The sequence below is a fragment of the Pseudomonas sp. 5P_5.1_Bac1 genome (assembly GCF_025466015.1).
Taxonomy (GTDB): Bacteria; Pseudomonadota; Gammaproteobacteria; order Pseudomonadales; family Pseudomonadaceae; genus Aquipseudomonas.
Genome location: NZ_JANLNX010000078.1, coordinates 1 through 55,371, shown reverse-complemented (window position 1 = coordinate 55,371; position 55,371 = coordinate 1). Strand labels below are relative to the sequence as shown.

Here is a 55,371-nt window from a genome sequence, read left to right as displayed (position 1 = left end):
GCTTGCCACTTGAAGCTTGCAGCTAAAAAAAGCCGTCAGGCTTTGGAGATGAGGTTGCCGGCGTGCAACCCGCATTCCTTCTGGGTCGACTCTTCCCACCACCAGCGGCCTTCGCGTTCGTGCTGGTTCGGCAGCACCGGGCGGGTGCAGGGCTCGCAGCCGATGCTGATGAAGCCGCGTTCGTGCAGGCTGTTGTACGGGATTTCCATCATGCGGATGTAACCCCAGACTTCCGCGCTGCTCATCTGCGCCAGCGGGTTGAACTTGTACAGGGTGCGCTCCGGGGTGGAGAAGGCGCTGTCGATTTCCAGCGCAGCCACCTGGCTGCGGGTGCCTGGGCTCTGGTCGCGGCGCTGGCCGGTGGCCCAGGCGCTGACGGTGCTCAGCTTGCGGCGCAGCGGTTCGATCTTGCGGATGCCGCAGCATTCGCCATGACCATCCTTGTAGAAGCTGAACAGGCCCTTGTCCTTGACGAACGGGTCGAGCTTTGCGCGATCCGGCGAAAGGAGCTCGATCGGCAGCTTGTACTCTTCGCGGACCCGGTCGATGAAACGGTAGGTCTCCGGGTGCAGGCGCCCGGTGTCGAGGCTGAACACCTTGACGTTCTTGTTCAGTCTCCAGGCCATGTCCACCAGCACGACGTCTTCGGCGCCGCTGAAGGAAATCCACAGGTCATCGCCGAAGTGTTCGAAGGCGAGCTTGAGGATGTCCTGGGGGGACTTGTTGGCGTAGGTCGCGGCCAGTGCGGCGACGTCGAAGGATTGGCTCATCAGGCGGCTTCCGGTCATTGAATGGCGCTTGGCGCTCGTAGTGGGGCAGATGTTACCAAAAAATGCCCGGCCAGACGGGTCGCAATGCCAGACAAGCATTGCTAGAGTGCAGCTCCCATTTTTTGGCGTTGTTCGAGGAGTGTGTTGTGGAAATTGCCTGTCTCGATCTGGAAGGCGTATTGGTCCCGGAAATCTGGATCGCCTTCGCGGAGAAAACCGGAATCGAATCGCTGCGGGCCACCACCCGCGATATTCCGGCCTATGACGTACTGATGAAGCAGCGCCTGCGGATTCTCGATGAGCATGGCCTGAAGCTGTCGGATATCCAGGCGGTGATCGCCACCCTCAAGCCGCTGGACGGCGCCGTCGAATTCGTCAACTGGCTGCGCGAGCGCTTCCAGGTGGTGATCCTCTCCGACACCTTCTACGAGTTCTCCCAGCCGCTGATGCGCCAACTGGGCTTCCCGACCCTGCTGTGCCACCGCCTGATCACCGACGAGACCGATCGCGTGGTGAGTTACCAACTGCGCCAGAAAGATCCCAAGCGCCAGTCGGTCCTGGCCTTCAAGAGCCTGTACTACCGGGTGATCGCAGCAGGTGATTCGTACAACGACACCACCATGCTGGGCGAAGCGGATGCTGGCATCCTGTTCCATGCGCCGGAAAACGTGATCCGCGAATTCCCGCAGTTCCCGGCGGTGCATGATTTCGAGGCGCTGAAGAAAGAGTTCATCAAGGCTTCGAATCGTTCTTTGAGTCTGTAAGACGAGGGCCTAATCGCTGGCTTGCCAGCGATGAGGTCCTATAGACCCTGCAAGGTTTCCAGCAACACCCGCACCTTGGTGATCGACTCCTGATACTCCGACTCCCAATCCGAGTCCGCTACCACCGCGCCACCACCCCAGCAGCAGACCTGCCCGTCCTTCACCAGCAGGCTGCGAATAGCGATCGAGCTGTCCATCTCGCCGCGCACGTCTACATACAGCAATGACCCGCAATACAGCGCCCGACGGCTGGGCTCCAGCTCGTCGATGATCTGCATCGCGCGGATTTTCGGTGCGCCGGTGATGGAGCCGCCAGGGAAGCTGCCGGCGATCAGGTCCAGCGCGTCCTTGTCCGACGCGAGCCGGCCGGTCACCGCGCTGACCATGTGGTGCACGTTCGGGTAGCTTTCCAGGCTGAACAGCTCCGGCACACGCACCGAACCGATCTCGCAGGTGCGGCCGAGGTCGTTGCGCAGCAGGTCGACGATCATCAGGTTCTCGGCGCGGTCCTTGCTGCTGGCCAGCAATTCTTCGCCGTTGGCGCGGTCTTGCAGTGGGTCGGTGCTGCGCGGGCGGGTGCCTTTGATCGGGCGGGTTTCCACCTGGCCGGCACTGACCCGGATAAAGCGCTCGGGCGAGAAACTCAGCAGGGTGCTGCCGTCGTCCAGCGTCTGGAAGCCGGAAAACGGCGTCGGGCACGCCGCCCGCAGCGCCTGATAGGCGTGCCACGGATCGCCCTGGCAGGGGGCGCGGAAACGCTGGGTCAGGTTGATCTGGTAGCAATCGCCGGCCTGGATGTACTGCTGGACCCGTTCGAAGGCCTCGCGGTATTGCTCGGCACTGATGTCGCCGCGCATCGGCGCGTCGAGGTGGAAGCGTTCGCTGGGGCTTGGTGTAACCGGGTTGAACCGTTCGATCAGGCGCTCGCGTTCGGCCTGCGCCAGGGTCGGGTGGAACAGCAACTGGCTGGTGCCCGTCTGGTGATCGCTGATCAGTGCCCACGCATACAGGCCGAGGGTCGCGTCCGGCAGGCTGAGGTCGTCTCGCGCCAGTTCCGGCAATTGCTCCAGGCGTCGGCCGAAGTCATAGCTCAGGTAGCCGATCAGACCGCCGGCGAAGGGCAGTTCCACGCCGTCCGGCAACTCGGCCGGACCCAGTTCGGCAAGGCTGTCACGCAGCCGTTGCAGGTAGCGGCCGCCGGACTCGCCCGCTTGCACCACCAGGCTGCGCAGCGGCCAGGCGCTGAGCAGGTCGAAACGGCCGCGTTCGGCGCCCGGACGGGCGCTGTCGAGCAGCACGGCGCCGGGGGCGTGGCGGATGCAGTCGAAATAGCGGGCGGGGTCGGCCTGGTAGGGCAGGGGGTGCAGTGTGCAGGTTGGCATTCGTTTGAACGGCTTGTAGGCGGGGGAGGCATTGTAGACCCGTGTAGGAAATGCTCCTAGAGGTCCTACAGGAAGAAACCGACCGCCCCGACGGCAAAAGCGACGGGGCGGTCGAGGTTCACTGGGCCGGCACGTGGCCGAACAGGTTCTGGGCGAAACGCACGCGGTCTTCGACGCTTTCCTGGACACCGTCTTTCGCCAGCGCTTCCAGGTGTGCCTCGATGGCATGGGTACGCTGGGTCAGGCCGCAGTCGTTGGCGATCTGGATGTTCAGGCCGGGGCGGGCGTTGAGTTCGAGGATCAACGGGCCCTTGTCCTGGTCCAGCACCATGTCCACGCCGATGTAGCCCAGGCCGCACAATTCATAGCAGCCGGCGGCCAGCTTCATGAAGCCGTCCCAGTTCGGCAGTTGCACGCCGTCCACCGCGTTGGTGGTGTCCGGGTGCTTGCTGATGATGTTGTTCAGCCAGGTGCCGCGCAGCGTCACGCCGGTGGCGAGGTCAACGCCGACGCCGATGGCGCCCTGGTGCAGGTTGGCCTTGCCGCCTGACTGGCGGGTCGGCAGGCGCAGCATGGCCATGACCGGGTAGCCCATCAGCACGATGATGCGGATATCCGGCACGCCTTCGTAGCTGATGCTCTTGAAGATCTGGTCCGGGGTCACCCGGTACTCGATCAACGCACGGTCGCGGTGACCGCCGAGGGAGTAGAGGCCGGTGAGGATGCTGGAAATCTGGTGCTCGATTTCCTCGTGGCTGATGATCTTGCCCGAGACGGTGCGGTAGCGGTTCTCGAAGCGGTCGGCGATCACCAGGATGCCGTCACCGCCGGCGCCCTGGGCCGGCTTGATGACGAAGTCGCTGCGGCCGCCGATGATCTGGTCGAGTTTCTCGATCTCTTTCTCGGTGGAGATGATCCCGTACATCTCCGGCACATGGATGCCGGCCTGGATCGCCCGTTCCTTGGTGATGATCTTGTCGTCGACGATGGGGTACAGGTGGCGCTTGTTGTACTTGAGGACGTAGTCCGCGTTGCGCCGGTTGATACCCATGATGCCCCGGGCTTCCAGGGCCTTCCATGTCTTCCAGAGTCCGAACATCAGGCGTCAGCCTTCACGAAAGCCTTGAAGCGAACCAGCTCCGTCAGGCGGTAGCCGCGGTAGCGACCCATCGCCAGCATGAAGCCCACCAGGATCAGCAGCACCGCCGGGAAGGTGAAGATGAAGTACACCAGTTCCGGCACGGTCATCAGCAGGTGCGCCAGGGAGGCGGCGAACAGGGTGCCGATGGCGACTTTCATCGCATGGCCACCACCGCGCTCTTCCCAGGTGATCGACAGGCGTTCGATGGTCATGGTCAGAATCACCATCGGGAACAGTGCCACCGACAGGCCACGTTCGAGGCCCAGCTTGTGGCTGAACAGGCTGATGGCGGCGATCAGCACCACGACGAAGGTCAGCACCACCGACAGGCGCGGCAGCATCTGCAGCTTGAGGTGCTCGAGGTAGGAGCGCAGCGACAGGCCCAGCGCGGTGATCACCGTGAACAGCATGATGCCGAAGCCCAGCTGCGTTTCGCGGAAGGCCAGGGCGATCAATACCGGGGTGAAGGTGCCGAGGGTCTGCACGCCGATCAGGTTGCGCAGGATCAGGATCACCAGCACGCCGATCGGGATCATCACCATGATCATGAAGGTCTGCTGGGTCTGCAGCGGCAGGCCGTAGAGCGAGTATTCGAGGAAGTCGGCGTCGGTGTTCTCGTCGGTCAGCTTGGCCAGGCGGATGGCGTTCATCTCGCTGTTGTTCAGGCTGAAGCTGACGCTGACTTTCTTGCCGCCGTCGACGGTGATCAGGTTGTCGTCACCGGTCCACCACAGCAGGCGGTCGCTCGGCAGGCCCTGCTCGCCGGTATCCGGGTTGAAGTACAGCCAATCGTTGCCGTTGAAGCTGCGCAGCCAGAGTTCCGGGGTCTGCGGCTGGTCGGCCACCAGGCGGATGGTTTGCACGCGTTCGAGCGGAACGTGGGCGATGGACAACAGCAGGTCGATGACCTTGGCCTTCTTCTGCACCGAGGTGTCACCGGCCAGCAGCAGCTTGACGTTGTCGTCGTTGAGATTGTTGACACGCTTGATGGTTTCGCCGACGAAGGTCTCGACGTCCGCCGAATGCTGGCGGATCGGCGCCAGCAGCGCTTCGGCAGCGATCTTCTCCGGGCCTTCCACGGGCAGGCTGTCGCGGAAGGTCGGGCCTTTGATCTTGGGCTTCTCGGTGCTGTAGCGCTTGGTCAGCACCAGGCGGTAGTAGAGCGTCTGGTTGCCGCTGGCGCGACGGGCCGACCAGGTCACCTTGCGGTTGCCGTCGACGCGGTTGACGCTCACGCCATAGTTGTTGGAGATGAAGCTCTCGTTGAGGCTGACGTAGTCACGGCTCAGCGGCGGCACGTACATCTGGACCTTGACCGGGTCTTTTGGACTGGCGACGAACTCGACCTTGGCGTCGATGTTCCACAGGTCGTCGGTTTCGTCCTCGGTCACCGGGATGCCCAGGAAGAAGATCTGATAAGCCGTGATCAGGATACCCAGCAGCACCAGTACGGTGATCAGGACTTTCAGATGAAGGGTAAGAGAGCGCATCGGGGTTACTCTGCGGTGTGAGCGTCAGTGGCGCAGGCGGGTTTGCCGGCAGCGTATTTAAGGCTTGGATCGACCAGCGCATCGAAGTGCTTGAGCGCCTCGGAGCCGATCAGCAACGGGTACTGGAAGGCGCTGCGATCGGTCAGGTTCACTTCGATGCTGCGCAGGGCGGTGCCCATGCAGATATTCAGGCTGATCACCGGACGGGCGGTGTAACCCTTGCCCTCGTCCGGGTTGTAGTCGCCGGCGCGTCGCTTGATCTTGCTGACGCGCGCCAGAGGGCGTTCTATCGGATGGGAATGAGCGGCGTCAATGGCCAGGTAGAAGCGTACCCAGGATTCGCCGTTACGCTTGAAACGCTTGATGTCGCGGGCGCTGAGGGAGGCGGTCTTGGCCCCGGTGTCGAGTTTGGCGGCGACTTCCAGGTTGATATCGGCAAGCCGGGCGTATTCGTTCAGGCCGTAGACGGTCTTGCCCGCCGCCTGGCCCAGGGCCGGTAGCAAACAGAGGCTGAGCAACAGTAGAAGGGGCGAAAGTCTCATAGATCCTGGCGCAATGCTGTGGGTGTTCAGGTCAAGGCCACTGGCAGTTCTGCGCAAGCTCCTCGTTGGTCTGACAGAAAAACATGACAGACACACTATCCATACCCCAAAGAGGCGGCGGCATTCTATCACGCTGGTATTCCGGCGCCAGCGGCGCAACTCAGACAACACGCGGTCCCTTGAAGTTCGTTCTTAGACGATTGTCGACAATATTGAATTTGTCTTTGACTGCAATGGCGTATTTAGCTAATTTCAGCGCATTGGATTTTCAAGGTGTCGACAATCATGCTGGACACAGCTCAAGCACCCGGCGTAACCCAGGATGACTCGGAAACCCTTTCCGAAAACGTCTTTCGACGCATCCAGGCCGCGATCGTCAAGGGTGAGATTGCCCCGGGCAGCAAGATCTCCGAGCCGGAACTGGCGCGCACCTACGGCATCAGCCGCGGCCCGCTGCGTGAGGCCATCCACCGCCTGGAAGGCCAGCGCCTGCTGGTGCGGGTGCCGCATGTCGGCGCCCGGGTGGTGTCACTGAGCCATGCCGAACTGATCGAGCTGTACGAGATCCGCGAATCCCTCGAAGGCATGGCCTGCCGCCTGGCCGCCGAGCGTATGAGCGTAGCCGAGATCGATGAGCTGCGCCGGGTGCTCGACACCCACGAGCGCGACGCCGCGTTCCAGGCCGGGGTCGGCTATTACCAGCAGGAAGGCGACTTCGACTTCCACTACCGGATCATCCAGGGCAGCGGCAACCGCACCCTGGTGCAGATGCTCTGCGGCGAGCTTTATCAGCTGGTGCGCATGTACCGCATCCAGTTCTCGGCGACGCCCAATCGGCCGCGCCAGGCCTTTACCGAACACCACCGGATTCTCGACGCCATCGCCGACCGTGACGGCGAACTGGCGGAACTCCTGATGCGCCGCCACATCGGCGCTTCCAAACGCAACATCGAGCGTCACTACCTGGACGCCACTAACCCACGAGGTGAGTCATGAGTCAGAAAAGCAGTCCCGGCCAGCGTTTTCGCGATGCAGTAGCTGCCGAGCACCCGTTGCAGGTTGTCGGCGCCATCAACGCTAACCACGCGCTGCTGGCCAAGCGTGCCGGGTTCAAGGCCATCTACCTCTCCGGTGGCGGTGTTGCTGCAGGCTCCCTCGGCCTGCCGGACCTGGGTATCACTGGCCTGGATGACGTGCTCACCGACGTGCGCCGCATCACCGACGTCTGCGACCTGCCGCTGCTGGTGGATGTCGACACGGGCTTCGGGTCCTCGGCGTTCAACGTCGCCCGTACCGTGAAGTCGATGATCAAGTTCGGCGCCGCCGCCATCCATATCGAAGACCAGGTCGGCGCCAAGCGTTGCGGCCACCGTCCGAACAAGGAAATTGTCTCGCAGCAGGAGATGGTCGACCGCATCAAGGCCGCCGTCGATGCCCGTACCGATGACAGCTTCGTGATCATGGCGCGCACCGACGCGCTCGCCGTGGAAGGTCTGGAAGCCGCGCTTGATCGCGCCGCCGCCTGCATCGAGGCTGGCGCCGACATGATCTTCCCGGAAGCCATCACCGAACTGTCGATGTACAAGACCTTCGCTGACCGCGTTCGCGCGCCGATCCTGGCCAACATCACCGAATTCGGCGCCACCCCGCTGTACACCACCGAGGAACTGGCGTCCGCCGACGTCTCCCTGGCGCTGTACCCGCTGTCGGCGTTCCGCGCCATGAACAAGGCCGCCGAGAACGTCTACAACGCGCTGCGCCGCGACGGCACGCAGAAGAATGTGATCGACACCATGCAAACCCGCATGGAGCTGTATGACGCCATCAACTACCACGCGTTCGAGCAGAGCCTCGACGCCCTGTTCGCCCAGAAAAAAGCCTGACTCACATGATCCTGCAGGAGCGAGCTTGCTCGCGAAGGCGTCAACCAGGGCGCCGTATCCTCAGGATCCGAAACACGATTAGCCAAAGCTTCCATAACAAATTCAAGAAAGGAGATATCCCATGGCCGAAGCAAAAGTACTCAGCGGAGCCGGCCTGCGTGGCCAGGTGGCCGGGCAGACCGCACTGTCGACAGTCGGTCAGGCTGGCGCCGGGCTGACCTACCGCGGCTATGACGTCCGTGACCTGGCCGCCAACGCCCTGTTCGAAGAAGTCGCCTACCTGCTGCTCTACGGAGAACTGCCGAACAAGGCCCAGCTCGCCGAATACCAGGCGCGCCTGAAAACCCTGCGCGACCTGCCGCAGGCGCTGAAAGAAGTGCTGGAGCGTATTCCGGCCAACGCCCATCCAATGGATGTCATGCGTACCGGCTGTTCGGTGCTCGGCACCCTGGAGCAAGAGCTGAACTTCGACCAGCAGCGTGACAAGACCGATCGCCTGCTGGCGCTGTTCCCGGCGGTGATGTGCTACTGGTATCGCTTCAGCCACCACGGCGTGCGCATCGACTGCACCAGCGACGAAGACACCATCGGCGGGCACTTCCTGCACCTGTTGCACGGCAAGAAACCGAGCGACCTGCACGTCAAGGTGATGAACGTTTCGCTGATCCTCTACGCGGAGCACGAATTCAACGCCTCGACCTTCACCGCACGGGTGTGTGCCTCGACCCTGTCGGACCTGTACTCCTGCGTCACCGCCGCCATCGGTTCGCTGCGCGGTCCGCTGCACGGCGGCGCCAACGAAGCGGCGATGGAGTTGATCGAACGCTTCCAGAGCCCGCAGGAAGCCGTGACCGAACTGCTGAAAATGCTCGAGCGCAAAGACAAGATCATGGGGTTCGGCCATGCCATCTACAAAGAGTCCGACCCGCGCAACGAAGTGATCAAGGGCTGGGCCAAGAAGCTGGCCGATGAAGTGGGTGACACCGTGCTGTACCCGGTCTCCGAAGCCATCGACAAGACCATGTGGGAGCAGAAGAAACTGTTCCCGAACGCCGACTTCTACCATGCCTCGGCGTACCACTTCATGGGCATCCCGACCAAGCTGTTCACCCCGATCTTCGTCTGCTCGCGCCTGACCGGCTGGGCAGCGCACGTCTTCGAGCAGCGCGCCAACAATCGCATCATCCGTCCGAGCGCCGAGTACACCGGCGTCGAGCAGCGCACGTTCGTGCCGATCGAGCAGCGCTGATAAAGAGCCCGCCGCACCTGGCTCTGTTTCTGTAGGAGCGAGCTTGCTCGCGATGGCGATGAATCTGTCAGTGGGTTTGATCCCGCTGACGCTATCGCGAGCAAGCTCGCTCCTACAGGGCGGGGCAGGGCAGACAGGGTCTATCCACCGAACACCGTGACCGAGCCGACCTGACCATGAACACCGAATTCCGCAAGTCCCTGCCAGGCACCGGCCTGGACTACTTCGACGCTCGCGCGGCAGTCGACGCGATCGCGCCGGGCGCTTACGACCGGCTTCCCTACACCTCCCGCGTGCTGGCAGAAAACCTGGTACGCCGTTGCGATCCCGCGACCCTCAACGCGTCGCTGAGCCAGCTCATCGAACGCAAGCGCGACCTCGACTTCCCGTGGTTCCCGGCGCGCGTGGTCTGCCACGACATCCTTGGCCAGACCGCCCTGGTCGACCTCGCTGGCCTGCGTGACGCCATTGCCGACAAAGGCGGTGACCCGGCCCAGGTCAACCCGGTGGTGCCGGTGCAGTTGATCGTCGACCACTCGCTGGCCGTGGAGTGCGGCGGCTTCGACCCGCAGGCGTTCGAGAAGAACCGCGCCATCGAGGACCGTCGCAACGAAGACCGTTTCCACTTCATCAACTGGACCAAGAAGGCGTTCAAGAACGTCGACGTGATCCAGCCCGGCAACGGCATCATGCACCAGATCAACCTGGAGAAAATGTCGCCGGTGATCCATTCCGAGCGCGGCGTGGCCTATCCCGATACCTGCGTCGGCACCGACAGCCACACCCCGCATGTCGATGCCCTGGGCGTGATCGCCATTGGTGTTGGTGGCCTGGAAGCCGAGAACGTCATGCTCGGTCGCGCGTCCTGGATGCGCCTGCCGGAAATCGTCGGCGTCGAGCTGTCCGGCAAGCCGCAACCGGGTATCACCGCCACTGACGTGGTGCTGGCCCTGACCGAGTTCCTGCGCAAGCAGAAAGTGGTCGGCGCCTACCTTGAATTCCACGGCGAAGGTGCCCGCGCCCTGACCCTGGGCGACCGCGCCACCATCTCCAACATGGCCCCGGAATACGGCGCCACTGCGGCGATGTTCGCCATCGACTCGCAGACCATCGACTACCTGCGCCTGACCGGTCGTGAAGAGGAGCAGGTCAAGCTGGTCGAGACCTACGCCCGTGAAGCCGGCCTGTGGGCCGACAGCCTGGTCAATGCCGAGTACGAGCGCGTGCTGCGTTTCGACCTGTCCAGCGTCGTGCGCAACATGGCCGGCCCGTCCAACCCTCATGCCCGCGTCGCCACCAGCGACCTGGCGGCCAAAGGCATTGCCGGCGCCTGGGAAGACGTGCCGGGGCAGATGCCGGACGGTGCGGTGATCATCGCCGCCATCACCAGTTGCACCAACACCAGTAACCCGCGCAACGTCATCGCCGCCGGCCTGCTGGCGCGCAATGCCAACAAGCTCGGTCTGGCCCGCAAGCCGTGGGTCAAGTCGTCGCTGGCGCCGGGTTCGAAGACCGTCGCCCTGTACCTGGACGAAGCCGGCCTGACCGACGAACTGGAACAGCTTGGCTTCGGCATCGTCGCCTTCGCCTGCACCACCTGCAACGGCATGTCCGGTGCACTGGATCCGCAGATCCAGCAGGAAATCATCGACCGCGACCTGTACGCCACCGCCGTGCTGTCGGGTAACCGCAACTTCGATGGCCGTATCCATCCGTATGCCAAGCAGGCGTTCCTCGCTTCGCCGCCGCTGGTGGTGGCCTACGCCATCGCGGGCACCATCCGCTTCGATATCGAGAAGGATGTGCTGGGCGTGGTCGACGGCAAGGAAATCCGCCTGAAAGACATCTGGCCGAGCGACGCCGAAATCGACGCGGTGGTCCGCGCCTCGGTGAAGCCGGAGCAGTTCCGCCAGGTCTACATCCCGATGTTCGCCATCGAAGAAGACAAGGGGCCGAAGGTTCCGCCGCTGTATGAATGGCGCGAAATGAGCACCTACATCCGCCGTCCGCCGTACTGGGAAGGCGCCCTGGCCGGTGCGCGTACGCTTACCGGCATGCGCCCGCTGGCGGTGCTGCCGGACAACATCACCACCGACCACCTGTCGCCGTCCAACGCCATCATGCTGGACAGCGCCGCGGGCGAGTACCTGGCGAAAATGGGCCTGCCGGAAGAGGACTTCAACTCCTACGCGACCCACCGTGGTGACCACCTGACCGCTCAGCGCGCCACCTTCGCCAACCCGAAACTGTTCAACGAGATGGTGCTGGAAGACGGCAAGGTCAAGCAGGGTTCGCTGGCCCGGGTCGAGCCGGAAGGCAAGGTCACCCGCATGTGGGAAGCGATCGAAACCTACATGGAACGCAAGCAACCGCTGATCATCGTCGCCGGTGCCGACTATGGCCAGGGCTCGTCCCGCGACTGGGCGGCCAAGGGTGTGCGTCTGGCGGGGGTCGAGGCCATCGTGGCCGAAGGTTTCGAGCGTATCCACCGCACCAACCTGGTCGGCATGGGCGTGCTGCCGCTGGAGTTCAAGCCGGGCGTCGATCGCAAGACACTGGGGCTGGACGGTAGCGAGCTGTATGACGTGGTCGGCGAGCGTACCCCGCGGGCGACCCTGACCCTGGTCATCACCCGCAAGAACGGCGAACGCGTCGAAGTGCCGGTGACCTGCCGCCTGGATACCGCTGAAGAAGTGTCGATCTACGAGGCCGGTGGTGTGTTGCAGCGCTTTGCCCAGGACTTCCTGGAAGGCGCGGCCTGATATCGGCACGGCGCGGGCAGTGATGTTGACTGCCCGGGCCTTATCGCTGGCAAGCCAGCTCCCACAGGTACGGTGAACGCCGCACCTTGTGGGCGCTGGCTTGCCAGCGATTGGGGTTTCACCTATTGAACTGACAGGACAAATCCATGGCGCATGTACCCCAGATCAAAATCCCCGCCACCTACATCCGTGGCGGCACCAGCAAGGGTGTGTTCTTCAATCTCCAGGACCTGCCCGAAGCCGCGCAACTGCCCGGCGCCGCCCGCGATGCGCTGCTGCTGCGGGTGATCGGCAGCCCCGATCCCTACGGCAAGCAGATCGACGGCATGGGCGGGGCGACCTCCAGCACCAGCAAGACCGTGATCCTGTCCCGCAGCATCAAGCCGGAGCACGACGTCGATTACCTGTTCGGTCAGGTGTCGATCGACAAGGCCTTCGTCGACTGGAGCGGCAACTGCGGCAACCTGTCGGCGGCGGTGGGCTCTTTCGCCATCAGCGCCGGCCTGGTCGACCCCGCCCGCGTCCCGGCCAATGGCGTCGCCACCGTGCGCATCTGGCAGGCGAATATCGGCAAGACCATCATTGCCCACGTGCCAGTCACCAACGGCGAGGTGCAGGAAACCGGTGATTTCGAACTCGACGGCGTGACCTTCCCGGCGGCCGAGGTACAACTGGAGTTTCTCGATCCGGCCGCCGATGAAGACGACGGCGGTGGGGCGATGTTCCCCACCGGCAATCTGGTCGATCAACTCGATGTGCCGGGTGTCGGCAGCTTCGAAGTGACCCTGATCAACGCCGGTATCCCGACCATCTTCGTCAACGCCGAGGCCATCGGCTACACCGGCACCGAGCTGCAGGACGCGATCAACGGCGATAACGCGGCCTTGGCCCGTTTCGAAACCATCCGTGCCCATGGCGCGGTGCGCATGGGGCTGATCAAGCACATCGACGAAGCCGCGGGCCGGCAGCACACGCCGAAAGTCGCTTTCGTGGCGCCGCCGGCGGACTACCTGTCGTCCAGTGGCAAACAGGTGAAAGCCGGTGATATCGACCTGCTGGTGCGGGCGCTGTCCATGGGCAAGCTGCACCACGCCATGATGGGCACCGCGGCCGTTGCGATTGGTACGGCGGCGGCGATTCCGGGAACGCTGGTCAACCTCGCGGCCGGTGGCGGCGAGCGCGAAGCGGTGCGCTTCGGGCATCCTTCCGGGACCCTGCGGGTGGGTGCGCAGGCGCAGCAGGTGGGCGGGCAATGGACCGTGACCAAGGCGATCATGAGCCGCAGTGCGCGGGTGTTGATGGAAGGGTGGGTGCGGGTGCCGGGGGATTCGTTCTAAGGCATTTTTCGCAGGCTTCGGCTTTGAACAGCGGTGTCCGTCGAGAGGCGGGCACCGTTTTTTTGTTTCCGGGACCGCGTAGCGGTCCTAAAATCATCAATCACGAATGCAGCAGACATAAAAAACCCCGCTTTTCAGCGGGGCTTTTTCAACGCAGGTTCTGCTTAGATCTGAACAGCGGCGATCTTGGCGTTCGCGGCGACTTCGCGGAACTCGGCGATCTGGTCGAAGCTCAGGTAGCGGTAAACGTCGGCAGCCATGCTGTCGATGTTCTTCGCGTACTCCATGTACTCCTCGACGGTCGGCAGCTTGCCGAGGATCGAAGCGACCGCGGCCAGTTCGGCCGAAGCCAGGTACACGTTGGTCGCGTCGCCCAGGCGGTTCGGGAAGTTACGGGTCGAGGTGGAAACCACGGTCGAACCGGTCTGTACGCGAGCCTGGTTACCCATGCACAGCGAGCAGCCTGGCATTTCCATGCGCGCGCCAGCCTTGCCGTAGATGCCGTAGTAGCCTTCTTCGGTCAGTTGGTGAGCGTCCATCTTGGTTGGCGGAGCCAGCCACAGACGGGTAGGGATGCCACCCTTGACCTTCTCCAGCAATTTACCGGCAGCGCGGAAGTGACCGATGTTGGTCATGCACGAACCGATGAACACTTCGTCGATCTTCTCGCCCTGAACGCTCGACAGCAGGCGAGCGTCGTCCGGGTCGTTCGGCGCGCAGAGCACAGGCTCCTTGACGTCGGCCAGGTCGATTTCGATGATTTCGGCGTATTCGGCGTCAGCATCGGCAGCCAGCAGCTCAGGGTTGGCCAGCCAGGCTTCCATGGCTTGCGCGCGGCGCTCCAGGGTGCGTGGGTCGCCGTAGCCTTCGCCGATCATCCAGCGCAGCAGGGTGATGTTGGAGGTCAGGTACTCGGCGATGGCCTTTTCCGGCAGCTTGATGGTGCAACCCGCGGCGGAACGTTCGGCCGAGGCGTCGGACAGCTCGAAGGCTTGTTCGACGGTCAGATCGTTGAGACCTTCGATTTCCAGGATGCGGCCGGAGAAGGCGTTGATCTTGCCCTTCTTCTCGACGGTCAGCAGGCCTTGCTTGATCCCGTAGTAAGGGATGGCATGAACCAGGTCACGCAGGGTGATGCCAGGTTGCAGCTTGCCCTTGAAGCGAACCAGGATCGATTCCGGCATGTCCAGCGGCATGACGCCGGTGGCGGCGGCGAAGGCGACCAGGCCGGAACCGGCCGGGAACGAGATGCCGATCGGGAAGCGGGTGTGCGAGTCGCCGCCGGTGCCGACGGTGTCAGGCATCAGCATGCGGTTCAGCCAGCTATGGATGATGCCGTCGCCAGGACGCAGGGACACGCCGCCACGGGTGCGGATGAAATCCGGCAGGGTGTGGTGGGTGGTGACGTCGATCGGCTTCGGATAGGCCGCGGTGTGGCAGAACGACTGCATGACCAGGTCAGCGGAGAAGCCCAGGCACGCCAGGTCTTTCAGCTCGTCACGGGTCATCGGGCCAGTGGTGTCCTGGGAACCGACGGTGGTCATCTTCGGCTCGCAGTAGGTGCCCGGACGAACGCCGGTCACGCCGCAAGCCTTGCCGACCATTTTCTGCGCCAGGGTGTAGCCCTTGCCGGTGTCGACAGGCTGCTCTGGCTTCTTGAACAGGTCGGAAGCGCCCAGGCCCAGTTCGGTACGGGCTTTTTCGGTCAGGCCACGGCCGACGATCAGCGGGATACGGCCGCCAGCGCGGACTTCGTCCAGCAGGACTTCGGTTTTCAGCGCGAAGTTGGTGACCAGTTCGTCGCTACCGTGACGGCGTACTTCGCCTTTGAACGGGTAGACGTCGATGACATCGCCCATCGCCAGGTTGGTGCAGTCGAATTCGATCGGCAGGGCGCCGGCGTCTTCCATGGTGTTGTAGAAGATCGGGGCGATCTTGGTGCCGAAGCAGAAACCACCGGCGCGCTTGTTCGGCACGTACGGGATGTCGTCGCCGAAGAACCACAGCACGGAGTTGGTTGCGGATTTACGCGAGGAACCGGTACCGACCACGTCACCGACGTAGGCGACCGGGAAGCCCTTGGCTCTGACCGCTTCGATCTGCTTCAGCGGACCGACCGAACCTGGTTGCTCTGGCTCGATGCCGTCACGGGCCATTTTCAGCATGGCCAGGGCGTGCAGCGGGATATCAGGGCGCGACCAGGCATCTGGAGCAGGGGACAGGTCGTCGGTGTTGGTTTCGCCAGGCACCTTGAACACGGTCAGGGTGTATTTCTCGGCGATGGCAGGACGGGTGGTGAACCACTCGCCGGCAGCCCAGGAGTCCAGTACAGCCTGGGCGTGCGCGTTGCCGGACTTGGCTTTTTCGGCCACGTCGTGGAAGGCATCGAACATCAGCAGGGTGTGCTTGAGCTGTTCGGCCGCGACGGCGCCCAGTTCGGCGTCATCCAGCAGCTCGACCAGGGTGGCGATGTTGTAGCCGCCCTGCATGGTGCCCAGCAGCTCGGTGGCACGCTTGCGGTCGATCAGAGGGGATTTGGCGTCGCCTTTGACGATGGCGGAGAGGAAAGCGGCCTTGACGTAGGCGGCTTCGTCGACTCCCGGCGGAACGCGGTCGGTGATCAGTTCAACGAGGAAGGCTTCTTCGCCGGCCGGCGGGTTTTTCAGCAGCTCGACCAAGCCTGCAGTTTGTTCGGCGTTAAGCGGCTGGGGAACGATACCCAGGGCTGCGCGCTCTTCGATATGTTTGCGGTAGGCTTCAAGCACAGTTATTACCCTCATCAGTGGTCCCAAATGGGTGTCCGGGACGCTCATCCAGAAAATCCGCACTCATGCGCAAATACGGCTTTTTGAGCCGCGTAGCCAGAGTTGCAGGAAATCCTTACAGAAGCTGCTTTCAAAGTTTTACGCCTGCAGAACGGGGAGCTGATGAGGGCTGGCACGGGACATTCACAGGTGAATCTCCCGAGCCAACGCCGTTCTACCGGATAACTGTGCTCGTGACGCTTTGAAAACAGCTTCTAACGGACATTTGGCGCCTTAAAAGGCCGGGTGATTCTACGGCAAATTCAAAATAAAGGTAAGGCAGCGGCGAAGACTTTAGCGGGTGACCCTCGTTAGACAAAGGGCTAACATGGCCGTCTGTTCCGTTGCCATGCTGTCGATTTGCCCATGTCCAATCAGTCCATCAAGACGCCTTGCGTCGGCCTCTGTTCCACGGTTTACGGGGATCTGGTGTGCCGCGGCTGCAAGCGATTCCACCATGAAGTGATCCACTGGAACGGCTACAGCGAGGATGAAAAACGCGCGGTGTGGTTGCGTCTGGAGCAACTGCTGGTCCAGGTGATGACCGCCAAGCTGGAGGTTTTCGACGCCGGGCGGCTGCGCCAGCAACTGGAGCAGCGCAAGATCCGCTACGTCCCCCATCAGTCCGAATATTGCTGGGCCTACCAGTTGATCGCCCGCGGCGCGCGGGTGATCCGCGAGCTGGAGGCCTACGGGCTGGTGTTGTTGCCGGAGTTTCGCGAGTGGGAATTGCCGGAGCTGCGGGATGCCATTGATACCGAATTCTTTCTTCTTTCTGAAGCCCACTACCAGCGGTATATCGCGCCGGGTTTCTTGAAGGATGCGTTGGGTTAGTCCGTTTCGGCCTCATCGCTTGCCAGCGATGAGGCCCTCAAGGTTTCCTCAAGAATCAGCCTTGTGCCAATTCATTCAACTGCGCCGCCACTTCCGCCGTCTTCAGTACCAGCACATCGCATTCCAGCGAATCCAGCACCACTTCCGACGTATTGCCGATCAGCGCGCCAGTGATCCCGGTGCGGGCCACGGTCCCGATCACCGTCACCACCGCGTCCAGCTTGCTGGCGGTGTACGGGATCAGCACGTCCGCCGGGCCTTCGGCGACATGCAGGCGCTCGTCGCTGATATCGAACTCCGCCTGGAAGGCGGCGCAGGCCTCGCGATAGCGTTGCTCGATGGTTTCCTTGAGCTGATAGACCGGGTCCGCCGCCGACAACATGGGCGACGGGTGGGCGCTGATCACGTGCAGGCTGCCCTTGGCCAGGTCGGCGATGGCGTAGCCGTGGTCGACGATATCGCCATGCAGCACGCGGTGGTCCTGGTCGTTGTTGCCCACGTCGACGGCAGCGAGGATCACGCCGCCGGTCCATGGCCGCTCGGTCTTGACCATCAGCACCGCCGCCGGGCACAGGCGCAGCAGTTTCCAGTCGGTGGGGGTGAGCAGGGCCTTGCGCAGCGGGTTGTCCGGGCGGTGCTCCTTGATCACCAGCTCGCAGCCTTCGGCCTGCTGCACGTCGATGATCGATTCGTGAAGGGTGTCGTGCCACGCCTGCTCGAAGGTGACGTTGTCGTAGCCATCATCGTGCAACTGGCTGGAGAGCAGGCTGAGCAGGGCGCTGTGGTCGTGTTTCTTGTCGCACATCAACAGGTGAAGGCGTGCGCCGGTCGCCTTGGCGATGAGTTTGGCCCGGGTCAGGGCCCGGCTGTGGGCGTGCTCGGGATCGAGTACCACCAGGATGCTGCGTACGGCTTGCATGAACGAGAACTCCCTTCGGAAATGGCGACCAATGCCTGACTATAGTCGGCGCTCGATGCGACGCGGCTTGATACATATCAAAGCATAGTCACTGGTGATAGTTGCCCGCGCCGGTATAATCGCCGGCCCTGTCGCCCTCTGCCGTTTGTGAATCATGGAACTCATCCCCGAAATCGAAGCCTTCCTCGGTTGCCGCACGCCAGATGCCTGGGTGCAAGCGGCGCTGGCCGATCAGGAAACAATGCTGATCGACCACAAGAATTGCGAGTTCAAGGCCGCCAGTACGGCGCTGAGCCTGATCGCCAAGTACAACACCCACATCGACCTGATCAACATGATGTCGCGCCTGGCCCGCGAGGAACTGGTGCACCACGAACAGGTGTTGCGCCTGATGAAGCGGCGCAAGGTGCCGCTGCGTCCGATCAATGCCGGTCGTTATGCCTCGGGCCTGCGCCGGCTGGTGCGTTCTCATGAGCCGGTCAAGCTGGTCGACACCCTGGTGGTCGGCGCTTTTATCGAAGCGCGCAGTTGCGAGCGGTTCGCCGCGCTGGTGCCGCATCTCGACGAAGAACTCGGCAAGTTCTATCACGGCCTGCTCAAGAGCGAGGCGCGGCACTATCAGGGCTACCTGAAGCTGGCCTATCAGTACGGCGATGCCGCTGATATCGAACGCACCATCGAGAAAGTCCGTGAAGCCGAGGCGGAACTGATCGTCTCGCCGGATGAGGAATTCCGCTTCCACAGCGGCGTTCCGGCCTGAATCCCCGCGGCGCGCGGGTTCTCCGCGCGCCACTCTTGCCCTCGCTGAATCCCGACTGCTCCGCTCGGCCTTTCGTCGTCAAAATAGCAAGCAAGCTAATAAATGCCTGGACAATTAATGTCTGGGCAGTAATATCTGCTTACATCACTGCCTAAGCAGGTTTCTCCCTTCATGTCCCACTTCACTCCGGAAAACTTCCAGACCTGCACCATCGGCCTGCTGCTCGGGCGTGCCGCGCTGGTCAAGGACCGCATTCTCGATAGCCACCTGCAGGACTACGGCGTCACTGCCGCGCAGTTCAAGGTGCTGATCATCGTCGCCCAGTACGGCGTCGACACCCCCGCCGAACTGTGCCGTTACCTCGGCCTGGACAGCGGTTCCATGACCCGCATGCTCGACCGCCTCGAACAGAAAGACCTGATCGCCCGCAGTCGCTGCCCCGAGGACCGCCGGCAAGTGCGCGTCGAGTTGACCGGAGAAGGACAGAAACTCGCCGATCGTCTGCCGCATATCGGCGCCGAGGCGATGAACGAACTGGTCGGCGTGCTGGCTGCTGATGAGCTGGCCACGCTCACCGCGATTCTTACCAAGGTCCTGCTCAACGCCGGCGATACCCTGACGGCGCTGCGGGTGAGTGACAAATGAACAGAAACACCGTGCGCAGCAGCCTGAGCCTGCTGGTGATCGCCCTGACCCTGGCCGGTTGCGCCAGCTATCGCGGCCTCGCGCCGGAAGGCCAGCGCCTGGCGGCCAGCGATCTCAAGTCTGAACAGACCCTCAAGGGCGTCACCCTGTCGCCAGCCGCCTGGCCGAAAAGCGACTGGTGGCGCAGCCTCGGTGATCCGCAACTGGACGGCCTGATTGGCGAAGCCCTGCGCGACAGCCCGGACATGCAAATCGCCAGCGCCCGCGCCCATCAGGCCAGCGCCGCGGCCTATGCCGCCGACGCCGACCGCATGCCGAGCCTGGACGCCAACGGCAGCGTCAGCCGCTCGCGGCTGGCCCGGGACCAGGATCCGGCCGGGCAGGGCGGTCGCTATTCGACCCTGCGCAGCCTGAGCCTCGACTTCAATTACACCTTCGACCTCTGGGGTGGCCAGCGCGCCGCCTGGGAAGCCGCGTTGGGCCAGGCCCGCGCCGCCGAAGTCGATCGCCAGGCCGCCAGCCTGACCCTCGCCGCCGACGTGGCCCGGGCTTACAGCCAGTTGGGCCAGGCTTATATCGTCTACGACCTGACCCAGGATGACCTCAAGCGCACCCGGCAGATGCTCGACCTGGGCCAGCGCCGGCTGGCCGCCGGGATCGACAGCGAATACCAGCTCCAGCAGACCGAAAGCCTGGCCGCCAGCTCCGAAGAACAGGCGATCAACGCGCAGAAACAACTGCACAGCGCACAGATCGCCCTCGCGGTATTACTCGGCAAAGGGCCGGACCGTGCCCAGCAGATTGCCCGGCCCGCGGTACTCAAGCCCGGTGCGGTGGCCTTGCCATCGGTGCTGCCCGCCGAACTGCTCGGCCGACGCCCCGACCTGGTGGCGGCGCGCTGGCGGGTCGAAGCGGCGAGCAAGTCGATCGACGCGAGCAAGACCCGTTTCTACCCCAACCTCAACCTGAGCGCCGTCGCCGGCACCCAGGCACTGTTGGGCGACGCGATCTTCGGTGCGCCGAGCCGCTTCTTCAATATTGCCCCGACCATTTCGCTGCCGATCTTCGACGGTGGCCGCCTGCGCGCCGACCTCGATGCCCGCGACGCCGACTACGACCTGGCCGTTGCCCAGTACAACAAGAGCCTGGTCAACGCCCTCGGCGAAGTCAGCGACAACATCGACCAGTTGCATGCCCTCGGCGAGCAGGTCGCGACCAAACAGCGCGCCACCGACATCGCCCAGCAGTCCTACGACACCGTCATGCAGCGCTACGGCTCCGGCATCGGCAACTTCCTCGATGTGCTGAGCATCGAGCAGCAACTGCTACAGGCCCAGCGCCAACTGGCCGAGCTCAATGCCGAGCGCATCGACCGTTCGATCCTGCTGATGCAGGCGCTCGGCGGTGGTTTCCAGCCTGATGCGGCATCCCAACAACAGCAGGCCGCGGCAGCATCGCCGGCCTCCCGTCACCCTTAACCGCCAAGGTATTCGTCAATGGCTACCCCAACTTCGGACACTGCCGTCAACGAGCAGGACGTTAACAATCAGCGCAAGCGCAAGACCTGGCTGCTCGGGCTGCTGCTCGTGGTGCTGGCCATCGGTGCCGGCACCTGGGCCTGGCACGAGCTTTACGGGCGCTGGACTGAAAGCACCGACGACGCCTACGTCAACGGCAACGTGGTCGAAATCACCCCGCTGATCAGCGGCACCGTGATCAGCATCGGCGCCGACGACGGCGACCTGGTGCACGCCGGCCAGGAGCTGATCCGCTTCGACCCGAGCGACGCCGAAGTCGGCCTGCAGGCCGCCGAGGCCAAACTGGCCCGGGCGGTACGTCAGGTCCGCGGGCTGTACAGCAACGTCGACGGCATGAAGGCCCAGGTCGCGGCGCGCCAGGCCGAGCTGCAAAAGGCCCAGGAAAACTACAACCGGCGCAAGACCCTCGCCGCTGGCGGGGCGATTTCCCAGGAAGAGCTGTCCCACGCCCGTGACGACCTGTCGTCGGCGCAGAGCGCGCTGAGCAATGCCCGGCAGCAACTGAACACCACCACCGCGCTGGTGGATGACACCGTGGTGTCGTCTCACCCCGAGGTCCAGGCCGCCGCCGCCGAACTGCGTCAGGCTTACCTGAGCAATGCCCGCACCACCCTGGTGGCGCCGGTCACCGGTTATGTCGCCAAGCGCACCGTGCAACTCGGCCAACGCCTGGAGCCGGGCACCGCGACCATGGCGGTGATCCCGCTGGACCAGTTGTGGATCGACGCCAACTTTAAGGAAACCCAACTGCGCAACATGCGCATCGGCCAGCCGGTGGACATCAGCACCGACCTCTACGGCAGCGACGTCAAGTACAGCGGCACCATCGACAGCCTCGGCGCCGGCACCGGCAGTGCGTTCGCCCTGCTGCCGGCGCAGAACGCCACCGGCAACTGGATCAAGATCGTCCAGCGCGTCCCGGTGCGGGTGCACATCAACCCCGAGCAACTGACCCAGCACCCGCTGCGCATCGGCCTGTCGACCACGGTCGACGTCGATCTGCACGACCAGAGCGGTCCGGTACTGGCGCAGCAGGCGCCGCAGAAGGCGACCTTCGCCACCCAGGTGTATGACCGTCAACTGGCCGAGGCCGACACGTTGATCGCCCGGTTGATCCACGACAACAGCGCCAGCGACAAGACTGCCCAGCGATGAGCAACCAGGCTTCGTTCACCCCGCCGAGCCTGCTGCTGACCACCATTGGCCTGTCGCTCGCGACCTTCATGCAGGTGCTCGACACCACCATCGCCAACGTGGCGTTGCCGACCATTTCCGGCAACCTCGGCGTCAGTTCGGAGCAGGGCACCTGGGTCATCACCTCGTTCGCGGTGAGCAACGCCATCGCCTTGCCGCTGACCGGCTGGCTCAGCCGGCGCTTTGGCGAGGTCAAGTTGTTCATCTGGGCGACCCTGCTGTTCGTGCTGGCGTCGTTCCTCTGCGGCATTTCGCAGTCGATGCCGGAACTGGTGGGCTTCCGCGTTATTCAGGGCGTAGTCGCCGGGCCGCTGTACCCGATGACCCAGACCCTGTTGATCGCCGTCTATCCGCCGGCGAAACGCGGGATGGCCCTGGCGCTGTTGGCGATGGTCACGGTGGTGGCGCCAATCGCCGGGCCGATTCTCGGTGGCTGGATTACCGACAGCTATAGCTGGCCGTGGATCTTCTTCATCAATATCCCCATCGGCTTGTTCGCCGCCGCCGTGGTTCGCCAGCAGATGCGCACCCGGCCGGTGCAGACCAGCCGCCAGCCGATGGACTACATCGGCCTGCTGAGCCTGATCATCGGGGTCGGCGCCTTGCAGATCGTGCTCGACAAAGGCAACGACCTGGACTGGTTCGAGTCGAACTTCATCATCATCGGCAGCCTGATTTCCGTGGTGTTCATCGCGGTGTTCATCATCTGGGAACTGACCGACAAGCACCCGGTGGTCAACCTGCGGCTGTTCGTGCACCGCAACTTCCGCATCGGCACCATCGTGCTGGTGGGCGGCTACGCCGGCTTCTTCGGCATCAACCTGATCCTGCCGCAATGGCTGCAGACGCAGATGGGCTACACCGCGACCTGGGCCGGGTTGGCGGTGGCACCGATCGGCTTGCTGCCGGTGCTGCTGTCGCCTTTTGTCGGCAAGTACGCGCACCGCTTCGACCTGCGCCTGCTGGCCGGTCTGGCGTTCCTGGCGATCGGCGCGAGCTGCTTCATGCGGGCGGAGTTCACTCATGAGGTGGACTTCCAGCATGTGGCCCTGGTGCAGTTGTTTATGGGCATCGGCGTGGCGCTGTTCTTCATGCCGACCCTGAGCATCCTGCTCTCTGACCTGCCGCCGCAGCAGATTGCCGACGGCTCCGGCCTGGCGACCTTCCTGCGTACGTTGGGCGGCAGCTTCGCCGCGTCGTTGACCACCTGGATCTGGATCCGCCGCGCTGACCAGCACCATGCTTACCTGAGCGAAAGCATCAGCACTTACGAACCGGCAACCCGCGAAGCGCTGAACCAGATGGGCGGGGCAGGGGGCGCGTCATACCGGCAACTGGAACAGATGCTCAGCAGTCAGGCGTACATGATGTCGACGGTGGATTACTTCACCCTGATGGGCTGGGTGTTCGTCGGGTTGATCTTGCTGGTGTGGCTGGCCAAGCCGCCGTTCGCGGCGAAGGCGGGGCCGGTTTCGGCCGGGCATTGAGGAAGGAATTGGCTGAAACCCGCGGGCGCGGTCAACGCGCCCGGGGCAGAGCATTCAGATCTGCTGAATGCCGGTGATGTGCGGCGCGCCGTTGGTCGGTGCGTAGATCGACACGATTACTTTGTAAATCAGTTCGCTGCCCGGTACTTGGGCATTGCTCAGGTAGCGGTAGTTGGTACCGTTGACCACCTGAGTCGACACTTCCAACGGCGTGTACTGCACGCCGACGAAGCCGTGCAGGGCTTCCTGGAATACTTTTTTGTCCTGAGCAGTCAGTGGGTGATAAGCAGACCAGCCACCAACGATTTGCGCTTGAGCACTCATTGCATCTCACTCCTTGATTAAGTTCCTACTCATCTGGCTTTTCGGAATTCGCCCCGTCTATTCGATGGTTTCCGGCATCCATGTTCGCGGACTTCGTGTGATTCAGTTCACACGGTGGCGCTACGATATCACTGGCAAGCAGCGTGTCTGTCCGCCATTGACTGTGCGCAACGTAAGCGATTGGCGAAGACAGATACGCACCTGAAGCTGCGTGCGCAAAGTGCTGTGGCCCGAGGCAGAAGGCCGTCGTTGACGACTTTCGGAGGAGGAGGGGAGCGCTTCGCGGGCTGGCCGCGAAGCGGAGGGTCAGGCGAACGCGAACGGGGCCAGTTGAAAGCCCTGCTCATCCACCTGCAAGGCCCAGCCTTGCCGGTCCCAGTCGCCCAGGACGATGCGCCGGCCGGCGCTGCCGTCATCAAGAGTGAGCTTGTGGATCGCCGGCCGATGGGTGTGGCCGTGGACCAGGGTGTGCACTCCATGCTGCTGCATGATTCGCGGCACTTCCTCGGCGGTCACGTCGATGATGTCGGTGGCTTTCATGCGGGTCTGCGTCTTGCTTTCGCTGCGCAGCTTGCGTGCCAGCTTGCGCCGGGTGGCCAGCGGCAGGTGGCGCAGGATCCACAGGCTCAGCGGGTTGCGCAGGGTGCGACGCAGCTTCATGTAGGCTTCGTCGCGGGTGCACAGGCTGTCGCCGTGCATCAGCAGCACCGGTTCGCCGCCCATTTCGACCACGCTCGGGTCGCGCAGCAGGGTGACGCCCGCGGCCTTGCAGAAGGCCTTGCCGATCAGGAAGTCGCGGTTGCCGTGCATCAGGAACACCTGGGTGCCGCTGTCGCTCAGCGTACGCAGGGCCTGGCAGATTGAAGTCTGGAACGGCGTCATGCCGTCATCGCCGATCCAGGCCTCGAAAAAGTCGCCCAGGATGTATAACGCTTGAGCATCGCGGGCGCGGGTTGCCAGCAGATCAAGAAACGCCCGGGTAATGTCCGGGCGTTCTTCTTGCAGATGCAGATCGGAGATCAGCAGTATCACTCAATGATCTCGGCTTTCTCGATGATCACGTCTTCTTTCGGCACGTCCTGGTGGCCGGACTTGGAGCCGGTGGCCACGCCTTCGATAGCGTCGACGATGTCCTGGCCTTCGGTCACTTCACCGAATACCGCGTAACCCCAGCCCTGCACGTTCTTGCCGCTGTGGTTGAGGAAGTCGTTGTTGGAGGCGTTGATGAAGAACTGCGCAGACGCCGAATGCGGCTCCATGGTGCGGGCCATGGCGATGCTGTACTTGGTGTTCTTCAGGCCGTTATCCGCTTCGTTCTGGATGGTGGCGCGGGTTTTCTTCTGGGTCATGCCAGGCTCGAAGCCGCCGCCCTGGATCATGAAGCCCTTGATGACACGGTGGAACACGGTGTTGTCGAAGTGGCCTTCTTTAACGTACTGGACGAAGTTTTCCACGGTTTTCGGGGCTTTCTCGGCATCCAGTTGCAGGATGATGTCGCCGTGGTTGGTGCTCAGTTTGACTTTGGCCATGCTGAAATTCGCTCTCTCAAGGCATGTGGGAAGGAGGGGTGTACAACGGTGTATTTGACCCTGACGCCCGCTCTGGCGTCGGCGATACGTTCATTGCGCAGATTTTTTTGCGGTGCCTGCCCATATTAGCGCCGGTTTGTCGGCGCGGTGCTGTCGGCAGCGCGACCGCTTCGGCTATGATAAGCGCTTTGTTTGACGCGGCCTACCCGGGCCGAAGACCAGAATTCCAAGGATCCTATGAGCAAGCCCACTGCTGACACCGCTCCCAATGCCGCCAAAGGCGCGCCCGCCGTTCCCGTCAATTTCCTGCGCCCGATCGTGCAGGCCGACCTGGACTCGGGCAAGCACAGCAGCATCGTCACCCGTTTCCCGCCTGAGCCCAACGGTTACCTGCACATCGGTCACGCCAAGTCGATCTGCGTGAACTTCGGCCTGGCCAAGGAATTCGGCGGTGCCTGCCACCTGCGTTTCGATGACACCAACCCGGCCAAAGAGGACCAGGAGTACATCGACGCCATCCAGGAAGACATCAAGTGGCTGGGCTTCCAATGGACCGGTCCGGTGCGCTACGCCTCGCAGTACTTCGATCAACTGCACGACTGGGCCGTGGATCTGATCAAGTCGGGCAACGCCTATGTCTGCGACCTGACCCCTGAGCAAGCCAAGGAATACCGCGGCAACCTGACCGAGCCGGGCAAGAACAGCCCGTTCCGCGAGCGCAGCGTCGAGGAAAACCTGGACCTGTTCGCCCGCATGAAAGCCGGCGAGTTCAAGGACGGCGAGCGCGTGCTGCGGGCGAAGATCGACATGGCGTCGCCGAACATGAACCTGCGCGACCCGATCCTCTACCGCATCCGTCATGCCCACCACCACCAGACCGGTGACACGTGGTGCATCTACCCGAACTACGACTTCACCCACGGCCAGTCCGACGCCATCGAAGGCATCACCCACTCCATCTGCACCCTGGAGTTCGAAGGTCATCGTCCGCTGTACGAGTGGTTCCTCGACAACCTGCCGGTGCCGGCCAAGCCGCGCCAGTACGAGTTCAGCCGCCTGAACCTGAACTACACCATCACCAGCAAGCGCAAGCTCAAGCAACTGGTCGACGAGAAGCACGTCGAAGGTTGGGACGACCCGCGCATGTCGACCCTGTCCGGTTTCCGTCGCCGCGGCTACACCCCGGCCTCGATCCGCAATTTCTGCGAAATGATCGGCACCAACCGTTCCGACGGCGTGGTCGACATGTCCATGCTGGAATTCAGCATTCGTGACGACCTCGACCGCACCGCGCCGCGTGCCATGTGCGTGCTGCGCCCGCTGAAAGTGACCATCACCAACTACCCGGAAGGCCAGGTCGAAAACCTCGAACTGCCGCGCCATCCGAAGGAAGACATGGGCGTGCGCGCCCTGCCGTTTGCCCGCGAGCTGTACATCGACCGTGACGATTTCATGGAAGAGCCGCCGAAGGGCTACAAGCGCCTGGAACCCGCCGGTGAAGTGCGCCTGCGCGGCAGCTACGTGATCCGCGCCGACGAGGCGATCAAGGATGCCGACGGCAACATCGTCGAACTGCTCTGCTCCTACGACCCCGACACCCTGGGCAAGAACCCCGAGGGCCGCAAGGTCAAGGGCGTGATCCACTGGGTTCCGGCCGACGCCAGCGTCGAGTGCGAAGTGCGTCTGTACGACCGCCTGTTCCGCGCGGCGAACCCGGAGAAAGCCGAAGAGGGCGGCAGCTTCCTCGACAACATCAACCCGGATTCGCTGCAGGTGCTCACCGGTTGTCGTGCCGAGCCGTCGCTGGGCAATGCCCAGCCTGAAGACCGCTTCCAGTTCGAGCGCGAAGGCTACTTCTGCGCCGACCTGAAAGACTCCCGTCCAGGCCGTCCGGTATTCAACCGCACCGTATCCCTGCGTGACTCCTGGGGTAGCTGAGGAATTTTCGTGCTTAACATCTACAACACGCTGAGCAAGACCAAGGAAGTTTTCAAACCGCTGGACGGCAACAAGGTGCGGATGTACGTCTGCGGCATGACCGTGTACGACTTCTGCCACCTCGGCCACGGCCGCAGCATGGTCGCCTTCGACCTGGTCACCCGCTGGCTGCGTTACAGCGGCTACGACCTGACCTACGTGCGCAACATCACCGACATCGATGACAAGATCATCAACCGCGCCAACGAGAACGGCGAGACGTTCGACGCCCTGACCGCGCGCATGATCGACGCGATGCACGAGGACGAGCGGCGCCTGAACATCCTGCCGCCGGACCTCGAGCCGCGTGCCACCGACCATATCCCCGGCATGCACGCAATGATCCAGACCCTGATCGACAAGGGCTACGCTTACGCGCCGGGCAACGGTGACGTGTACTACCGCGTCGGCAAGTTCGTCGGCTACGGCAAGCTGTCGCGCAAGAAGATCGAAGACCTGCGCATCGGCGCGCGGATCGAAGTGGACGAGTCCAAGCAGGACCCACTGGACTTCGTCCTGTGGAAAGCCGCCAAGCCGGGCGAGCCGAGCTGGGCGTCGCCGTGGGGCGCGGGTCGTCCGGGCTGGCACATCGAGTGCTCGGTGATGTCCACCTGCTGCCTGGGCGAGAGCTTCGACATCCACGGCGGCGGCAGCGACCTGGAGTTCCCGCACCACGAGAACGAGATCGCCCAGAGCGAGGCCGCGACCGGCAAGCAGTACGCCAATGCGTGGATGCACTGCGGGATGATCCGTATCAACGGCGAGAAGATGTCCAAGTCGTTGAACAACTTCTTCACCATCCGCGACGTACTCGAAAAGTATCACCCGGAGGTGGTGCGCTACCTGCTGGTGTCGAGCCATTACCGCAGCGCGATCAACTACTCCGAGGACAGCCTGCGCGACGCGAAAGGCGCGCTGGAGCGTTTCTATCACGCCTTGCGCGGCCTGCCGGTGGTGGCGCCGCAAGGTGGCGACGAGTATGTCGAGCGCTTCGCCACGGCGATGAACGACGACTTCGGTACGCCGGAAGCCTGCGCCGTGCTGTTCGACCTGGTGCGCGAGATCAACCGTCTGCGCGAGAGCGATGCACAGACTGCCGCCGGCCTGGCGGGTCGCCTGCGTGAGCTGGCGGGGCTGCTGGGTGTGCTGCAACTGGACGCCGATGATTTCCTGCGTGCCGGTGCCGAAGGCAAGGTTGACGCGGCTGAAGTCGAGGCCCTGATCCAGGCGCGCCTGCAGGCGCGGGCCGACAAGAACTGGGGCGAGTCCGACCGGATTCGCGATCAGTTGGCGGCCATGGGTGTGGTGCTGGAAGACAAGAAGGGCGAGACCACCTGGCGTCTGGCTGACTGATCCCGGCTTGGGGCGCATGGCCCTGTAGGAGCGGGTTTACCCGCGATTGCGATAGTGACTCCACCAACGCAATCGCGGGTCAACCCGCTCCTGCAGGGACCGCGCTACACCTGGCCTCTGCAGTGCACCACCAACCGCGCACCACTCCACTCGCTTTCCCCCACCTCCAACTGATACCCGTGCAGGTCGACGATCGCCGCGACGATCGACAGCCCCAGGCCGAAGCCGGCATGGCGGTGGCCTTCCTCGCTGCGGTAAAAGCGCTTCAATACCGTCTCGCGTTCCTCTTCGGGAATCCCCGGACCACTGTCTTCCACCGCGATATGCACGCCATCGGCATCGCTGTCGGCGCTGATGCGCACCCGTCCGCCGGCCGGGGTGAATTTGATGGCGTTGCCCACCAGGTTGGCCAGGGCCTCGAACAGCAATTCATGGTCACCGAACAGCGCCGGTAGCGGTTCGGCGACACGCAGTTCAAGGGCAATCTCGCCATCTTCCGCCAGCGGCAGGTAGAAATCGTGGAGCTCTTCCAGCAGCGCCCGGGCCTGCAGTTCAACGAAGCCGGCGCGGCGCTGGCGGTCTTCCAGTTCGCTGATCCGCAGCAGCCCGCGGAAACGCGCCATCAGCGTGTCGGTCTCAGCGATCGCCTGTTCCATCGCCTCGGCTTGCGGCGCGTCATCGCCGGCCTGCTGGCGGATGCGGTAGAGCTGGGCGCGCAGGCGGGTCAGCGGGGTGCGCAGGTCGTGGGCAATGTTGTCGCAGACGCCCTTGACCTCGTGCATCAGCCGTTCGATACGGTCGAGCATGGCGTTGACGATGGCGGCGAGCATGTCCAGTTCGTCGCGGCGTTGCGACAGCGGCAGGCGCCGGGTCAGGTCGCCGGCGACGATCTGCTCGGCGGTGGCCTGGATTGCCCGGATGCGTTTCAACGGGCGGCGACGCAGCCAGTACCAGCCGGCGATGCCGGGAATGATGGTCAGCGACAGGCCCCAGAGCAGGGCATGCAGAATGATCCGCGTGACGACGAACAGCGAGCCGTTGTCCCGCATCAGCACCAGCCAGCGACCATCGTGGACCTTGATCGCCACGGCGTCGCAACTGTCTCGCGGCAGGCGCGGGTCGTCGGCGTCGAGGCAGCGGCTGATTTCATGGATGCGCCCGTCCAGGCCCAGTTCGGCGGGCATCTGGCGGATCTGCCCGCCCAGCGGGTTGAACTGCGGATCGAACAGGCCGTAGGCGTCGAAGCTGCGTTCTTCGAAGGCCTGGCTGGCGATCAGCGCGTCATCCAGTTGCTTGCCGCTCATGTGGGCGAACAGGTGCTGGCGTTGCAGCAACGAATGACGGGTGAGTTTGTTCAGGTAGCTGGAAACTTCGAAATACAGCACCCCCATGAGGATGCTGCTCCAGGCCACGAACAGAAAACTGTACAGCGCCAGCAAGCGGCTGGTTGACGAGCTCCAGCCTTTAGACGGGTTCGGCAATGGCATAGCCGGAGCCCCGCACGGTGCGAATCAGCGGTGTCTGGCCGGGCGCGTCGATCTTCTTGCGCAGGCGGCCGATATGCACGTCGATCAGGTTGGTGCCGGGGTCGAAGTGATAGCCCCAGACTTCCTCGAAAATCATCATCCGGGTGATGACCTGGCCGGCGTGACGCATGAGGAATTCCAGCAGTTTGTACTCGGTGGGCAGCAGGTTGAGCGACTGCTCGCCGCGCCGGGCTTCGTGGCTGATCAGGTCCAGTTGCAGGTCGGCGACCTGCAGGCGGGTCTGGGTCATCGGCACGCTGTTGCGCCGCAGCAGCACCTCGACGCGGGCGGCCATCTCGTCGGAGGCGAAGGGTTTGGTCAGGTAGTCGTCGCCGCCGGCACGCAGGCCGCGAACCCGTTCATCGACATCGGAGAGGGCGCTGATCATCAGGATCGGCGTGGCGATCTTCAGGTTGCGCAGGGTGGTGACGATGGTCAGGCCATCGACCTCCGGGAGCATCCGGTCGACGGTGATCAGGTCGTAGCCACCGGCGATTGCACGGGCCAGACCTTCGCGGCCGTTGTCGACCCAATCGACCTCCAGGCCGTGGCTGGAAAGTTCGGCGACGATTTCCTGGCCAGTGACGGCATCGTCTTCGATAGTCAGTACGCGGGGCATGCTTTTACCTGGGCGGCGGGTGGAGATTCGATTGTGCCAAAGAATAGACAGCGCCCGTCCTAAAGAAAAATTCATGTAAGAAAGCCGCTGAGCGGCGACCTTGCTGTGTTGAAAACAGCCTGATCGCCGCTCAGCGGCTTTTTGTCCAGCTATCGGACTATCGAGGGAAGAGCGTCAGGCGACCTTGACGATCCAGCCCGCTGGCGCTTCGACGTCACCGCTCTGGATGCCGGTCAGCTCGTTGTAGAGCTTCTGGGTGACCGGGCCGACTTCGGTTTCGCTGTGGAACACGTGCAGTTTGTCGTTGTACTGGATGCCGCCAATCGGGGTGATGACCGCGGCAGTACCGCAGGCGCCGGCTTCCTTGAACTTGGCGATTTCGTCGATCAGCACGTCGCCTTCGATGACTTTCAGGCCCAGGCGCGAGGCGGCCAGTTCCATCAGCGACAGGCGGGTGATGCCTGGCAGCACGGACGCCGATTTCGGGGTGATGAATTCGTTGTCGCCAGTAATGCCGAAGAAGTTGGCCGAACCGACTTCCTCGATCTTGCTGTGGGTCATCGGGTCCAGGTAGATGGCATCGGCGAAGCCGGCTTTCTTGGCTTCGGAACCTGGCATCAGGCTGGCCGCGTAGTTGCCGCCGACCTTGGCCGCGCCGGTGCCTTGTGGCGCGGCACGGTCGTAGCCGGAGATCACGAAGTTGTGCGGGGTCATGCCGCCCTTGAAGTACGAGCCGACCGGGATGGCGAAGATCGAGAAGATGAATTCCGGCGCGGTCCGCACGCCGATGTTGTCACCGACGCCAATCACGAATGGACGCAGGTACAGCGCGCCCTTGCCGTGTGGCGGCACGAAACGTTCGTTGGCCTTGACCACTTGCTTGCAGGCTTCGATGAAGGCTTCGGTCGGCACTTGCGGCATCAGCAGGCGGGCGCAACTGCGCTGCATGCGCAGGGCGTTCTGGTCAGGGCGGAACAGGTTGATCGAGCCGTCCTTGCAGCGGTAGGCCTTGAGGCCTTCGAAGCACTGTTGGCCGTAATGCAGCGCGGTGGAGCCTTCGCTGATGTGCAGGGTGTTGTCTTCAGTCAGGGTGCCCTGGTCCCACTCGCCGTTACGGAAGTAGGAAAGGTAGCGCTTGTCGGTCTTGATGTAGTCGAAGCCCAGCTTGTCCCAGTTAATGCTTTCGTTGCTCATGGCACCCTCGATCGGTTGGCAAATGCCTGAATGGTCAGGCCACGCATCTTGCGCAAGCAGCCACGATAATACATCCCGTGCGGATCGGAAACGCCTCCGGGCAGATTCCCGCCGCAAGGGCTGGTCGTGCCGCGGGTCGCGGGGGGAGGGCGAGCGGGTTTATCGCGATCGAATACGCGCGATAAAGTTATTAAGTTCGGGGTGTTATTTATAGTCGATATACGTTTGAAGTCTTGATCCAATACTCATGATTTCAATGAGTTATTTGAGCTTTTTATTACCGGGGCGGCCGTTACGCTGGAGTGCCTGTCAATGTGATAAAGGCCGCTCTAATGTCTGAAGTTATGGGTGCTGCAACGGCGTTGGTAAATGAAGAGTCTGCGGAAAGTGAACACTTCGCTACGGTCGAAGGCAAGATTCCCGACTGGCTCAAACAGGCCTCTTCGCAAACCCGCCGAGCATTACGCGAGGCACATGCCACCGCGCCGTCCTGGTTCGAACAGGCTCGGCTAAGCCGCCCGGACGTTGCCCGTCAGATGCAGGACATCTACGCCGGTCATTGGCGCGACGAACAACAGGTCAATCAAGTGCTGGCGCATTTGCCGACAGCCGAGGTGTTTGCCGAACCGCTGCTCAAGGCGGCAATCAAGGAGGCGTTCGGGCTGGATCTCGATGTGCGCACCAGCTTTTTGTTCCATGCCCGGCGCGCCGCCGTAGAGGTTCCCTTCGAAAGCCTCTCGCAAGATCCGGCCGTGTTGGCGCAGCGGCTGTTGAAGGCGGCCACCCAGTCATTGCTCACCTCGGCATTACAGAACTTCGAGGCCTGGGAAACGGTGGCGGGGGCAATGGACAACGGGCGCATTGCCAGAGCGGCGATTTTCTCCGCGTACCCGCTTCACGGGGTGGAGATTGAGGGCCCGGTAATCGATATCGCGCCTGAACGGTTCGCGGCATTGTGCCGGAGCCTCGATTTGGGTGGCCAATATCAAGCGCTGATACAGGCGACGCTCAACCCTGTTTCCAGACCTGGCGATACCGCGACAAACCCGCGTGATCTTTTCCAGCGTTTCGAACAATCGGCCTTTGAACTTCAAGTGCAGATTGCCTACTTGAAGAACGCCATCAGCCAAGCGACGCAGTTGGCACTGATGGCGCTGGCGAAAGAGACGTCCCTTGAACATCCTCGTTGCAGTTATTTGCAACTTTGGGACGTGAGGTTGACCGGCGTCGTGGTCTTTCGCCTGGGCCGGGAAACGCACGCTGGCGTGGAAAACCTGGTGGTCTACCTGCCCGATGATCCGTATAACCCGCTGCGCGAGTATGACTCGTCGGTGCAGTTTCTCCATGTGCTGCGCGAGAGCATGTTGCAGCCAGGCTACCTGGACTTTTTCCAGCGCTTCGTCCCCGCGCGCCACCGCGGCGTGGTGTTCGGCAAGCTTGACCAGGCGTTCCATCCAAAAATCTGGAACAGCCAGTTTGGCTGGTATGAGCCGACGCTGGACCGCGAGGCGAGGCTGCACCTGAGAGATGAAGCCTTTTCCGGGGCGTTGATCTTCCGGCTGTGCGAGCAAAAAGCTGCCGTGCTCAGGGACGACGGGTTGTTTCATGCGGTGCCGACCGCGGAGCAAGACCACAAGTCGCTGATGGATAAGCTGGCGTACTTTTTCGAAAAAGCCTTCGACGTCCTCAATATCGCCGCGTTCGTGGTGCCGGGCCTGGGCGAGGTGATGCTGGGCGTGATGGCCGCGCAGTTGAGTTATGAAGTCTATGAAGGTATCGAAAGCCTGGCTCAGGGCGAAAAGGACCAGGCCTGGGGCTACCTGATGGATGTGGTGGACAATGTGGCGCTGGTCGTCGCCTTGGGCGCCGTTTCCGCGGGAGGCGGGCGGATTCCCGCGGTGGCGGTGCCCGAGGCGGTGACGCCGATGCGGCCGGTGCGGCTGGCGGACGGCAGTACCCGCTTGTGGAAACCGGACGTGCGGCCCTATGCCCACGACATCGTCCTGCCCGCGGGCCTCAAGCCCGACGCGCTGGGTTTGTATGAGTATCAAGGCAAGCAGTGGCTGGCACTGGACGGGCAGACCTACGCGGTCAAGCCGGAGCCGTACCGGCTGGAGCACCCCACTCGACCTGACGCGTATGAGCCAGGCGTGCGCCACAATCAGGCGGGTGCCTGGCTGCATGAGGCGGATCAGCCGCTGGAGTGGCAGGGCGTCAGGTTGTTGCGGCGGCTGGGCGTTGCCAGCGATGAGTTTTCCGATGAGGAAGCCCTTCGTGTCCTGCGAATCAGCGGCAGTTCCGAGTCGGTATTGCGCCACGCCTTGGCGGAAGGCCTGCGCCCGCCGGCCTTGCTGGTAGACACGGCGCAGCGTTTGAAGCTCGACCGTGAGTCGGTGGCAGCCATCGGCGCAAGTGCAGCCGAGTCGCAGGGCGCCATCAGCGCGAGAAGAACCTGGTTCAACACGCGCTACCGGGCCCTTCGTCCGAGTGAGACGGCACAGGTGATTCAGCGCACGTTCCCCGGCTTGCCCACCCTGGTGTCCGAGGAACTGCTGCAGCAGGCAAACCCCGCCGAGCTTGAGCGCCTGCGCACTGAGCAGCGGGTGCCCCAGCGGGTGGCCGAAGAAGCCCGCGCGTACCTGCAAAGCACTCGCCTGGCCCGTGCATACGAGGGCGTGTACCTGGAATCGGTGTACAACCCCGACAGCGACAGGCTGTTGTTGCACACCTTGGAAACCCTGCCGGGCTGGTCGCCTCAGGTGCTCCTGGAGGTTCGCGATGGCACGTTTCATGGGCCGTTGATCGACAGCGTCGGCCCCGCCGATGCGCCGGTGCGCAAGGTGCTGGTAAAGCAGGGCGAGGGTTACCTGGCGCGTGACGCCGAGGGCCGGCACCTGCACGGCAGCGACGACCTCTACGCCGCGCTGTTGCACGCCCTGCCGGACCTGCAACGGGCTCAACTGGGATTCCCTCATGTCGGCCAGGGCGCGGCGCTCAAGCGGGCGGTGCAAGCGCAGCCGCTATTACCGAGGCACGTGCTGCGCAAGGTGCTGAACATGCAGCCACTCAAACCGTCCAGCAAATCGCCGATGCGCCTTGCCGATGGCCGGTTTGGTTATCCGCTGAGCGGGAGAGGCGTGTTTCCCGGGGTCATCAGCGAAGACACGCTGCTGGACAAGATCCGCCTGCTCGAATTTCGCAGCGCCTATCCCGAAGAGGTGCTGAGGGCGCTGTATACCGCTGGCCTGGACCGTGCCGCCATCGACATCCGGTTGAACCAGTTGCTGGACGAGGAGCGCGCGCTACGCGGCAGTCTCGACGAGTGGGCGCTGGCCTCGTCCTCGATTGCAGATCCGAATCCCATGCGGTTCATCAGTCGTAGAGACATTGGCGAGGCGATCTGTAGTCACTGGGAAGCCAATAGCTTGCCCGAGCGCGGGGGCGCGGCGCCTTTGCTGCTGGAGCGTGTCGACCTGGCCGATTTCCCCGAGCAGCTACCGGACTTTTTCCATGAACGTGTGCAAGGCCTGGAGTTGAATGGCTGTTCCATCGGCATGGTCTGGAAAGAAGAACAGCTTTTTCTGTCGCGTTTCCTCAGTCGTTTCCCCCGCTTGACCTCCCTGGCCATGCGCCAGGGAACCATCAGGGATGTCTATCGGGTGCAGCGCGCTCTGGAAACCACGGAGCTGCACTTGAGCAATCTTGAGTTGACCGACATGGGCACCTTTTTCACCCAGGAACAGTTCGACCTTTTCGGCCGCTTGAATCTGCGGCGCCTGGACCTGAGTGGCAACCAGATGAGCTATCTGCGGCAGATCCAGACCGTCAACTTCGACCTGGATTACCTCGGGTTGAACCGCATGCATTTTGGCGTGTGGCCGCGCTGGCTCAACAGCGACACGCTGGGCACTATCGCCGAGGTGTCGTTGATGGATAACGAGATCACCATTCTTCCCGGCGATATTCTGGAAAATCAGCCCGGAGCGCCTCGCTCCCGCCTGTCGCTCCAGGGCAATCCACTCTCGACCCAGACGATCAAGACACTCCGATTGAGCGAGGGTGCCGATAACCGGTTCAGCTTCGACCTGGATGTTCCCGTGTACCTGGAACAAGAACTGACCCGGCTGCTGCGAGAGCGTGAAGCATTGTCCGACATCCTTGAGCAGTGGGCCGAGGCGTCTTCGTCGGGCGCGCCCTTGAGCGCACAGCAGTCGATCATGCGCCGACGCATCGGCGACAACATTCTTGAGTTCTGGAGGGGCGAACCCACTGCATTGAACCATCGGGTTCTACGGCTCAATGAGATCGAGTTGGCTGAGTTTCCCCCGGCGCTGCCGAGCGCTTTCTATGAGGTCGTTTATCGGTTGGAGTTGGTGCGACCGACGCTGACCACACAACAGCTCAACCGGTTCTTGCGTTATTTCCCGAGGCTCGATGCGGTGACATTGACCGACCACGTCACGCCGCTGCTTGAACTCCCCGACGCGCTGCTCGAGTTGCCTGAGTTGAGGTCACTGTCGATTTGCTTCCAGGGTTTCACCATTGACCAGGCGGCCATAGAGTTTTTCGGGCGGATCACGAAACTGGCGAACCTGGAGCTCGATGGCAACACGATGGGAACCGTTTTGGATGCCAGCGTGCTGGGGCATCGCATCCCGCTGCTGACCTTGAGCCTGAACGATGTCGGCCTGCAGTCCTGGCCCGCGTGGGTCGACCCCTTGCTGCCCGGATCGATAGACATGCTGTGCCTGGAAAACAACCAGATCCGCGAGTTGCCGGAATACCTTCTGGCCAATCTTCGCAGTGAAGTTGGCCATACCGATATCGTCCTCAGGGGCAATCCGCTGTCCCATGAAATGATGGTTCGCGCCCATGTCTCCGAATCGTACAACCGACCTTACTCCTTCAATATGGATTTGCCGGAGGAGATCCGCAGGCTGCCCCCTGAAAGCCATGATTCGGATTCGGAGGTGTCGGATTCCGATACCGAGAATTTCGGCCACTCCCATGGTGGTGGAATACAGGACGAGATGGTCAGCTCCATCGAGCCATGGCTGACCGCCGCGGGCGACGAAGATCAACTGCGCCGCGGCACCTGGCAGCAACTCGACAGGAGCGACAGTGCGCGGGACCTGCTGGGGATGGTGGCGCACCTGCGCAATACCGCGGATTACCGGCGGGTGACGACGCGCCCGGAGTTGGTCGAGCGCGTATGGGGCGTGCTGGATGCGGCGGCTCGTGATCCCGAGTTGTGCCTGATCCTCAATGGCATGGCCGAGGAACCGCTACGCCAGGTGCAGAACTACGACACCTGCCCTGATGGCATCCGGCTGGAGTTCAACCAGATGGAAGTTCAGGTGTACATCCGCCAATCGCTGCGCGATGTCTCCGAGCAGGACCGCGGGCAAACCCTCTATCGACTGACCCGGCGCCTGTACCGCTTGCAGGTGCTGGATGACATCGCGCGCCGGCAGGCCGGTAGCCGCGACGAAGCCGAGGTCCGTCTTGCCTATCGCCTGCATTGGGCCGAGCGCCTCGATTTGCCGGTTCCGCCGAGCAAGATGCTGTATCAGTCCCATGCCGATATCCGGCCCGGAGAGTTCGACAGCGTATTGCTCCAGGTTGAGCAGGGCGAAAGCGGCCAAGGCTTCATGGACTACGCTGCCCAGCGCGATTTCTGGGTGGAGTACCTGCATGAAATGCACGCCGATCGTTTCAGGGCGTTGAAGGACGCCTTCGAAGCCCGGGTGCTGGAAGTGACCGATCTTTATCCCGGTGATCTTCCCGACCAGTTCAGCGCGAGGATCAAGGTATTGGAAGAGCAATTGGCCAGGGATGAGCGCAGCCTGATCGAAGAACTGAGCAACAGAGAAGGCCTGAAGTACGCATAGCGTTTGCGTACAAGCGTGGTCGTATGAGCCAGCGATAAAAACAGGTGAGGAAGTTCTGCGGGATTGATTTCGCGGACATTCGCACCTGTTTTTTATTGCGCGACATGCGTTCGCGGGTCAGTCAGGGAACGTTTGAACAGGGTGTTATTTATAGTGTGAATGCGTTTGAAATAATGATGTTGGCGGTGGGGTTTCTATAAGTTATTTGAACCGTTTGTCGAACTTTCGCTGGTTATTCTGGACGGCCCGTCAATAACGTTGAAGGTCGTTCTCATGCCTGAAGTCAACTTATCCGCCGCGTCAAAGAATGGCGATGCTGCCATCAGCGAACAGTACGCCACGGTTAAAAACAAAATACCCGGATGGTTGTTGAACGCCTCTTCCGACACCCATCGGGCGATGCGTCAGGCGGGGGCAAAACCCTTGCCCTGGTTCGAGCAGGCGCGCCGCGCCGATCCGGGCGCCGCCCGGCAATTGGCCCGGCTGTACGCCGACCACCGCTTCTACGAGCAGCAGGTGAATGCGCTGCTGGCGTGCCTGCCGAGCGCGGAAGCGTTCGCCGAGCCGCTGCTCACCGCCGCGATACAAGACACCTTCGGCCTGCGGGTCGATGTCCGTAACAGCCATCTTTTTCATGCCCGGCGAGCCGCGGACGCGGGGGTGGGATTTCCTCCCAACCCACCGCTGTTGCCGCCGGGCGCGATGGCGGCGGCGGTGCAACCGCTGCTCAAGGCGGCCTTGCAGAATTTCGAGGCGTGGGAAACTTCGCCCGGTGCCATGGACAGTGGCAATACCCGGTCGGTTATTGTTTTCAAGGCGCGCATCGAGGGCATAGCAATTGAAGGCACGGTGATTGATATTGCGCCGGAAAAATTTGCGGCGATGTGTCGAACACTGGACCTGGGGCGCAAGTATCAAGCCTTGATCGCGTCGGTATTTAACCCTTCTTCCCGTCCGGGCGACGCACCGGATGCCGCGGCATTCAACTTGCGTGGTGTATTCAAAAGTTTCGAACAGTCGGCCTTCCTGCTTCAGGTGCAAATGGCCTCGATGCGCAACCTTATCGATCAGGCAACAAGCGAAGCCCTGCGGCAGATCGCGAAAAACAAGCCGGCCACGCTGAATGGTAAACCGCTGACCTGCAAACTTCTGCGGTTATGGGAAGTTACCCTCACGGGCATCGTGGTCATCAGCCCGGACCGCGAGTCCAGCACCGCTATCGAGCCTGTGCTGGTGTATATCCCCGACGATCCGTTTCACCCGTTGCAGGCGTACCCATCGTCCCAGCAGTTCATCGAAGCGTTGCGTGACAGCATGCTTCAGCCTGGCTACCTGTCTTTTTTCGAGCGCTTCGTGCCCGCCCGCGAACGCGCCCTGGTGTTCGGAAAAATCCACCAGGCGTTCTACCCCAAGGTCTTGAACAGCTTGGGCTGGTACGAGGTGAAACTCGACAACAAAGCCCGGCTGCGGGTGGAGGAGCAGCCGTTCGCGGTCGGTTTCCTCTCGGAACTGTTCCGGCAGAAGGTGGCCGTGCTGAAGGACGATGGGCTGTTCCATGCGGTGCCGACGGCGCTTGAAGACCAGAAATCCTTCGACGCGGCAACGCGGTACTTTTTCGAGAAGGCCTTTCAGGCCCTGAATATCGCCGCGTTCGTGGTGCCCGGCCTCGGCGAGGTCATGTTGGGGGTCATGGCCGTCCAGTTGAGTTATGAAACCTTCGAAGGCATCGACAGCCTGGCCAAGGGTGAGCGTGATCAAGCCTGGGGCTATTTCATGGATGTGCTGGAAAACGTCGCCATGGTCGCGGCGCTCGGAGCGCTGGGGGCGAGTGGCCGGGGCGTTCCGGCATTGGAGGTGCCGAGCGCGGTCGGGCAGATGCGGGCGGTGCGCGTGCCCGATGGCAGCACCCGACTCTGGAAGCCGGACCTGACCCCGTTCGCCCACGACATCGTTTTGCCGGCGGGGCTCACGCCCGATGCGTCGGGGCTCTTCGAGTATCAGGGCAAACAGTGGTGGCCGCTGGACGGGCGGACCTACGCGGTCAAGCCACCCTCGACAACGGAGCCCTATCGGCTGGAGCACCCGGTGCGAAGTGATGCCTATGAGCCGCGTGTGCGCCACAACGGCGCGGGCGCCTGGCTGCATGAACTGGATCAGCCGCGGGACTGGCAAGGGCTGTACCTGTTCCGTCGGCTGGGCTACACCCCGGCGCGTTTTTCCGATGAAGAAGCGCTGCGGATCCTGCGGATCAGTGGCACTCCCGAGTCGGTCTTGCGCCATACGCTGGCGGAGGCGCAGCGCCCGCCAGCGTTGCTCGACGATACCGCCCAGCGCTGGCAACTGGACCGCGAATTGGGGTGTTTCATCGAGCAAGAGGGGGACGGTGCCAATGCGCATGCCCGCAGAACCGAACTGTTCAACCGCTGTTACGACGCGCTCTACGCCTCAAGGCCCGCCCAGGACGTGGTTCGCCGCAGTTTTCCCGGCTTGCCCGTGCCGGTCGTCGACGAGGTGTTGCAGCACGCCAGTCCGGCCGAGTTGCAACAGATGGCGGCGACCCAGCGAGTGCCGGCGCGCCTCGCCGAAGAGGCCCGTGCCTATCTGCACAACGTGCGTCTGGCCCGCGCCTATGAAGGCATGTATCTGGACTCGGTCGACACGGCCGACAGTGAACAACTGCTGTTGCACACCGTCGCCAGGTTGCCCGGCTGGTCGCCCCAGGTCCGTCTGGAACTGCGTGAGGCGCGGTTTCACGGGGCCTTGCTCGACCGGGTCGGCCCGGCCGATGCACCGATTCGCAAGGTGCTGGTCAGGCAGGAAGGCGGGTATCAGGCGCATGACGCGGACGGCCAGCCGTTGCACGGTCGCGAAGACCTTTACGCGTCGCTGCTGCACGCGTTGCCCGACCGGCAGCGCAGCGAGCTGGGCTTCCCCCATGTGGGCCAGGGCGCGGACCTCAAGCGTGCCGTGCAACACCTGCCGCTGCTGCCGCGCCCTGTGGCGCGCGAGGTGTTGCGCATGCAACCGCTCAAGCCGTCCGCGCGCTCGCCGATGCGCCTTGCTGACGGCCGGCGCGGTTACCCGCTGAGTGGCAGGGGCGTGCTGCCCGGGTTCGTCAGCGAAGACAGCGTGCTGGACAAGATCCGCCTGCTCGAATTCCAGGAGGCTAACCCCGAGCAGATCCTCGACAAGCTTTATCGTGCCGGCTTGAGCCGCGCGGCCATTGATACGCGCCTCAATCAGTTGCTGGAGGAGCACCAGGTGCTGCGGCACAGCCTCGACGCATGGGCGCAGGCGTCGGCATCCTTCGCTGACCTGGGCGAGCTTCGTTCGATCAGCCGGGCGCGGATTGGCGAAGCGCTCTGGCGCCACTGGGAAGCCAACTGCTTGCCGGAGACCGGGCGCTCCGCGTCCTTGCGGCTGGAGAGCGTGAGCGTGGGGGACTTTCCCGAGCAGTTGCCGGCGTTTGTCTATGACCGTGTGCACAGCCTGGAACTGATCCATGCGGACAGCGCTACAGGCCCCGCGCTCGCGGATTTTTTCCGGCGTTTTCCTCAGGCGGCGTCGCTGGCCGTGCGCAGCGTCGATGGTCTGAACAGCCGCGAGCTGATAACCACGGTGCTGGAGGCGGCGCCTCAGGTGCGCAGCCTGGCGTTGACCGATGTGGCGCTCAACGTCACGCAGGAGGCGCTCGACCGCCTGCGCGGCCTGGCACACCTGGAGCGGCTCGACCTGAGCGGGAACAGGCTGGGCGCAGCCGGTGACGCCGCCGACCTGCCTGGCCAGGGCGAGACGCCCCTGACGGTCATGAACCTGAACCTGCGCTACCTCGGGTTGCAGCGCATGCACCTCGCGAGCTGGCCTGAATGGCTCGACAGCACCGCGCTCGGCCATCTTGCCGAAGTCTCCCTGGCGGACAACGCGATCAGCCGCTTGCCGGCGTGGCTGCTGGACAACACGGTGATGGCGGCAACGCCGGCGACCCGGCTGTCACTCGTGCGCAATCGCTTGACGGTCCCGACCATCCGGCAACTGCGGTTCGGTGAGGGGGCGGATCGCCGGTTCAGTTTCGACCTCGACCCGCTTCAGTCTCAGCGTGACTTCGAGCAGTTGAAGGACGAGCACAGCGTATTGAACGAGGCGCTGGAGCAGTGGGTCGAGGCGTCCACCTCAACCACCGCGCCGAGCGAGGAGCAATTGCTGGCGCGTCGTCGCGTCCGCGACACGCTTCTGGCGTTCTGGCGCGAAAGGAGCGCGCTGAACGTCCCGCGCCTGCGGCTGGACGCGATTGCCCTTCGCGATTTCCCGCAGACATTGCCTGCTTTTTTTTACCAGGGTGTGGAGCAAATGGAGTTGATCCGGCCTGTCGCGGATATCGAACAATTCAATCAATTCCTGCGGCGCTTTTCCAAGTTGAGGGGCTTGAAGCTGACGGGCCATGTCACGCCGTTGACGGTACTGCCGCCGGCGCTGCTCGAATTGCCGGAACTGACCGCCCTGGCGCTGAACGACCAGGGCCTGACGATCGATCAGACGGCCATCGCGTTTCTTTGCAGCATCCCCGAGCTCACCTACCTGGGCCTCGACGGCAACATCATGGGCAACATCCTGGACTGCACGCCGATGCTGGACCGCTATTGGACGCTGCTGAGCCTGAACAACGTCGGGTTGCAGGCGTGGCCGGCCTGGCTCGACGAATTGCTCCCGGAGTTGGTGGAAATGCTCGGCCTGGAATACAACTCGATCAGCGAACTGCCGCAATACCTGCTGGATAACCGCCGCAATTCCAATCCCAATATCCATGTCGAAATTGCCCTCACCGGCAACCCATTGACGGACGACATGATCCGCCAGGCGTATGTCTCGCAGTCGTGGAACCGCCCTTACACCTTCCATATGGATGTGCCCGAGGAGATCCGCAGGCTGGTCCCGGATCGCCACGACTCGGATTCGGAATTCTCCGAATCCGACGTCGATGGCTCCGAGCAGTTGCACAGCAATGGAGAGCCGGGGCCGAGGGCCTCCGCCGTCGAGCCGTGGCTGGCGGGCGCGGAGGACCGGAGCGAAGGGCGTCGTGACATCTGGCGGCAGCTCGACGCCGGCCATGACGCGAAGGAGCTGCTGGGGCTGGTTGGCCGTTTGCGGCATACCGCGGACTACCGTGACGCCAGCACCCGACCTGAATTGGTTGAGCGTGTCTGGCGGGTGCTTGCCGCCGCGGCGCAAGACACTGAGTTTCGCCTGACGCTCAACGGCATGGCGGAGGAACCGCTGCGCCAGGTGCGCAGCCATGACACCTGCCCGGACGGCATCCGGCTGGAGTTCAACCAGATGGAACTGCAGTTGCACATCCGTCAGTCGCTGCGCGATGTGCCCGAGCAAGCGCGTGGGCAAACCCTTTATCAATTGACCCGACGCCTGTTCCGCTCGCAGGCGCTGGACGATTGCGCGCGGCGCGAATCGGGCGGCCGGGACGAGGCCGAAGTACGCCTGGCCTACCGCCTGCATTGGGCGAATGAGCTCGATCTGCCTGTCCCTCCCGGCAAGATGCTCTATCAGTTCGCCGCGCACATCCGGCCGGGTGAGCTGGATAGCGCTTTGATGCAGGTGCACCAGGCCGAGCAGGGCCAGGAATTCCTGGATTTTGCGAGCCAGCGGGATTTCTGGGTGGAGTACCTGCGGGAAACCAACAGCGATCGTTTCAACGACCTCAAGGGCAACTTCCAGGCCCGGGTGCTGGAGCTGACAGACCTGTATCCCGGCGACACCGCGGATGAACTCGGTGCCCGGGTCAAGGCGCTGGAAGAACAGCTTCGCAACGATGAACGGCAACTGATCGGGGAACTGACCCGCCGCGAAGGCGCGAAGTACTGACCCATGGCGGGGTGTTATTTATGTGCTTGAAGCCGCTGAATTGCTGATGGAAGTGCGGGGGTTTCCAGGGGCGGATTGACGTTGTTTGGCGAGGCGGCGGGCTTATACCCTCCGCCAACCCAACCAACGCCAGCAGGTATGCTCATGGCCGATTCACAACGTTCTGCGACGCGCAAAACAGAACCCGTAGCCCCGCACGATGCCCGTGTTGAATCCATTGGACGCAACGTTCCCGACTGGTTGCTCGACTCACCGCAAGCGACACGGCAGGCGTTGCGTTCAGCCGGTCGGGAGGCTTCGCCCTGGATCGAGAAGGCCCTGCGTGACAAGCCTCACGTCGGTGCGTACGTGCAAGAGGCCTACGCGCAGCACCGTCGTTACGAGGCGCAGGTCAATGCGCTGCTGGCGCGGATTCCCACCCTCGAGGCCTTTGCCGAGCCGCTGCTCAAGGCCGCGATCAGCCAGCAGTTCGGCATGGACCTCGATGTGCGCGGCACCTACCTGTTTCATGCCGGCCGCGTGCACGTCGATGGTTCATTCGTTGCCGCATCCCGGGACCCGGTGGTGGCGAGCTACAACGCCGTAAGGGCGGCGACCCAGCCGTTACTGCTCGCCGCGCTGCAGAACTTCGAAGCGTGGGAAACCGAAGCGTCGGGCATGGCCAATCCGCCCCATGAATCGATGGTCTACGTTGCGTTGAGCTCCACCGAGACCCTGCAAGGCCCCACCCTCGATATCGTGCCGGAACAATTTGCCGCCCTCTGCCGCACCCTCGACCTGGGAGGGCAATACCAGGCGTTGATCGAATCGGTGCTCGCCGGGGCATCGGCACCTGCCGGTGAAGCCACTCAGCGCCTGTTCGAGGACTTCGAGCGCTCGGCCTTTTTGCTTCAACTGCATCTCGCCTGCCTGAAAGGCGATATCAGCGAACGCATGTATGACGCCGTCAAATCATTCAGCAATGGACCGGTGCTTTCCGGCGCGCCGCTGGTGAGCGGCTTTCTCGGTGCGTGGGATGTTGAACTGAAAAGCATCGTGATCATTGGCAGCTACTCGCCCGGTTCGCTGCCCACCAGTTACCCACGCTGGGATGGCCTGAATCGCAATGAACCGCTGATTGTTTACATTCCCGACGACCCGTTCGGGCCGCTCAGGGAATATGCCTCGTTCGCCCACTTCAGCGAGGCGCTGCGGGACAAGTTGCGCGAGCCGGACTATCTGAAGTTCTTCCAGCGGTTTGTGCCGGCGCGCCACAGCGCGGAACTGTTCGGGACGTTGCAGCGCGCTTTTCATCCCAAGGTCTGGAATAGCGGGGGCTGGTATGAAGAGGGCGAGGACAACGACGCCAGCCTCAAACTGAGCGATCTTCCCTTCGGCCGCAGTATTTTTTTGAAACTGGTGCAGCAGAAGATCGCGGCCCTGAAGGACGATGCCTTGTTTCACGCCGTGCCGACGGCCGACGAAGACCACAAGTCGTTGATGGACAAACTGCGCTACTTCGGCGAGGTCAGCTTCGCCGTGCTGAACGTCGCGGCTTTTGTGGTGCCCGGGTTGGGCGCGGTGATGATGGCGGTCGCGGCCGTGCAGTTGAGCTACGAAGTGTACGAAGGCATCGACAGCATGGCCGCGGGCGAGCGCGAGCAGGCCTGGGATTATTTGATGGACGTGGTCGAGAACCTGGCCTTGATGGCGGCGTTGGGCGGTGCTTCGTCAGGCGCGGGTATCGCGGCGCTGGAAGTACCGTTGGCGGTCGCGGAGATGCGCCCGGTGCGCCTGCCCGATGGCGCGACCCGCTTGTGGAAACCGGACCTGGCACCCTTCGCCCACGATATCGTCTTGCCCGCGGGGCTCACGCCGGATGCGCAGGGGCTCTACCACTTTCAAGGCAAGCAATGGCTGCCTCTGGAAGGGCGCACTTATTCGGTCAGGGACGGGGAAAACGGCAGCTATCTGGAGCACCCGGGGCGCGCCGATGCGTACCGCCCCGCCGTGCGCCACAACACGGCGGGCGCCTGGCTGCACGAGCTTGACGAGCCGCTGGAATGGGAAGGGCTGGCCCTGTTTCGGCGCTTGGGCGCGGAGGGCGACGAGCTGTCCGACGAGGCCGCCCAACGCGCCCTGTATGTCAGCGATACCCATGAGGCGCAGTTGCGTCGCGCCTTGGTTGAAGGGCAGCGGCCACCGGCGCTGCTCAGCGACACGGTTGAGCGTTTCCGGCTCGATCAGGTGCTCGAAACGGTGGGCGAAAGCGTAAGCCGGGCACAACGGGCGCAGTTGTTCAACGGCGCGTATGAACGGCTCAACCCGATCCTCTCGGTGGAGGCGCGATTGTTCAAGCACAGCTTTTCCAGCCTGCCCGCCAAGGTCATCGAGGAATTGCTGATGCACGCCGATGCCGCGGAACTGGCGCACCTGCGCAGCGAACGAAAGATTCCGCTGCGCCTTGCCGGGGAAGCCCGCGCCTACCTGCAAAAAGTGCGCTTGGCGCGGGCTTATGAAGGGCTGTTCTTGCGCTACATAGACAACCCCGACAGCGCCAAGCTCATGCTGCACAGCCTGGAGCGGCTGCCGGGCTGGCCGGCGGCGATGCGCCTTGAGGTCAGGGCCATGACGTTCGACGGCGAGCTGCTCGACAGCCTCGGCCCGGCCGATGCGCCCGCGCGCCGGGTGCTGATCGAGGATGCCGAAGGCTATCGCATGCACGACGCCGCGCCGACATCGGCCTCGGTCGATCTGTATGCCGGGGTGCTACAGGCGCTGACAGCGCCCGAGCGCGAAGCCCTGGCGCTGGTCGGGGACGATCCGGCGCTGGCGTTGAAACTCAAGGTGCAGGCCCAACCGTTGCTGTCGCGCCAGGACCTGCGCGCGCTTCTGAAGATGCAACCGTTGCGCCCCGCCGCCCGCTCGCCGATGCGCCTGGCCGACGGCCGATCGGGTTATCCGCTGAGTGGGCGCGGCGTCCTGCCCGGCTACATCACTGAAGACACCTTGCTCGACAAAGTGCGCCTGCTCGAACTCGAGGACGCCTTTCCCGAAGACGTCTTGCGCGATCTCTACAGCGTGTGCCTGAGCCGGGCCGCCATCAGCGAGCGGCTTGACGTCTTGCTCGAGGAGCGGCGCGCGCTGAGTGACAGCCTGGCCGAATGGGCGAACGCCAGCGCAAACCAGGCCAGCCCTGGCGCTGAGCGGGTCGCCAGTCGCGAGCGGATCGGCGAGGCGTTGTGGGCGCACTGGCGAGGCAACGCTCTGCCCGAGATCGGTCGCAGCGGCAGGCCTTTGCAATTGCGCTCGATCTATGTGGACGACTTTCCCGAACACTTGCCGGCCTTTGTCTACCAGCGGGTGCACACGCTCGAGCTGGAGGACCTGACGGCGCCGGCGCTCAGAGTGTCTGTCGAAACCAATGGCAGCGTGCGCCAGGACCAGCAATTGTCGGGCTTTTTGCAGCGGTTTCCCGAGGTGACCTCGCTGAGCCTCAATCGCGGCACGGGATGGCTGGCCAATGACTTGCCGCAGATTGTGATGCAAAGTTTCCCGTGGTTGAGGGAGCTGCGCCTGACTAACCAGCACCTGACCGTGAACCAGCGTGTATTCGACGACTTTCGTGCAATGAGGGACTTGCGCCGACTTGATCTCAGCGGCAACCCGCTTGACGTCGATTCGGTCACCCAGCTCAACGAGCCGGAGCTGGACTATCTGGGGCTGAATAACATGGGCCTGACGCATTGGCCGGACTGGCTCGACAGTCGGGCACTGGAAAACATCAGCGAAGTGTCCCTGGTCGACAACCACCTCACTGAGCTATCGGAACCGATGCTGCGCAACCAGGGCAATTCGGTCTATCACACCCGGGTGTTGTTGCGCGGCAATGTGCTTTCCCGGCAAACAATCTTCAATGTGCGGCTGAGCGAGGGCGTGGGCAGACGGTTCAGCTTCGACCTCGATGTTCCCGCCAGGCTGCAGGCCGAACTGGATGCGTGCATAGCGCAGACCCGGTTGTTGACCGAGTCCATCGAGCAGTGGCGTGAAGCGCCCGGATCGACGCCGCTTCAGGGTGAGCAACAGGCCCGGCTGCGTGGACGCATCAGCGACGTCATCATGGATTTCTGGGGTGAGTACGTTCAGAGCTTCTTCACCCCGCTGCTGCGACTGGATTCGATAGCGCTCGCTGACTTTCCCGGGCAATTACCCGATTTTTTCTATGAACAGGTCCGTCGCCTGGACCTGCTGCGCTCGAGCGGGACAGTGGATGAACTCAACCAACTGCTGCTGCGGTTCCCGCAACTGGAAGAGCTGAATATCAGCGCGCAGGTGACGCCGATGACCGTGTTGCCGGAGGCCTTGTTGCAACTCAGGGAACTCCGGTCCCTTGCCCTGATTGACCAGCAAATACTCCTCGACCAGAGCGTGGTCGACTTCATCGCCCGTTTACCGGAACTGTGGTCGCTGGAACTGGATGGAAACACCCTGGGTACGATCACCGATGTGTCCGCGCTCAGCAGCCGTTACCTGAATATGCTGAGCCTGTCGGGTGTCGGCATGCAGACCTGGCCGGACTGGCTCAGCGAGTTGATTCCGCGTCAGGTCCAGGTGCTGTGCCTGGACAACAATCTTCTGACCGAATTGCCGGAGTACCTCCTGCAAAACCACCGCAATCTGAATGACTCCTCCGAGATATCGCTGCTAAACAACCCGCTGAGCTACGAGACCATGCGCCGTGCCTTCATTTCCGAGTCGGGGCATCGGCCCTTCGTGTTTCGCATGAACGTTCCCGAGGACATCCAGAGGCTGTCAGCCGATCCGCACTCATCGGACTCGGAGGAGGTTACCGGGCCAGGGCAATTCAGCCGCAGCTCCAGTGAAAGCTCTGATGAGGGCTACAACAGTTCCGCCCCCTGGTTGCTTGGCAGTGCAGAGCAGAACGAAGCGCGGCTGGGTGTGTGGCAGCGATTGGAAAGCGCGAACGATGCCTCGGACTTGTTGAGGTTGATCGGCCGTTTACAGTTCACGGCCGACTATCGCAGCGCCAGCGTCCGGCCCGAACTGGTCGGCCGTGTATGGCGAGTGCTGGAGGCTTGCGCCGAGGACGAGCAATTACGCCTGGCGCTCAACGGCATGGCGCAGGAGCCGCTGCTCCAGCTCAGAAACTACGACACCTGCCCGGATGGCATCCGCCTGGAATTCAATCAGATGGAAGTCCAGGTTTTCACCCAGCAGTCGCTGCGCGATGTGCCCCAGGAACAGCGTGGACCGGTACTGTATCGGTTGGTCCGGCGTCTTTATCGGCTGCAGGAGCTCGACAGCATTGCGCGTGAGCAGACCGGCGCGCGCGACGAGGCGGAAGTGCGGCTGGCGTATCGGCTGCAGTGGGCCCAGGAACTGGACTTGCCGCTGCCGCCGGTACGGATGTTGTTTCGCCCGGTGGCGGACCTTCAGCCGGGAGAACTGCAGCGGGCACTGGTGAGGGTCCAGCAGGGCGAGGGCGGCCAGCCGTTCCTGAGCTACGCGGCGCAGCGAGACTTCTGGGTGGCCTACCTTCGCGAGGCTTACCCCGAACGCTTCAGCGCACTCAGGGAGATGTTCCAGTCACGGGTGCTGGAGTTGCTGGATTTGTATCCTGGCGATGCGCCGGAGCGGGCCAGTGAGCGGGTGCGGACACTGGAGACGCAGTTGCAGAGCGACGAACTGAACCTGATTCATGAGTTGACCAACCTCGAGGGACTGGAGCTCGTATAGACAGCGGCCGCCGCGGGCTTGGCCCGCGCAAGAACAGGGGGGCAGTGAAAATATTCTTGTATTCAATTCAGCCCGATCGTTGTCGCTACGCTGGGATTCCTAATGATGACCCGAGGCAGTCCCATGTCGAATTCGATCGGCGCTCTCATACCGTTGAGCGAAAAACCGGTGGTGGAAAGTTCGCAGTATGAGGCGGTTAAAAACAAGATTCCGCTATGGCTGACAAAGGCCCCCGCTGACGAGCACCGAGCACTCCGTGCTACGGGGCCGAACGCCGCGCCCTGGTTCGTCAAGGCCATGCACGAACGTCCGCGAGTGGCCAGGTTATTACCGCGGGCCTATGCGGTGCATCGCCGTCTGGAGAAGACGCTTGCCACCCTGTTGGCCCGGATTCCCGACATCGAAGTGTTCGCCGAACCGTTGCTCAAGGCCGCGATTCAGCAACAGTTCAACCTTAGTCTCGATGTGCGCACTACCTGGCTGTTTCATGCCGGGCGCGTACAGGGCGATGGCTCGTTCGTTGCCATCTCCAGGGACCCGCTTGTCGAGAGTTCCAGGTCCGCGAGAGCCGCGACCCAGACGTTGTTGCGCGCCGCCCTGCAAAACTTCGAAGCCTGGGAAGCCGAGCCAGGCGGCATGCAATATTCCCGGCTGAAGTCGAGCATCTATATCGAAGATGCAACGACGCAACGCAGCAGCCCTGTCGCGATCGAGCCTGAAGCGTTCGCCGCACTCTGCCGGACCCTGGACCTGGGTGGGCAATACCAGAAGTTGCTTGATGCGGTACTGGATGGCGCCGTGACGGATGCCGATAAAAAATACATCCCCTTTGCGCGCTGCGAGGGGTCGGCGCTGATACTTCAGGCGCACATGGCGTATTTGAAAAAAGACATCAGCGCGCTTCTGTACAACACCTTATTGAAGCGTCTGACCCGGCCGGACCCGTCACCGATAGCGACGCCGCTGCGCTGCGGTTTTCTGACGCTATGGGGGGTCGAACTGACGGGCATTGTGATCGCCGGTGAATACCGCCTGGTCCAGTATGTGATCGGCCATCCGCAATGGGTGCGTGATAGCAGTAAGAAAGCCATCATCGCCTACATACCGGGCGACCCCTTCAGCCCGATCAAAGAGTACGCATCGTTCCAGCATTTTCATGACGCCTTGCGCGACAAGTTGCTGCAGCCGCAGTACTTGAGGTTTTTCGAGCGTTTCATTCCTGCGCGGCAACGTAATGAAGTGTTTGCCAAGATCCGCACGGCCTTTAACCCAAAGGTCTGGAACAGTGGCGGCTGGTATGAGGAGCGCAAGGACAGCAATGCCAGTCTTGTCCTGGGCACACAGATCATTTCTGGCGCCGTGCTGACCAGTGTCGTGCGGCAGAAAATCGCCGTGCTCAGGGATGATGCCCTGTTCCATGCGGTGCCGACCGCGGACGAAGACCAGAAGACCCGCGATGACCGGCTGCGCTATTTCGTCGAAGTGTCGTTCAGTGCGCTCAATATCGCGGCCTTCGTGATTCCGGCGGTGGGTTTGGCCATGCTGGCGGTTACCGCCGCGCAACTGGGTTATGAAGTCTACGAAGGTTTCCACAGCCTGGCGGAGGGGGATCGCGACCAGGCGTGGGCGTACCTGATGGATGTGCTCGAGAACCTCGCCGAGATTGTCGCGTTCGGTGCGTTCTGGCACGCCGGGCGCGGCATCCCCGCGCTGGAGGTGCCACCGGCGGTGGAGCCGATGCGGACGGTACGCCTGGAGGATGGCAGTCACCGGCTGTGGCAACCCGACCTGCGGCCCTTCGCCCATGACATTGTTCTGCCCGGGGGGCTCAAGCCCGACGCCGTCGGGCTCTACAGCTACCAGGGCAAACGCTGGCTGGCGCTGGAGGATCGCACTTTTTGCGTCAAGTCGGACTCGCCGGGTTCCGCGCATTACCTGGCGCACCCGAACCGGGCCGACGCTTACCGGCCCTTGTTGCGCAGCAACGGCGCCGGCGCCTGGTTGCATGAGCTGGACCAGCCGCTGGAGTGGGAAGGGCAGACCCTGTTCCAGCGGCTGGGTCCGTTGGCGGAGGGGCTGCCGGAACCCACCACCCGCCGCCTTCTTCACATCAGTCACACCCACCCGGCGCAATTGCGGCGCGCATTGGCCGACAGTGAGCGACCACCCGCGTTGCTCATCGATAGCCTCCAGCGCTTGCGGCTTGACCAGGCGCTGGGCGCTGTCAGTGAGGGCATGAGCCGTTCGCAGCGGGCGGCGTTGTTCGCTGCCCGGTATGACGCACTGCAGGCGGAGGCATCCGCCGACGCGCGGTTGCTGACGGAAACGTTCGCCGGGTTACCCGTGGTGGTGGCCGACGAACTGCTGGCGCATGCCGACGCGACCGAACTGGCGCAACTCAAGGATGAGCGCAAGGTGCCGTTGCGACTCGCCGAAGAGGCCCGCGTTTATCAGCGCAACGTGCGTCTGGCGCGGGCCTACGAGGGCCTGCACCTGCAACATGTGAGCAGTTCCGACAGCGACATTCTTGTTCTGCACAGCCTTGAAACCCTGCCGGGGTGGTCGCCGCTGGTGCGCCTGGAAATCCGCGAAGGCGCCCTCGACGGACGCTTGATCGACAGCGTGGGGCCCGAGGATGCGCCGCTTCACAAGGTGCTGCTCAAGGGCGAAGAAGGCTATCAGGTTGCCAGCCCCGACGATCCGCTCGCCGTAGCGCCCCCTGATGATTTGTATGCGGCGGTGCTCGAGGCGCTGCCGCTGGCGCAGCGGGAAGCACTGGGCGTCGTACCGGGCGGGAAAGCGGCGCTTCGTCTTCATCTGCATGAGCAGCCATTGCTGCCCCGGCCGCAGGCACTGGAGGCGTTGCACATGCAGGCTGCCCAGCCCGGCGCCCGTTCACCGATGCGCCTTGCCGATGGCCGGGTCGGTTACCCGCTGAGCGGTCGGGGCGCCCTGGCAGCCTATGTCACCGAAGACACGCTGCTGGACAAGATCCGTCACCTCGAATTCCCGGACATCTTTGCCGAGGCCATCCTCCAGGCGCTCTACAGCGCTGGTTTTAGCCGGGCAGCCATCAGCGAGCGCTTGGACCAATTGATCTTGGAGCAGCATGTCCTGCTCAGCAGCTTGAGCCACTGGCGGCAGGGCCTGTCCGCGGTTGGCCGTGCGAGTGAAGCGCACGTCATCGGCCGGGATCGCATTACTCTGGCGTTGTGGGATCACTGGCGAGGCAACAACCTGCCCGAGATCGGTCGGACCGACCGGGCGTTGCGGCTGGAGTCGATATTTGTATCGGACTTTCCCGAGCAGTTGCCAGCATTCGTCTACGAGCGCGTGCAAGCCCTGGTGCTGCGCGAGTTCATCGTGGAGGCGCCGGCGGCGATCTTCGGCGCGGACGGTGCACTCCAGTACCACGGCATACTGCCGCAGTTTCTGCAGCGTTTTTCCCGGGTCCGCGTTTTGGAAGTCCACCACAGTATTGGCTGGCCGGTCAGGGACCTGCCCCGGGTCGTGGCCCTCAGTTACCCGGGGCTCAGGCGCCTGCACCTGAACAACCTGCAACTGAACCTGGACTGGCAAGCGCTGGAACCGCTGGCCAGCTTGACCGAGTTGCAGCACCTGGACCTCAGTGGCAACTTCCTCGCGGATGCGCCGAACATCCATTTCACCGGGCTGCATCTGCACAACCCGGAGCTGAACCTGCATGCTCTGGGGCCGAACCTGAGCTCCCTGGCGCTGGACCGCGTGGGCATGACGCGTTGGCCAAATTGGCTCGATAGCCAGGCGCTGAGCCGGATCAGCGTGCTTTCCCTGGTCGACAACCGCCTCCTCGAATTGCCGGCGCATATCCTGCGCAACGACATCAATGCGCATCACACCCGGGTCGCGCTGCGAGGCAATGCGTTTTCTCGCCAGGCGACGCTCAATGCGCGGTTGAGCGAGGGCGTTGGCCGCCGCTTCAGTTTCGACATGGATATTTCCGAAACACTCCAGGCCGATCTGAACCTGCACCAGCACGAACGCGGTCAACTGATCGAGGCCCTTGAGATGTGGCGCGAATCCTCAAGCTCGACGCGGCCGTTGAGCGAGCAACAGATAACCGCACGTCATCGTGTGTCCGACAGCCTTGTGGATTTCTGGCGAGATAAAGCGGAGGGCAACGCCTCCCCGCTGCTGCAACTGGAATCGCTCGCGCTCGATGACTTTCCGCCGCGGTTGCCGGACTTTTTCTATCAGCGGGTGCGTCGTCTGGAACTGACGATGCCCATTGGCACAACCGAAATGCTCGACCGCTTTCTCACCAGCTTTCCGCAACTGGAAGAGCTTGCCATCAGTGGTCGCGTGCCTCCAGCCACCGACTTGCCGGGCTCACTGCGAACAATGCACGCCTTGAGGAGCCTGGCCTTGACCTTCCAAGGGCTGCATATCGACCAGGGGGCGGTGGATCTGATCGCCAGCTTGCCACAGCTTTCGTCACTGGAACTCGATGGGAATACCCTGGGCACGATCACCAACGTGTCGGGTCTGGCCGCGCGTCACTTTGACCTGCTGAGCATGAACGAGATGGGCATCGACACCTGGCCGGCCTGGCTCGACCAACTGATTCCACAGCGCGTGGAGGTGCTGAGCCTGGAGAGCAACCGGCTCACCGAGTTGCCTGAATACTTGCTGGAAAACCGTCGCAACCCCGACGGACTGACCGAAATTTCACTGCTCGATAATCCCTTGAACTACGAGACCATGCGCCGTGCGTATGTTTCGATCGCGGACAATCGGCCGTTTGTATTCGAAATCGACTTGCCCGACGAGATCCGGCAACTCCACGGTGATGCGCACCTCTCGGACTCGGACGAGTCTCTCGGCAGTCTGGCGCATTCCCATGGCGGCAGCGCGAGTTCCGGGGAGGAAGACTTCCCGGTCGATAACTGGCTGATCGGCAGCGTGGATGAAAACGAAGCGCGGCGTGGCACATGGGAGCAGCTTGAAGGTTTCGAAGATGCTCCTGACCTGCTGCGGATGATCGGGCGGCTGCGCTACACCGCCGACTTCCGCAACGCCGTCAGCCGGCCTGAACTGGTCGCCCGCGTGTGGCGGGTGCTTGATGTCACGGCCCAGAACATCGAGCTGCGCCAGACCCTCAATGGCATGGCGCAGGAGCCACTGGACCAGCTCAGAAGCTACGACACCTGCCCCGACGGTATCCGCCTGGAGTTCAACCAGATGGAAATCCAGGTCTTCACCCTCCAGTCGTTGCAGGAGGTGCCGGAGGGCCAGCGCGGGTCGACGCTGTATCGGCTGGTACGGCGTCTGTACCGCTTGCACGAGCTGGATACGATTGCCCGCGAGGAAGCCGGCACCCGCGACGAAGCGGAAGTGCGCCTGGTGTATCGCATGCACTGGGCTGAAGAGCTCGACCTGCCGCTACCGCCGAGCCGGATGCTGTACCGCACCGTTGCCGATGTGCGGCCGAACGAGCTGGACCGGGCGCTGGACCGGGTCCGTCAGGGCGAGGGCGGGCAGCCATTCCTGGCCTATGCGGCGCAGCAGGACTTCTGGGTGGCGTACCTGCGCGAAGCCTATACCGAGCGTTTCAACCTGATCAACAACATGTTCCAGGCGCGAGTGTTGGAGCTGCTGGACCTGTATCCGGACGATATACCGGAGCGCTCGAGTGAACGGATCCGCGAGTTGGAGGCGCAGGTCCGGCAGGATGAGCGCCGCCTGCTGGATGAGCTGACCAACCTTGAGGGCCACGCAAACGACTAGGCTTTGTACGGAAAGTCGGGGGGGGGGGGGGGGGGGCCCCCCCCCCGCCCCCCCCCCGGGGCGGGTGGGGGGTAACCCCGC

General features: G+C 63.0%; 31 protein-coding genes. 18 read left to right on the top strand and 13 right to left on the bottom strand.

Going from position 1 to position 55,371, the window contains the following annotated elements; translation table 11 throughout:
- Positions 1 to 35: 35 nt before the first annotated feature.
- Positions 36 to 770, bottom strand: a complete 735-nt coding sequence (locus tag NTD82_RS16340) for a phosphoadenylyl-sulfate reductase (RefSeq protein WP_095157790.1) — start codon at positions 768 to 770, stop codon at positions 36 to 38.
- Positions 771 to 916: 146 nt separating this feature from the next.
- On the opposite strand from NTD82_RS16340, the gene thrH reads away from it, so the two are divergent.
- Complete coding sequence (thrH, locus tag NTD82_RS16335; protein WP_262129467.1) at positions 917 to 1,534, top strand: bifunctional phosphoserine phosphatase/homoserine phosphotransferase ThrH; 618 nt, start codon at positions 917 to 919, stop codon at positions 1,532 to 1,534.
- Between the two features lie 38 nt (positions 1,535 to 1,572).
- Here the strand turns inward: thrH and pabB are convergent, their stop codons facing one another.
- From pabB to NTD82_RS16315, 4 genes are all read right to left on the bottom strand, one after another.
- Positions 1,573 to 2,916, bottom strand: coding sequence for an aminodeoxychorismate synthase component I (pabB, locus tag NTD82_RS16330; protein ID WP_262129466.1), 1,344 nt, complete (start codon positions 2,914 to 2,916; stop codon positions 1,573 to 1,575).
- A 118-nt stretch (positions 2,917 to 3,034) separates the two neighbouring features.
- The gene (locus NTD82_RS16325; protein ID WP_175653742.1) at positions 3,035 to 4,015 is read right to left on the bottom strand and encodes an alpha-L-glutamate ligase-like protein; all 981 of its coding nucleotides are present in this window, start codon (positions 4,013 to 4,015) and stop codon (positions 3,035 to 3,037) included.
- Positions 4,015 to 5,547 (bottom strand): inactive transglutaminase family protein, encoded by a 1,533-nt coding sequence (locus NTD82_RS16320; RefSeq protein ID WP_095157782.1) that lies wholly within the window; start codon positions 5,545 to 5,547, stop codon positions 4,015 to 4,017. The genes NTD82_RS16325 and NTD82_RS16320 overlap by 1 nt, the downstream gene beginning before the upstream one ends.
- Positions 5,548 to 5,552: 5 nt before the next feature.
- Positions 5,553 to 6,089: an ATP-dependent zinc protease gene (locus NTD82_RS16315; protein WP_095157781.1), complete on the bottom strand. Its 537-nt coding sequence runs from the start codon at positions 6,087 to 6,089 to the stop codon at positions 5,553 to 5,555.
- 285 nt (positions 6,090 to 6,374) lie between these two features.
- Between NTD82_RS16315 and NTD82_RS16310 the strand changes: the two genes are divergently transcribed.
- From NTD82_RS16310 to prpF, 5 genes are all read left to right on the top strand, one after another.
- Positions 6,375 to 7,085, top strand: coding sequence for a GntR family transcriptional regulator (locus tag NTD82_RS16310; RefSeq protein WP_095157779.1), 711 nt, complete (start codon positions 6,375 to 6,377; stop codon positions 7,083 to 7,085).
- A complete protein-coding gene (gene prpB / locus NTD82_RS16305) occupies positions 7,082 to 7,972 on the top strand; it encodes a methylisocitrate lyase (protein ID WP_110972090.1) in 891 nt (296 codons plus the stop codon). Before NTD82_RS16310 ends, prpB begins: the two co-directional genes overlap by 4 nt.
- A 121-nt stretch (positions 7,973 to 8,093) precedes the next feature.
- On the top strand, positions 8,094 to 9,221 hold the full coding sequence (gene prpC, locus NTD82_RS16300) for a 2-methylcitrate synthase (RefSeq protein WP_262129465.1): 1,128 nt from the start codon (positions 8,094 to 8,096) through the stop codon (positions 9,219 to 9,221).
- Between the two features lie 176 nt (positions 9,222 to 9,397).
- The gene (acnD, locus tag NTD82_RS16295; protein ID WP_262129464.1) at positions 9,398 to 11,983 is read left to right on the top strand and encodes a Fe/S-dependent 2-methylisocitrate dehydratase AcnD; all 2,586 of its coding nucleotides are present in this window, start codon (positions 9,398 to 9,400) and stop codon (positions 11,981 to 11,983) included.
- A 146-nt stretch (positions 11,984 to 12,129) separates the two neighbouring features.
- Positions 12,130 to 13,320 (top strand): 2-methylaconitate cis-trans isomerase PrpF, encoded by a 1,191-nt coding sequence (prpF, locus tag NTD82_RS16290; protein ID WP_262129463.1) that lies wholly within the window; start codon positions 12,130 to 12,132, stop codon positions 13,318 to 13,320.
- A 164-nt stretch (positions 13,321 to 13,484) separates the two neighbouring features.
- On the opposite strand, the gene acnB is transcribed toward prpF, so the two are convergent.
- On the bottom strand, positions 13,485 to 16,085 hold the full coding sequence (gene acnB / locus NTD82_RS16285) for a bifunctional aconitate hydratase 2/2-methylisocitrate dehydratase (RefSeq protein WP_262129468.1): 2,601 nt from the start codon (positions 16,083 to 16,085) through the stop codon (positions 13,485 to 13,487).
- Between the two features lie 405 nt (positions 16,086 to 16,490).
- Here acnB and NTD82_RS16280 point away from each other — a divergent pair, with 405 nt between their 5' ends.
- Positions 16,491 to 16,958: a DUF1289 domain-containing protein gene (locus NTD82_RS16280; RefSeq protein ID WP_095157767.1), complete on the top strand. Its 468-nt coding sequence runs from the start codon at positions 16,491 to 16,493 to the stop codon at positions 16,956 to 16,958.
- Between the two features lie 55 nt (positions 16,959 to 17,013).
- On the opposite strand, the gene NTD82_RS16275 is transcribed toward NTD82_RS16280, so the two are convergent.
- Positions 17,014 to 17,877 (bottom strand): universal stress protein, encoded by an 864-nt coding sequence (locus NTD82_RS16275; protein ID WP_262129462.1) that lies wholly within the window; start codon positions 17,875 to 17,877, stop codon positions 17,014 to 17,016.
- Between the two features lie 154 nt (positions 17,878 to 18,031).
- Between NTD82_RS16275 and NTD82_RS16270 the strand changes: the two genes are divergently transcribed.
- From NTD82_RS16270 to NTD82_RS16250, 5 genes are all read left to right on the top strand, one after another.
- Positions 18,032 to 18,637, top strand: coding sequence for a tRNA-(ms[2]io[6]A)-hydroxylase (locus tag NTD82_RS16270; protein WP_095157751.1), 606 nt, complete (start codon positions 18,032 to 18,034; stop codon positions 18,635 to 18,637).
- A gap of 171 nt (positions 18,638 to 18,808) precedes the next feature.
- Positions 18,809 to 19,282, top strand: a complete 474-nt coding sequence (locus tag NTD82_RS16265; RefSeq protein WP_262129461.1) for a MarR family winged helix-turn-helix transcriptional regulator — start codon at positions 18,809 to 18,811, stop codon at positions 19,280 to 19,282.
- Entirely contained in the window at positions 19,279 to 20,760 is a 1,482-nt protein-coding gene (locus NTD82_RS16260; protein ID WP_262129459.1) for an efflux transporter outer membrane subunit, read from the top strand. The genes NTD82_RS16265 and NTD82_RS16260 overlap by 4 nt, the downstream gene beginning before the upstream one ends.
- 18 nt (positions 20,761 to 20,778) lie before the next feature.
- Entirely contained in the window at positions 20,779 to 21,975 is a 1,197-nt protein-coding gene (locus NTD82_RS16255; protein ID WP_262129457.1) for an HlyD family efflux transporter periplasmic adaptor subunit, read from the top strand.
- Positions 21,972 to 23,501 (top strand): DHA2 family efflux MFS transporter permease subunit, encoded by a 1,530-nt coding sequence (locus NTD82_RS16250; RefSeq protein WP_262129455.1) that lies wholly within the window; start codon positions 21,972 to 21,974, stop codon positions 23,499 to 23,501. Before NTD82_RS16255 ends, NTD82_RS16250 begins: the two co-directional genes overlap by 4 nt.
- 54 nt (positions 23,502 to 23,555) lie before the next feature.
- On the opposite strand, the gene NTD82_RS16245 is transcribed toward NTD82_RS16250, so the two are convergent.
- The 3 genes from NTD82_RS16245 to NTD82_RS16235 all read right to left on the bottom strand — a co-directional run bounded on the left by NTD82_RS16245 (position 23,556) and on the right by NTD82_RS16235 (position 25,354).
- The gene (locus NTD82_RS16245) at positions 23,556 to 23,825 is read right to left on the bottom strand and encodes a hypothetical protein (RefSeq protein WP_095157741.1); all 270 of its coding nucleotides are present in this window, start codon (positions 23,823 to 23,825) and stop codon (positions 23,556 to 23,558) included.
- A gap of 306 nt (positions 23,826 to 24,131) precedes the next feature.
- A complete protein-coding gene (gene lpxH / locus NTD82_RS16240; protein WP_262129451.1) occupies positions 24,132 to 24,857 on the bottom strand; it encodes a UDP-2,3-diacylglucosamine diphosphatase in 726 nt (241 codons plus the stop codon).
- Positions 24,854 to 25,354: a peptidylprolyl isomerase gene (locus NTD82_RS16235; protein WP_095157737.1), complete on the bottom strand. Its 501-nt coding sequence runs from the start codon at positions 25,352 to 25,354 to the stop codon at positions 24,854 to 24,856. The genes lpxH and NTD82_RS16235 overlap by 4 nt, the downstream gene beginning before the upstream one ends.
- Positions 25,355 to 25,591: 237 nt before the next feature.
- On the opposite strand from NTD82_RS16235, the gene NTD82_RS16230 reads away from it, so the two are divergent.
- Together NTD82_RS16230 and cysS are read left to right on the top strand one after the other, a co-directional pair.
- Complete coding sequence (locus NTD82_RS16230) at positions 25,592 to 27,292, top strand: glutamine--tRNA ligase/YqeY domain fusion protein (RefSeq protein ID WP_095157735.1); 1,701 nt, start codon at positions 25,592 to 25,594, stop codon at positions 27,290 to 27,292.
- A gap of 9 nt (positions 27,293 to 27,301) precedes the next feature.
- Positions 27,302 to 28,684: a cysteine--tRNA ligase gene (gene cysS / locus NTD82_RS16225; protein WP_262129450.1), complete on the top strand. Its 1,383-nt coding sequence runs from the start codon at positions 27,302 to 27,304 to the stop codon at positions 28,682 to 28,684.
- A gap of 104 nt (positions 28,685 to 28,788) precedes the next feature.
- Here cysS and NTD82_RS16220 read toward each other — a convergent pair whose 3' ends face one another.
- The 3 genes from NTD82_RS16220 to NTD82_RS16210 form a co-directional block, all read right to left on the bottom strand.
- Positions 28,789 to 30,171 (bottom strand): sensor histidine kinase, encoded by a 1,383-nt coding sequence (locus NTD82_RS16220; protein ID WP_262129449.1) that lies wholly within the window; start codon positions 30,169 to 30,171, stop codon positions 28,789 to 28,791.
- Entirely contained in the window at positions 30,149 to 30,829 is a 681-nt protein-coding gene (locus NTD82_RS16215) for a response regulator transcription factor (RefSeq protein WP_095157729.1), read from the bottom strand. Before NTD82_RS16215 ends, NTD82_RS16220 begins: the two co-directional genes overlap by 23 nt.
- A gap of 174 nt (positions 30,830 to 31,003) precedes the next feature.
- Positions 31,004 to 32,023, bottom strand: coding sequence for a branched-chain amino acid aminotransferase (locus tag NTD82_RS16210; RefSeq protein ID WP_095157727.1), 1,020 nt, complete (start codon positions 32,021 to 32,023; stop codon positions 31,004 to 31,006).
- Between the two features lie 344 nt (positions 32,024 to 32,367).
- On the opposite strand from NTD82_RS16210, the gene NTD82_RS16205 reads away from it, so the two are divergent.
- From NTD82_RS16205 to NTD82_RS16190, 4 genes are all read left to right on the top strand, one after another.
- Complete coding sequence (locus tag NTD82_RS16205; RefSeq protein ID WP_262129448.1) at positions 32,368 to 37,914, top strand: NEL domain-containing protein; 5,547 nt, start codon at positions 32,368 to 32,370, stop codon at positions 37,912 to 37,914.
- 369 nt (positions 37,915 to 38,283) lie between these two features.
- Positions 38,284 to 43,788: an NEL domain-containing protein gene (locus tag NTD82_RS16200; RefSeq protein WP_262129447.1), complete on the top strand. Its 5,505-nt coding sequence runs from the start codon at positions 38,284 to 38,286 to the stop codon at positions 43,786 to 43,788.
- Between the two features lie 138 nt (positions 43,789 to 43,926).
- On the top strand, positions 43,927 to 49,524 hold the full coding sequence (locus NTD82_RS16195) for an NEL-type E3 ubiquitin ligase domain-containing protein (protein WP_262129446.1): 5,598 nt from the start codon (positions 43,927 to 43,929) through the stop codon (positions 49,522 to 49,524).
- Positions 49,525 to 49,821: 297 nt separating this feature from the next.
- The gene (locus NTD82_RS16190; protein WP_262129445.1) at positions 49,822 to 55,290 is read left to right on the top strand and encodes an NEL-type E3 ubiquitin ligase domain-containing protein; all 5,469 of its coding nucleotides are present in this window, start codon (positions 49,822 to 49,824) and stop codon (positions 55,288 to 55,290) included.
- The last annotated feature ends 81 nt before the right edge of the window (positions 55,291 to 55,371 follow it).

Excerpts from the sequence above, each read along its gene's own strand:
- NTD82_RS16255 (WP_262129457.1), top strand. The coding sequence starts at position 20,779 with ATGGCTACCCCAACTTCGGACACTGCCGTCAACGAGCAGGACGTTAAC.
- NTD82_RS16195 (WP_262129446.1), top strand. The coding sequence starts at position 43,927 with ATGCTCATGGCCGATTCACAACGTTCTGCGACGCGCAAAACAGAACCC.
- NTD82_RS16245 (WP_095157741.1), bottom strand. The coding sequence starts at position 23,825 with ATGAGTGCTCAAGCGCAAATCGTTGGTGGCTGGTCTGCTTATCACCCA.
- NTD82_RS16250 (WP_262129455.1), top strand. The coding sequence starts at position 21,972 with ATGAGCAACCAGGCTTCGTTCACCCCGCCGAGCCTGCTGCTGACCACC.
- NTD82_RS16310 (WP_095157779.1), top strand. The coding sequence starts at position 6,375 with ATGCTGGACACAGCTCAAGCACCCGGCGTAACCCAGGATGACTCGGAA.
- NTD82_RS16280 (WP_095157767.1), top strand. The coding sequence starts at position 16,491 with ATGTCCAATCAGTCCATCAAGACGCCTTGCGTCGGCCTCTGTTCCACG.
- NTD82_RS16325 (WP_175653742.1), bottom strand. The coding sequence starts at position 4,015 with ATGTTCGGACTCTGGAAGACATGGAAGGCCCTGGAAGCCCGGGGCATC.
- NTD82_RS16315 (WP_095157781.1), bottom strand. The coding sequence starts at position 6,089 with ATGAGACTTTCGCCCCTTCTACTGTTGCTCAGCCTCTGTTTGCTACCG.
- pabB (WP_262129466.1), bottom strand. The coding sequence starts at position 2,916 with ATGCCAACCTGCACACTGCACCCCCTGCCCTACCAGGCCGACCCCGCC.
- NTD82_RS16230 (WP_095157735.1), top strand. The coding sequence starts at position 25,592 with ATGAGCAAGCCCACTGCTGACACCGCTCCCAATGCCGCCAAAGGCGCG.
- NTD82_RS16275 (WP_262129462.1), bottom strand. The coding sequence starts at position 17,877 with ATGCAAGCCGTACGCAGCATCCTGGTGGTACTCGATCCCGAGCACGCC.
- prpB (WP_110972090.1), top strand. The coding sequence starts at position 7,082 with ATGAGTCAGAAAAGCAGTCCCGGCCAGCGTTTTCGCGATGCAGTAGCT.
- prpC (WP_262129465.1), top strand. The coding sequence starts at position 8,094 with ATGGCCGAAGCAAAAGTACTCAGCGGAGCCGGCCTGCGTGGCCAGGTG.
- acnD (WP_262129464.1), top strand. The coding sequence starts at position 9,398 with ATGAACACCGAATTCCGCAAGTCCCTGCCAGGCACCGGCCTGGACTAC.
- NTD82_RS16220 (WP_262129449.1), bottom strand. The coding sequence starts at position 30,171 with ATGCCATTGCCGAACCCGTCTAAAGGCTGGAGCTCGTCAACCAGCCGC.
- NTD82_RS16340 (WP_095157790.1), bottom strand. The coding sequence starts at position 770 with ATGAGCCAATCCTTCGACGTCGCCGCACTGGCCGCGACCTACGCCAAC.
- NTD82_RS16235 (WP_095157737.1), bottom strand. The coding sequence starts at position 25,354 with ATGGCCAAAGTCAAACTGAGCACCAACCACGGCGACATCATCCTGCAA.
- NTD82_RS16260 (WP_262129459.1), top strand. The coding sequence starts at position 19,279 with ATGAACAGAAACACCGTGCGCAGCAGCCTGAGCCTGCTGGTGATCGCC.
- NTD82_RS16320 (WP_095157782.1), bottom strand. The coding sequence starts at position 5,547 with ATGCGCTCTCTTACCCTTCATCTGAAAGTCCTGATCACCGTACTGGTG.
- NTD82_RS16265 (WP_262129461.1), top strand. The coding sequence starts at position 18,809 with ATGTCCCACTTCACTCCGGAAAACTTCCAGACCTGCACCATCGGCCTG.
- NTD82_RS16270 (WP_095157751.1), top strand. The coding sequence starts at position 18,032 with ATGGAACTCATCCCCGAAATCGAAGCCTTCCTCGGTTGCCGCACGCCA.
- NTD82_RS16215 (WP_095157729.1), bottom strand. The coding sequence starts at position 30,829 with ATGCCCCGCGTACTGACTATCGAAGACGATGCCGTCACTGGCCAGGAA.
- prpF (WP_262129463.1), top strand. The coding sequence starts at position 12,130 with ATGGCGCATGTACCCCAGATCAAAATCCCCGCCACCTACATCCGTGGC.
- NTD82_RS16190 (WP_262129445.1), top strand. The coding sequence starts at position 49,822 with ATGCACGAACGTCCGCGAGTGGCCAGGTTATTACCGCGGGCCTATGCG.
- NTD82_RS16205 (WP_262129448.1), top strand. The coding sequence starts at position 32,368 with ATGGGTGCTGCAACGGCGTTGGTAAATGAAGAGTCTGCGGAAAGTGAA.
- NTD82_RS16210 (WP_095157727.1), bottom strand. The coding sequence starts at position 32,023 with ATGAGCAACGAAAGCATTAACTGGGACAAGCTGGGCTTCGACTACATC.